Below are 54964 nucleotides of genomic sequence, written 5' to 3'. Positions count from 1 at the left end.
CGCACGATCCGACCGAGGGGTTGATGGTGCGCCTGCCCGATCCGGAAGCCCCGGACCCGTTCACCCGCGCGGAAATCAAACAGATCCTCGACACCCCGACCAGCCGTACACACGAACTACTGATGGTGCAGTTCATGTTATGGGCCGGCCCGCGAGTGTCGGAGACGATCGCTTTGGCCTGGAAGGATGTCGACCTGGCGCAGGGCACGGTGACCTTTCGCCGTTCCAAGGTACGCGGCGCCTATCGGGTGACGAAAACCCGCCGATCGATGCGCCGGGTGCGCCTGCTCGCTCCGGCGTGGGACGCCCTGCGCAAGATCGATGCGCTGACCCGCAGACGCAAGGCGGAAACCGTGGAGGTGGTCGAGCTGGACAACAAAACCGTGGGACCACACAAACTGCACTTTGTATTCCTGAACAGCAAAAGCGGCTTGCCGCACGCTAACGACTTCGTAGTGCGCGATCGCTTTTTCAAAGCGCACTTGCTCGCCGCCGGCGTTCGTTATCGGGGACCCGGTCAATGCCGGCACACCTACGCCAGCCAGCTGCTGACCACCGGTGTGGCGTCGATCGACTGGATCGCCGAGCAGATGGGGCATACCAACGGCAACATGATCCGCCAGCACTACGGAACGTGGATCAATGAGGACGGACCCGATGTGGTCGGCATGCTGCAAATGGCCTTGAAGCTATCACCGGTTACAGCTCTGCACTGAATAAGCTGTGGCTACCGCTTTCGGAGAAGCCAGAAGATCACGGAGTGGTAAGCCAGCCTTGGGGGGACTGGTTTCCACAGCCACAAAAAAAAACCCCCACGCCTGGGGCTGGTGTGGGGGCCGATTGAACTTAGGCTGGAATTTTAAGTATCAGTCGTCCAAGCAATAAAATGGAAGTTCCTGCCTTCATATTTTACGGGACCTTCATGTTGTCGCGGGCGGCGTTCCTATAATCGCGCTGCTAGCGATTGAGAAAAATGCAGATTCCGCGTCACTGAACTCCATTATTTCCCGAGTATCCGGTTTTTTAGATCTCTGCTTTAACGCAAAAAACTTAGATAGTTCAAGAAGCGCGTTGATTATTTCAAGACGGGGAGTCGTCGCATTAGGGGTGATAGTCAAGCCGTAGTGACGACACTCTCTACCAGATGCATCGTCATCTCTGAAAATAATAACTTCATGCTCATCATTTAGATCTTCATGCGCGAGCTCATAATCAATTCGCATTATCCCTGCATTGACGGCAAACCCCGAATCCTCATATTTCCCACCCTTCGTTCTCCGATAGCGCAACTCATTTAACACATCAAGAATACGGTTGGTATCATCTACTTTGAATGATCTAAAAAATGAAACTGCTTTCTCTTCACGTTCTTCGCGCAAATCAAATGTTGCAAACTCTACAAACTCTCCACCACAAGTCTCGCTCATGGTCACGCTGCTATCAACCTGTGACCAGCAAAGCTGACCGCGAATATCGCTTGGCTTAAGATACCGATACACCAGAGTTTCTGCAGAGTGATCAGTCATTTGATAATCCCTTGGAGATTCAGTAGCTTCCATATGTTTTTTGAGTTTCTAATATTAGTTGAAAGTTTTGCAATCCCAGAAACCCTTATCGAGCCTTTTGTTTGACGCTGAGCATAAGAGTACTCAACTTCAGAATTTCCACCAATCAACAGAGTGAGCGTACCCTCGCCTTGTAGAGTAACGCCAATCTTATAAGTCTCGAAATCTAAAAAATAATTCGGCTGCTTCTCTTTAAGCTCTGGAAGGTAACGAGTCAACTGCGAAAGTGCTTGGAGTATAGAGTCAATATTATTCCTCTCAGAAACTTGAGAATTCCTGCAGTACTCTCTCTCTATCCATTGACTAGCGACCGTTTCAATTTGTTCGCACCACTCCGCATGCTGGGAGTTAATGAGCCCATCTCCCAGAATCTTAACATTACCATGCTGATCTATGCTGGGCTTTAATTCACCATTCTCAATAGCGTCATACCAAGACATCCTTTCATCAACAAAAGGATGATCTTCTTGTTCGTATACTGTAGCAAAGCTCTTAGTGTAAAAAACTTGACCTACAAACTTTGGCCTAACGTCTTCTTGAGTTTGTTTTTTTTGCAAATACGCAGACTGGACATGCGTTACAAAATGATCTTTTATATAGTAATGACCAGTCTTTGGGGCTAGTACCTTTTCCTCAATTTTCTTCGCCATCATCGCCTTCCAAAAATTGACTTAGAGCTTTCAACAAGTTCTGAGCGACATCCTTAGTCATAGCTACTGAATCGAAAATTTGTTCAGGTTCATCGGGAAGCGCCGTAATAAAATCAATTACTATTACGCTCTTGGTCTGGGCCGCTTTGAAGCCTGAAACCAAGGATGGAGGAGTGTGACGTTGCAAATTTTCCTTTTTAACTTTCGACATGTCTATTCCAATTGATATAAAAACGGCGGTCGTGACGATTAGGTAAGACTACGCCGCAGCAAGCCGAGCATAGCACGTTGGGTTTAAAGCGTGAGTCTCCCTAGGAGTCAACAGAATCTAGTGGGATTGGTAGTGAACGGGGACAACAGAGCCAGAATACGCACAGCTCCATAATTGCTAATCCCTACCGCATAGTGGAGTTGGCTCGTACCGCTGGCTACAGTCTCAGATCGAAAGCGCTGCCGTTGTGTCCACAGTGGAGCCCTGAGAAATGCTACATCCGGCCGTCCGCCTTCAAATGAGAACGTCTGAAAAAATTTCTGATGGCCAGTCGTTTTGCGTATGCGGAATCAGGCGCGAATTCCTAGGACTGTCGTAATCGCAGGATCGCTTATGATAATGCCTGTGCATTCGTATCCAAGGTTTCCATAGCCCCTACAGCATTAAGGGCAACATCTTCTACTCCATTCTCTGAAAGCCATTTCGTGACCTCTTCGATTGCGGCAGCCAATGCATGCTGGTTGTGCTGGAGCAATGTCAGAGCATCTGCTGTGGCGACGTTGGAGTCGGAATTATTTGGCATGCGTTCGTCCTTGAGCGAGGGTTCTGGAGAGCTTAGTCCAGGGGAGTCGAATCATCACCAACGGCGCGCTCGCTGCGCCTCATTTTTCGCACCAGAACAATGCGCTAGTCCCATGCCAGTCCCATATGGTCATTCTTGGGACACCAAAAACCACAAACCCCCGACTTTCTCTAGGAAAATCAGGGGTTTGTGTTTACTAAATGTGGCGGTGAAGGAGAGATTCGAACTCTCGATACAGTTTCCTGTATACACACTTTCCAGGCGTGCTCCTTAAGCCACTCGGACACTTCACCGTATCTCTTCAAACATGTTCTGTCTGTCGAGGCGCGCTAATGTAGTCGAAAGCTTTTCCGATGGCAAACTTTTTTTGCAGAATTTTCATGCGCTTAAGAGAAAAAGCCGTTTGCGCTGCTGACGGCCCATGGCAAACCGGCCAATCTCCGGTGACTGTGCCCCTTCTATATAGAAGCAAAATGGCGAGCTACGCTGGATCAGCCGCGAATCGGTGACTGGCGGGTCAGTCACGGCGCTTTACCTGACCTGCGGCGGTGGGTAACGTCTGCCCATCTTTCTTACAAGGAATAGCGTCATGAGTGAGTTGATTTCCTACCACCTCGAAGACGGTATCGCGACCCTGACCTTGAGCAACGGCAAGGTCAATGCCATTTCCCCGGACGTGATTGCGGCCTTTAATGCGGCGCTGGACCAAGCGGTGACTGATCGTGCCATCGTGATCATTACCGGTCAGCCAGGCATTCTGTCCGGCGGCTATGATCTGAAGGTGATGACAGCCGGGCCTAAAGAAGCGGTGGCGCTGGTGACTGCGGGGTCGACGCTGGCACGTCGCCTGCTCTCTCACCCGTTCCCGGTGATTGTTGCTTGCCCGGGTCACGCCGTGGCCAAAGGTGCTTTCATTCTGTTGTCGGCGGATTACCGCATCGGCGTCGATGGCCCGTTCAGCATCGGCCTGAATGAAGTGCAGATCGGCATGACCATGCACCACGCCGGGATCGAGCTGGCGCGTGATCGCCTACGTCGTTCGGCGTTCCACCGCTCAGTGATCAATGGCGAGATGTTTGATCCGAAAAGTGCTGTGGATGCCGGGTTCCTCGACAAGGTGGTGTCCGCCGAGGAACTGCAAGGTGCCGCCCTTGCTGCCGCGCGCCAACTGAAGAAGATCAACATGCTCGCGCACAAAAATACCAAGCTGAAGGTGCGCAAGGCGCTGCTGGAAACCCTCGATAACGCCATCGTCCAGGATCAGGAGCATCTGGGTTAAGCCCAGGCTCAAGCATTGAAGAAAAGCCCGACCCTCGTGTCGGGCTTTTTCTTACACGCTCGGTTGAAAACGCTGTAGCGGCTCTAGGACGGGTCTGACAAGCAACTCTGAAACATGCGCTTAAACATCGCCTATCTCCGGACTCTATAGCGGCAATTGCCGAAAACAGTGCACATCCGTACACTGCGCCACCTTTTGTCCCGGTGGGGCCTGAAAATGCTGTTCGTGTTTCGTATGTTATTGATGGGCCTGCACTTTATTCTGGCGGGCATCCTTGGGGTGATCCTCGGTATATGCCGCCCTTTCAATCCGGACAACAGCCGACTGTGCGCCCGCCTCTACGCACTCCCGGCGATGTGCATTTTGCGCCTGCGGGTCAAGTCCGATGTCAGCGGCTTGATGAACAAGCCCGACAGTTGCGTGATCATCGCCAACCACCAATCCAACTACGATCTGTTCGTGTTCGGCAACGTCGTACCTCGTCGCACCGTGTGCATCGGTAAGAAGAGCCTGAAGTGGGTACCGCTGTTCGGGCAGTTGTTCTGGCTGGCCGGCAATGTGTTGATCGACCGTGGCAATGCGCACAAGGCGCGACAGTCGATGCTGACCACTACCAATACCCTGCAGAATGAAGACACCTCGATTTGGGTGTTCCCGGAAGGTACGCGTAACCTTGGCGAAGACTTGCTGCCATTCAAGAAAGGCGCGTTCCAGATGGCGATTGCCGCGGGTGTGCCGATCGTGCCGGTGTGCGTCAGCAGTTACATCAAACACATGCGCCTGAATCGCTGGCGCAGCGGGAAAATTCTCATACGCTCGCTGCCGGCGATTCCTACAGCCGGATTGACCATGGATGACATGCCCATGCTGATCGATCAGTGCCGTGAGCAGATGCGCGAGTGCATCGAATCGATGGATCGGCAGCTACAAGCCGCCTGAAAACGAAACCCGCCCTGTGCGGGTTTTCTTTTGCCCGGTGAACTGTGCAGATTTCACTGACTCTGAAGCAGCGACACGGCTAAGCTGAAGCCTTTCATTCCCTGCCATTTGCCAAAAAGAAGTGAATCACCACCATGGGTCGAGTTGTTGCTGCTGCGGTGTACAGCGCGGGTAAGAAAGTCACCAATATTACCCTCGATGAAGGTGCTGCCTGGGCCGCGAAAACCGGTCACTTTGTCTGGATCGGTCTGGAAGAGCCGGACGCTCAGGAGCTGTTCAATCTGCAACGTCAGTTCAACCTGCACGAATTGGCCATCGAAGACGCCCTGGAAAAACACAGCCGACCAAAGCTGGAAACCTTTGGCGACGCTTTGTTTATCGTCACCTACTCGCCCATCCGTGAGAACGGCGTTCTGCAGTTCATCGAGACGCACATCTTCGCGGGCAAGGGCTACATCATCACCGCGCGCAACGGCCACTCGGCGTCCTACGCCCATGTCCGTCAACGCTGTGAGGCGCGGCCGCTGTTGCTGGAGCACGGAGAAGACTTCGTCCTCTACGCGTTGCTCGATTTCGTCATCGAGAACTATCAGCCGGTGGGCGAAGCGATTCATGCCGAGATTGATGAGCTGGAGCGCAACGTGCTGTGCAGCGCTTTGAACGAGCGCGATATTCAGAAGCTGCATGGCTTGCGCCGCGATGTCGTGCGCTTGCGTCGTTACGCAGCACCGATGGTCGAGATTGGCGAGGAATTGCAGAAGCTCAGCTTTCCGTTTATCGACAAGAACATGCGCCCGTACTTCCGCGACGTGCAGATTCACGTGACGCGGCAAATGGAAGACCTGAGCACTCTGGCCGACATTGCCAGCCAGACCATCGAGATCGGTGTGTTACTGGAAGCGTCTCGGCAGAGCGTGGTGCAGCGCAAGTTTGCTGCCTGGGCGGCGATTCTGGCGTTTCCCACGGCGGTGGCGGGGATTTACGGGATGAACTTCCAGAACATGCCGGAGCTGAGCTGGCATTACGGCTATTTCGGTGTGCTGGGGTTTATTACGGTGGGATGTGTGAGTTTGTGGGCGAGTTTCAAGAAGTCTGGGTGGTTGTAAATCAAAAGATCGCAGCCTTCGGCAGCCCCTACGGGATTTCAGTGTAGGAGCTGCCGAAGGCTGCGATCTTTTGATCTGCTATTAAGCGACCTCAGGCTTGTGCGCCACAAACCGCATCATCCATTCCGCAACCGTCGCGCCATGGTGTTCCTGTTCAAGACTGGCCACACCCTTGCTGTAGATCTGCGAACCCAGTGCTTCCTGACGCAAATCGAGCAGCGCCCGCGAGTAATCGTGAATGAACTCCGGATGGCCCTGGAAGCACAGCACCTGATCATTGATGTGGTACGCGGCAAACGGGCAGAAATCGCTGGAAGCAATCACCGTGGCGTTTTCCGGCAGTGCAGTAACCTGATCCTGGTGGCTGATCAGCAACGTCAGTTCTTCACGCACCGGGCTCATCCACGGCGCCTTGGCCGCGAGTTTGTAGTTGTGGGTGCCAACGCCCCAGCCCTGCGTCGCGCGCTCGCTCTTGCCGCCCAGCAGCAGCGCCAACAGTTGATGGCCGAAACACACGCCAAGCAGTTTGTCGCCACGCTCGTAACGGTTCAGCAGGTATTCCCTCAGCGTTTGAATCCACGGGTCGGTACCGAACGAGTCGGCCTTGCTGCCGGTGACCAGGTACGCGTCAAAGGTCAGGTCGTCGCTCGGGTATTCGCCCTGCATCACGTTGTAGACGGTGAACTCGGCGGCAATCGGTTGCTGCGAGAACAGGCGCTGGAACATCTGCCCATAACCCTGATATTGATCGACCAGTTCCGGACGCAGGATGTCGGTTTCCAGAATGCAGATGCGTAGCGACATAAAAAATACCTGACACATGATGGGAATAATGAACACCCCAGAGCCTGCCTTGAAACACCCTGACAAGGCAAGCCCCGGAGTGCGCCTCCCGTTAGAACATTTCACCCTTTGCCGCTTTGTCCAGCAGCAGCGCTGGCGGGGCGAAACGCTCGCCATATTGCTCGGCCAGGTACTGCGCGCGGGCGACGAAGTCCTTCACGCCGTATTGATTGATGAACTGCAACGCACCGCCGGTCCATGCTGCGAAGCCGATGCCGAAGATCGAGCCAATATTGGCGTCCGCCGTCGAGGTCAGCACGCCCTCCTCCACGCAACGCACGGTTTCGATGGCTTGCACGAACAACAGCCGATCACGTACGTCCTTCGGCGAGATCTGCCCGTCGGCCTTCTCGAAACGCGTTTTCAGTTCCGGCCACAAATGCTTCTGGCCACCGGCCGGGTATTCATAGAAACCACCGCCAGCAGCCTTGCCCGGACGTTTGTATTCGTTGAGCAGCAAGTCAATCACGGCGAAGGCCGGATGCTCAATCAGCGGTTTCCCTTCTGCCTGTAGGTCTTTGGCCGTTTGCTTGCGGATATGACTCATCAGGCTGAGGGAAACTTCGTCGGAGATCGCCAGAGGCCCGACCGGCATCCCGGCCTTGCGCGCTTCGGTCTCGATCATCGGCGCGCTGACGCCTTCGCCGAGCATGGCGATGCCTTCGTTGGTGAAGGTGCCGAAAACCCGCGAGGTGAAGAAACCGCGACTGTCGTTGACCACGATCGGGGTTTTCTTGATTTGCAGGACGAAATCAAAACCGCGCGCGAGGGTTTCGTCGCTGGTTTGCGCGCCTTTGATGATTTCCACCAGCGGCATTTTTTCTACCGGACTGAAGAAATGCAGGCCGATGAATTTGCTTTGATCCGGCACGGCGCTCGCCAGTCCAGTGATCGGCAAGGTCGATGTATTGGAAGCAATAACCGCATCTGCGCCGACCACCTGCTGCGCGGCCAGAGACACCTTGGCCTTGAGCTCACGGTCCTCGAACACCGCTTCGATGATCAGATCGCACCCGGCCAGATCGGCATCGCTTTCGGACGGTGTGATCCTCGCCAGCACTTGATCACGCTGCGCAGCATTCATCTGGCCACGGGTGACCTTTTTGTCCAGCAACGCCGCCGAGTGCGCTTTGCCTTTCTCGGCAGCCGCGAGGTTGATGTCCTTGAGCACCACCTCGATCCCCGCCGAAGCACTGACAAACGCAATCCCGGCGCCCATCATCCCGGCACCGAGTACGCCAACCTTCTGTGTTTTATAAGGCGCAAAACCCTGAGGCCGCGAACCACCGGCATTGATTTCGTTGAGCTGAAACCAGAACGTACCGATCAGGTTTTTTGAAATCTGCCCAGTGGTCAACTCGGTGAAATAACGGGTTTCAATCAGGTGCGCAGTGTCGAAATCCACTTGAGCGCCTTCCACCGCTGCGCAGAGGATTTTCTCCGGTGCCGGCATTGTCCCTTGGGTTTTACTGCGCAGAATCGACGGTGCAATCGCCAGCATTTGCGCAACTTTCGGGTTCGACGGCGTACCGCCAGGAATCTGATAACCCTTCACATCCCAACGCTGCACCGCCGTCGGATTGGCGACGATCCACGCGCGCGACTTGGCCAGCAACTCTTCGCGATCCGCCGCCAGCTCATCAATCAAACCGGCCTGCAAGGCTTGTTGCGGCCGCACTTTCTTGCCTTCGATCAGATACGGCAGCGCTTTCTCGATTCCGAGCATGCGCACCATGCGCACCACCCCGCCGCCGCCCGGCAGCAGGCCGAGTGTCACTTCCGGCAGACCGAGCTGCACCGACGGTTCATCCAGCGCCACGCGGTGATGGCAGGCGAGACAGATTTCCCAACCTCCACCCAACGCCGCGCCGTTAATCGCCGCGACCACTGGTTTGCCGAGGGTTTCCAGGGTGCGCAGTTGCCCTTTGAGGGTCAGCACCATGTCGTAGAAAGCTTTGGCTTCGGGCTTGCCGACTTTGATCAGCTCATTGAGATCGCCGCCGGCAAAGAAGGTCTTCTTCGCCGAGGTAATGATCACGCCGGCAAGGTTGTCTTTTTCCGCCAGCAGTCGGGCGACGCACGCGGCCATGGCCTCGCGGTACACGGCGTTCATGGTGTTGGCGCTCTGGCCCGGCATGTCGATGGTCAGCACGACAATGCCGTCCTGAGCTTTTTCGTAACGAATGGCTTCGCTCATAACAAGGTTCCTTGAATTTCGGGGCTCAGAGGCGTTCGATGATGGTGGCAATGCCCATGCCGCCGCCGACGCACAGCGTCGCCAGGCCATAGCGCAGGCGCCGCGCTTCCAGTTCATCGAGCAGGGTGCCGAGGATCGCGCAACCGGTGGCGCCCAACGGGTGGCCCATGGCGATAGAGCCGCCGTTGACATTGACCTTGGCCGGGTCGACGGCCATGTCCTTGATGAACTTCAACACCACCGAGGCAAACGCCTCGTTGACCTCGAACAGGTCGATGTCTTCGACGCGCAGCCCGGCCTTGGCCAATGCCTTGCGGGTGGCCGGCGCCGGGCCGGTGAGCATGATGGTCGGGTCGGTACTGGTGACCGCCGTGGCGACGATTCGCGCCCGAGGTTGCAAGCCCAGCGCGCGGCCCTTGGCCTCAGAGCCGATCAGCATCAACGCGGCACCGTCGACGATCCCGGAACTGTTGCCCGGTGTGTGCACATGATTGATCCGTTCGACATGGCTATAGACCCGCAGCGCGGTCGCGTCGAAGCCCATCTGCCCGATCATTTCGAAACTCGGCTTGAGCTTGCCCAAGCCCTCAAGGGTCGATTCGGCGCGAATGAATTCATCATGATCGAGCAGGATGATGCCGTTCTGATCCTGCACCGGCACCAGCGATTTGTTGAACGAGCCGTCCGCCCGCGCCCGTGCGGCTTTCTGCTGCGAGTGCAGCGCGTAGGCATCGACGTCCTGACGGCTGAAGCCTTCGAGGGTGGCAATCAAGTCCGCACCAACGCCTTGCGGGGTGAAATGACTGTGCAGGTTGGTCTGCGGGTCCAGCGCCCAGGCGCCGCCATCGCTGCCCATCGGCACCCGTGACATCGACTCGACGCCGCCAACCACCACCAAGTCTTCGAAACCGGAGCGCACTTTCATCGCGCCGAGGTTCACCGCCTCCAGCCCCGAAGCGCAGAAGCGGTTGATCTGCACGCCCGCGACGCTGACGTCCCAATCAGCCACTTGCACGGCGGTCTTGGCGATGTCCGAACCCTGATCACCAATCGGCGTGACGCAACCGAGCACCACATCATCGACCTGGCTGGTGTCCAGCGAAGTGCGTTCGTGCAGCGCGGTCAGCAAACCGGCCAGCAGATTCACCGGTTTGACGCTGTGCAGGGCGCCGTCTGCCTTGCCTTTGCCACGGGGCGTGCGTAACGCATCGAAAATCAAAGCTTGGGTCATGACGTCCTCGAACCTGTGCGGTGAGTGATTGCTTGTGCCTTCACTCTTGACCCGCGCGGTCGCGGATTCAATGACCACAGCGCTCAATGCGGTTGACGCACACGCTCAGACGGACGGTCATCGGGCGTCGGGTGAACCGGTTCAGGTCGGCGAGTTGTCTAGCCAGCGGGCGGCAAAGAAGCTGGCAATACGCCTCATGCCTTTTTAATCGCAATTTCTTAAAGCTCCATATGAAATGGATCTAAGCCAAGCGTGACGCGGGCCCTAAGGTAGTACTTGTACGTCAGAGTCGTCGGGTTTTGCCGAGGCCGGCGTCCTTCAACAGGAAGTGCACCGCTTGCCGTCATGGATATGCAGGCAGGCATCAGGAAATAACAATAAAGGCGGTCAAGCCATGTTCAAACAACCGAAAGTTCGTCAAGCAGGGCTCATTCTTTTCGCCACGACGCTGTTGTTGATTTTGCCGAATCTGACCAAGGTCATCGGCTGAATCGAGCGGCAGGTAGATCTATCGCCACTGAATATGTGACTGGCCCGCTACCCGGGCCAGCGTGGCTGTGCCAACCTTTGCGCACATCCACGACATGGACGGCGATCATTTGAAAGCGCTCATCGTATTCGGGGCCCTGCTGCTGAGCATGCCCTTGTCTGCCGCGCAGTTGCACTTGCAACTGGGCGAAAACAGTCGCACCTGGCAGACCGAGGAGTTGCTCAAGCATCCTCAGGTGCAAAGCATCACCATCAAAAACGACGTGTCCTACAAGAAGGAAATGGTCTACCAGGCCGTGCCGGTGGCCGCGTTATTGACCGGGATTAAACCCGAGGATCATCTACAAGCAGTCGCACTGGACGGCTTTGCTGCGGAATTGGCGGCGGCGCCATTGCTCAATGGCGAAGGCGCCCGAGCCTGGCTGGCGATTGAAGATCCGGCGCATCCGTGGCCACCGTTGTCGAAAGACAAGCACAGCGCCGGACCGTTTTATCTGGTGTGGACGAATCCGCAGGCGGGCAACATCAGCCCCGAGCAGTGGCCGTTTGAAGTGGCGAGCATCAAGCGCATGGCGCCGGTGGCGGAGCGCTTCCCTGCCCTGCTGCCTGATCCGGCGTTGAAGAAAGATGATCCGGTGAATCTGGGTTTTGCGTTGTTTCAGAAGAATTGCCTGGCGTGTCACCGATTGAACGGTGCCGGGGATGCGCAGTTCGGGCCGGATCTGAATATTCCTTACAGTCCGACGGAGTATTTCGGGGTGGATTTCTTGAAGCGATATATTCGTGATCCGCAGAGTTTGCGCCAGTGGCCGCAGGCGAAGATGCCGGGGTTTTCGGCAGAGGTGTTGCCGGAGGGGGATCTTGATTTGCTTGTGGGTTATCTCAAGCACATGGCCGGACGCAAAATTAAGCCCTGAAACCTTGAGCCTTGGGTGGCTATCTCTGGCCTCATCGCTGGCAAGCCAGCTCCCACAGGTTATGCGCTGACTTTGAATCAGCGGTAATCCTGTGGGAGCTGGCTTGCCAGCGATTGCGGTACCTCGGATCTACTGTTGTTGCACGGAGATGATCGGGGTCGGTGAGACGAATACTTTCGCGTGCATCTGCTCACACCCACCACCCCGGCGCATGCCGCGCACCGGGCAGGCGTCGAGGTAATCCAGACCCACCGCCAGCTTCAAATGCCGCTCCGGCCGCGCCAGTTCGTTGGTCACGTCAAAGCTGTACCACGCGTCATCCAGCCACGCTTCGGCCCAGGCATGGCTGGCCAGATGCTCGCAATCCTCGCTGTACAAATACCCCGACACGTAACGCGATGGCACGCCCAGACTGCGCGCGCAGGCCAGAAACGCGTGGGTGTGATCCTGACAAACCCCGGCACGCCCGGCGAAGGCTTCAGCGGCGCTGGTGTCGACCTCGGTGGAACCCGGCGTGTAGGTCATGTGCTGATTCAAGCCGTGCATCAGATCGATCAACGCCGTGCGGTCGCGCCGCTGCTTGCAGGACTTCTCGGCGAATGCGCGCAAAGCCTCGTCCGCCTCGGTCAACCGGGTAAAGCGCAGAAACGGCAGCGCCGACTGGCTCTCGTGTTCAGCCTCGCGCAATTCATCGATATCAACCTGACCACGCGCGCCGATGATGATCGCTTCGTGCGGCTCGTCCATGGTCAGCACATGCAGGATGTTGCCGAACGGATCGAGTTGCGCGCGCACCGGACGCGGCAGGTCCAGTTGCCAGCTCAGCACATGTTGACGCTCGCTGTCGTGGGGGGTCAGCCGCAGGTACTGGATGCTCGCCCGCACCTTATCTTCGTAGTGATAGGTGGTCTCGTGGCTAATGGAAAGTCTCATGCAGCCTCCAGGTAGGAACTGTGAATGGCGTTACCCAACTGGCGCACCAGCGGGATGAATTCGGTCAGCCAGGCATGCAGGCCTTCCTCGAGGATTTCGTTGATGCCGGTGTAGCGCAGGCGCGCGTCCATTTCGGCGGCCAGACGTTGCGCGGGACGCCCGTTGGCACCGGGCAACTGCGCGAGAATCTGGTCGATCTCTTCGGTGCAGGCGCGCAGCGAACGCGGCACGTCGGCGCGCAACAGCAGCAACTCGGCGACGTGCCGCGCGCCCGGCGCATCACGGTAGATCTCGGTGTAGGCCTCGAACGATGACAGTGCGCGCAGCAAGGCACTCCATTGGTAGTACGCGTGGGCCGTGCCGTCGCTGACCGCTTCAGCTTGATCGCCAGCCATTTCGTAGCGGGCATCGAGCAATCGCAGCGTGTTGTCCGCGCGCTCGATAAACGTGCCGAGACGAATGAAACGGAACGCATCGTTGCGCATGATCGTGCCGTACGACGCACCACGAAACAGGTGCGAACGCTCCTTGATCCACTCACAGAAACGGCTCATGCCGTAGCGGCTCAGGCCCTGTTCGGCGATCCCGCGAATCTCCAGCCATGTCGCGTTGATGTTCTCCCACATGTCCGCCGTGATGCGTCCGCGCACTGCATGGGCACTGGCTCGCGCGGCGCCGAGGCAGCTGTAGATGCTCGCCGGGTTGGCCGCGTCGAGGGCGAAAAAGTGCAGCAAGCGTTCGGCATGCAGCGCGCCGTGACGCTCCAGATAATCCTCAAGGGTGCCGGTGATCAACAGCGGCATTGCCAGTTCGTGCAAGCCATCACCGCGACCGTCCTGCGGCATCAGCGACAGCGAATAACTGACGTCGAGCATCCGTGCGAGGTTTTCCGCCCGCTCCAGGTAACGCGACATCCAATACAGATCCGAGGCAGTTCTACTTAACATGGCAAGCTTCCTTCAATCCTCGACCACCCAGGTGTCCTTGGTTCCGCCGCCCTGTGATGAGTTCACCACCAGCGAGCCTTCGCGCAGCGCGACGCGGGTCAAACCGCCGGGCACCACGCGGGTTTCGCGCCCGGACAAGACAAACGGGCGCAGGTCGATATGGCGCGGCGCAATGCCGTTTTCGACAAAGGTCGGACAGGTCGACAGCGACAGCGTCGGTTGCGCGATGTAGGCGTGGGGCTTGGCCTTGATACGTTCGCGAAAGGCGTCGATTTCGGCCTTCGTCGACGCCGGCCCGACCAGCATTCCGTAACCGCCGGAGCCTTGGGTTTCCTTGACCACCAGATCTGGAAGATTGGCCAGCACGTGGGAAAGTTCAGACGGGTTGCGGCATTGCCAGGTCGGCACGTTTTTCAGGATCGGTTCTTCATCGAGGTAGAAACGGATCATGTCGGTGACAAACGGGTACACCGATTTGTCATCGGCCACGCCGGTACCGATGGCATTGGCCAACACGACGTTGCCGGAGCGATAGGACGACAGCAGACCCGGCACGCCGAGCATCGAGTCCGGGTTGAATGCCAATGGGTCGAGGAAGGCGTCGTCGAGGCGGCGGTAGATCACGTCCACCGCTTTCGGGCCGTCGGTGGTGCGCATGAAGACTTTGTCGTCACGCACGAACAGATCCGCACCCTCGACCAGTTCCACGCCCATTTCCCGCGCAAGAAATGCATGCTCGAAGAATGCACTGTTGAAGCGCCCCGGCGTCAGCACCACGACGCTCGGGTCATCGATCGGGCTGGAGCTTTTCAGGGTGTCGAGCAGCAGGTTCGGGTAGTGATCGATCGGCGCGATGCGCTGCGCGGCGAACAGCTCCGGGAACAGACGCATCATCATCTTGCGGTCTTCGAGCATGTAGCTGACGCCGCTCGGCGTTCGCAGGTTGTCTTCGAGCACGTAGTAGGTGCCGTCGCCATCGCGCACCAGATCGACGCCGGAGATATGCGAATAGATATCGCGGTGCAGATCCAGGCCTTGCATCGCCAACTGGTATTGCTCGTTGGCCAGCACCTGTTCGGCGGGGATGATCCCGGCCTTGATGATGCGTTGCTCGTGATAGAGGTCGGCGAGAAACATGTTCAACGCCTTGACCCGCTGGATGCAGCCGCGCTCGACGATCCGCCACTCGCTGGCGGGGATGCTGCGCGGAATGGTATCGAAAGGAATCAGCCGCTCGGTGCCCTGCTCGTCCCCATAGAGCGTGAAAGTAATCCCGGCGCGATGGAACAGCAGATCGGCCTCGCGTCGCCGTTGGGCCAGCAGCTCGTCAGGCGTGTCGGCCAGCCATCGGGCGAACTCCCGATAATGCGGGCGAACCTGGCCGCCGGCGTCGTACATCTCATCAAAATAGGTGCGGATCATGCCGTACTCCTTGTCACCCGGACCTACAGGCCTTCGCAAGGCCCGTGCCATCGGCATAAACGCTTTGATTTCAATCGGTTGGATATTCACGCCGCAGGCGCCGCACCATTCCTGTGCGGCAAATGCCCCAACCTGATTGCCCCCGCTTCATTGCGACGCACTGCATCGCCTATTAGCAGCATAGTCAGAGTTGATTTCACTGCCCGGCGCCGCTTGCGGATAATCCGCGCATTCGCTGCAAAACTTCGCCGCTCACAGCATTGCGAAGTGCTCAGCTCAACTGACCTTGACTGCCCCGGCAGCCCGCCCCGCTTTAACCTTGACCGGTTTGCTCTGCTTATCCGTCTTCCCTTTTAGCCACCCTCTCCGGTGGCTTTTTTTTGCCTTTTGGAAATGTTTTGAAAGCAAAAGCAAAAGATCGCAGCCCCCAACAGCCCCACACCGATTACATGTAGGAGCTGCCGAAGGCTGCGATCTTTTGATCTTCTATCTATCGACTCAATTCAACCGGTGGCGGCTACGCACCTCCTGTTTCACGCCCCATCCCTCGATTATCCCGCCCAAGGGTTCGACCACCGCCGAAAAGCCCTGCTCGAAATCGCCAATATCGTCATACGTCGCATACATCACTTTGCTCAATTCCAGCGCCCACGCGCCATCATCGCGCACACTGACCTGGGCATTGATGGACTCACCACGAAATTTGCCTGCCGCCCTGCGCGCCCGCTCCTCGTCCGGGAAAATGGCGTAGAACTCGATGGGATGGAATCGGGAAAAATCGAAACCGCCTTCTTTCATGCGGCGCAGAACATTGCTGCTGATGTCTTCTTGATAGGCTGTGCTCATGAATCGTCCCCCTCACATAGATGGATAGACTTTCCGTATTCCCGCCCCGGGCCTCTGGCCAAAGTACGACGGCAACGTGGTTGCACGCGGGAACAAGCATGTAGCTGACAAGACCAGACCTTAGCGATCCGTTCGCTGATCTCGCTTGCAGAGTAGCCCCAAGTCAGAGCTGCTGCCAAGGCCTGGTGTCAAGGTGACAGGAAGAATGTCAGACGGGAGTGATGCTGCGGATTTCAATGCTGTTCTGGGTTTTCAGGCTTTTCGCCCCGGCGTCGGGGGTGCGCCCTTCCAGATCGTTCAGATCCAGTGCGGCGGCCACGGGCAGAAGCTTCGCCTTGATCAGTTGAGCGGCCTCATCGTCACTGGGGCATTCCGCGCGCTCGAACACCTCATCGACAATTTCACCATGATCGTCCACGAAAGTGACTTTCCACTTTTGCATCGGTGCCTCCTCGATCAAACCCGCAAATGGGCTTACACCTAAATCGACTGGTGCGCCGAAAGTTGGTTCAAAAGGATTACAACGCACGAACATGAAAAAAACGACATCTATCACTGTAGGAGCTGCCGCAGGCTGCGATCTTTTGATCTTGTTTTTAATATCAGAATCAAAAGATCGCAGCCTGCGGCAGCTCCTACAGGTTCAGTGTCAGTCGTTGCTTGGCTTGTTGATCGCTTGCAGCACATATTGCGGCAAGGCGAACGCGCCGATGTGGATTTCCGGGTTGTAGTAGCGGGTGACGATGCCGCTGCCGATGAAGCGCTGTTGCAGGGTTTCACGGCTGAGCTTGCGGTAGGCCGGGTTGGTCGAACCCCACGCAAATGTCATCGAACCACCGATGTAGGTCGGCACCGCCGCCTGGTAGAAGTGCCAGTCCGGGAACAGGCTTTTCAGGCGACCGGCGGTGGTTTTCACTTCGTCGATCTGCATGAACGGCGTGCCGTTCTGGGTCACGAGGATGCCGCCTTCATTCAGGCAGCGGTGGCAAGCCTGATAGAAATTCTCCGAGAACAGCACTTCGCCCGGGCCGATAGGGTCGGTGGAGTCGGAGATGATCACGTCGAATTTTTCCGTGGTGGTGGCGACGAAACGCATGCCGTCGTCGATCACCAGGTTCAGCCGTGGATCGTCGTAAGCACCGCTGGAGTGGTTCGGCAGGAATTCTTTGCACATGTCGACCACGGTGCCGTCGATCTCGACCATGGTGATGTGCTCGACACCGGCATGCTTGGTCACTTCGCGCAGCATGCCGCCGTCACCGCCACCGATGATCAGCACGCGCTTGGCGCTGCCGTGGGCAAGGATCGGCACGTGGGTGAGCATTTCGTGGTAGATGAATTCGTCGGCTTCGGTGGTCTGGATCACGCCATCCAGCGCCATCACTCGGCCCATGCGCGGGTTCTGGAAGATCACCAGGTGCTGGTGTTCGGTGCGCACTTCGTGCAGCAGTTTTTCCATGCGAAAACGCTGGCCGTAGCCTTCGTAGAGGGTTTCCAGGTACTCGCTGGTTTTGGTGACGGTCATGGTGAAGTGCTCCGATGAATGCGCGGGCGTCAATCGTGGGGACGATTGCCCGGGAAAGGCGCGCATTCTACGTTGCCGAAGATGACAGGTCGAACCTCACAACCATAATCCCTGTAGGAGCTGCCGCAGGCTGCGATCTTTTGATCTTGTTTTTTTACAATCAACATCAAAAGATCGCAGCCTGCGGCAGCTCCTACATAGGTGCGGTCAGATCCGGACGTTGCCGCGCGGTCCGGCGATTGCCCAGATGATCAGGCCCAGCACTGGCAGGAGGATAATCAGCAGCACCCAGACGATTTTCATCCCGGTGGTCGCGCCGCTTTTCAGTACGTTGATGATGGCCCAAATGTCGAGGGCGAGGATGATCAGGCCGATCAGACCGTTGAACGTGGAACCCATGGTGTCGCTCCAGAATAGTGGCATGCACTTTTAGGATAGACGGTCGCGCGCAGGGTTCCCTTTTATTGCACTCAGACGTGAACGGCGATCTTCAGGGCTTCCAGCGCTGGCGCGGCGGCGATGCCGACTTCGGCGCACAGGTCCAGCACCCGTGGCACGTCGTTGCCGAAGACCAGCACCATTTGCAGCTCATCGTCGAGCAGCTGGCTGAAGTTCATCAGCGTGTAACCGCCGTTTTCCTTGTTCATGCTGCTCATCTGCACCTGGATGCGGTTGAGTGCGGTCAGGGCTTCGGTTTTCGCCAGTTGCTTGGGCTTGAGGTTGAAGTCGACGCCCGGGCCGAATGAAGCGACGATCTGCGCAAACAGATCGACGTAGGTGTCGGCCTGGAACAGCACGGTTTCCGGCAGGCTGCCGACCACCACCCACTCGCCCAACGGGATCGGGAAGGTGTCGTCGTAGTTGATGTCGGGATTGGTTGTCAGAAAAGCACCGGCATCGGCGTAGGCCTGTGCGGCTTCGTCGGCGACGTTCAGGATCTCGTCCTCGGCCATGCAGCCGGAGCTGATTTTGCTGATGAGTTCGGCGAGTGCGGCTTTCATGAGGGCGGATCCTGTGGAAGGTGAAATTTGAGGGCGCGGAGGATAGCGCACAACGCAAAAGATCGCAGCCTGCGGCAGCTCCTACAGAGGGATCAGTGTAGGAGCTGCCGCAGGCTGCGATCTTTTGACCTTATCAACCCAACAATTTTTCCAGCTGCGCCGTGGTATCAACCGCGCCCATGGTGCGCGCCGCATCGAGTGCCGTCACGCCATTGGCGTCCTTGGCCTGTGCATTGGCGCCTTTGCTGATCAGGTAATCAACGATTTCAACACGGTTGAACATCGCCGCCATCATCAGCGCGGTACGGCCATCAAACGACGAACCTTCGATCTCGGCACCCGCCTCGACCAACGCCTTGACCACCGCCAAATCACCTTTGAACGCCGCACCGGCAATCGGGCTTTGGCCGTTGCCATTGCGCATTTCCGGATCGGCTTGGTGTTTAAGCAGCACATTCACGGCGTCAACATGACCGTAATAACTGGCGAGCATCAGCAGCGTGTCGCCCTTGCTGTTCTTCAAGTTGACCGGCAAACCGGCGCTGACCAGGCGATCAAGCATCTCGGCATCACCGTCGCGCGCCTTGTTGAAAACCTGCTCGGTGAATTCGGCAGCTTCTTCAGGGGTCATCTGGCGGCTTTGGTCGGACATGGGGCAACTCCACTTTCGGTCAATCGGAAAGCCGACAGTTTCCCGAGCGCGACGAAAACTGTCACCCCCTTTTTCTCAAGATGATCTATAGCCACAATCAATAACGGTACTTGCCTTGATTGATTTCAGCCAACACTGCATCGGTCACCTGTACGTAAGTCTCGCTGCCCGGCAGCCAGGCGAAGATCGGATCGTCGCCTGTCTGACCGGGATCGAAACCTTCGTTCTTCAAGCGGGTTTTCTGGTACTTGAAGGTACCGGTGGTTTCCATTTTCACCTTCACCCGCAGGAAAAGCGGTACCGCATACGCCGGCATGCGTTCACGGATGAAGCTCAGTAACGCGGCGAAATCCAGCGTCGCGAGGGACTCGGACGGCGTGATGGCCGCCATGCCGGCGCGCCCGTTGGTGTTGCGTATTTCGACGCCATACGCCACGGCCTCGGAGATCTGCGGGTGTTGCAGCAAGAGGTTTTCAACTTCGGTGGTGGAGACGTTCTCTCCCTTCCAGCGATAGGTGTCGCCCAGTCGATCGACAAATTGCGCATGGCCGAAGCCGATGTTGCGCAACAGGTCGCCAGTGTTGAAAAAGCGGTCGCCCTTGCTGAATACATCCTGCAACACGACCTTGGCGGTTTTCTGCGGATCGGTGTAACCGTCCAGCGGCGCTTTCTCGTCGATCCGCGCCAGCAACAGGCCCTGATCGCCCTTGCCGACCTTGCGCATGAAACCGTCGTCGCTGCGGATCGGCTCGCCACTGTCATGGTCGTAGGCAACCAACTCCCAAGCCATCAGCGAGAAGCCGATGGTGTTGTCGAAATTGAGGACGTTGGTGAAACCGATGTTGCCGTCGCTCGCTGCGTACAGCTCACAGATGTGATCGACCGCGAAGCGCGTCTTGAACTCGGCCCAGGCGCCGGGGCGCAAACCGTTGCCGATCATCTTGCGCACCTCGTGGCGGTTGTCGTCGGCGCTGGCCGGTTGATCGACCAGATAACGGCACAATTCGCCGACGTAACCGATGGTGGTCGCGCGATAGCGGCGCACGTCGTTCCAGAACTGGCTGGCACTGAACTTGCGCCTGATCGCGAAGCCCGAGGCGCCGTTGACCGCCGAGCCCCAGCACACGCAAAGACCGGTGGCGTGGTACAGCGGCAAGGTGCAATAAACGACGTCGTCAGGGCCCATATTGAGGGCGATCAGGCCGAAACTGGCGGAGCTGCGCATCCAGCGGCCGTGCTTGAACACCCCGGCTTTGGGCAGGCCGGTGGTGCCTGAGGTGTAGATGTAGAAACACGGGTCGTCGAAAAACACCTGCTGGCTGCTCGGCGGATTATCGCTGCAGGCGTCGGCACTGGCGCTGATCAGATTGACGTAGCTGTCGGGCGCGATGCCCGGATGGCTGTAAGTGTCCTGATCGGCCACAAACCAGACCCGCTGGGGCACAATCGACACTTGCTCGCGCACGGCGGCAAATGCGGGCAGCAATTCTTCACCAACAACAATCGCCACCGGCGCCACCAGGTTCACGCTGTGGATCAGCGTGTCGCGCGTTTGCGAGGTGTTGAGCAATGCGCTGACCGCCCCGACCTTGGCCAGCGCCAGAATGGTCACCAGCAATTCCGGACGGTTTTCGATAAACACCGCGACCACGTCGCCCTTGCCGATGCCCTGCCCGCTCAGATAATGAGCGATGCGGTTGGCCCACTGGTTGACCTGTGCATACGTCAGCGACACATCGCCCTGCAATAACGCAGGCCCGTGCGGATTGCGCAGGGTCGCTTGCTCGAAGGTCCAGCCAAGGCCACAACTCTGTGTCGGATCCGTGACGTTGGCCACCTTCATGCCTTTGACCACCCGCGGGATGGCTTTGGCAATCATCGGCAGCTTGCGGAGCATCATGCCCCAGGTAATCGTGTCGCTTGGCGCGTGACTCATGGAAGCTCCCCGTTCGACCTTGACGTGCAGGTCGGTGTTTTTATTGTCGGGCAAAGGCTGATACGACCGACGCATCCGAGCGCGGGCCGAGATCGAAAATACGTCAGCGCTTCTCGGGCTGTACACGCGGTTTTTGCAATGTTTTGTATCCGCTGACGTGGCGGGCGCGGAGCTGATCCCCGGGTCAGCGTTTGGTTCCGTAGAAATGATCACGATCCCGCAAAATGCAGGATGCACGATGGCCACTCATGCAGATTGCACGACGCCTTGAAAAACCATTATTTTCAAGCCATTGATTTATAACGATATTTTTTTAATCAAATGCTGGCACAAACTCTGCAACCTCCTCTGCATGCTTGCCATTCAAGTGCATACGGAGCTGAAAGACATGAGCCTGATCCAAGAAAAATTTACCTCCCTGTTCTCCAACTTCGACGTCACCACTGCGCCACGTCCCGATGGCGGGATCCTGCTGACCTTGCGCAGCAGCGATGGCAAAGTGTTCAAACGTGCACTGACTTATCAACAACTGCATGCTGGCGACCAACTGTCGTGGGCGATCAGCGCAATCCGTCGTGACCTCGCGGAACAAGCCAGTGAGCTGCCGCAAATCGCCATGCTGCAAAGCCAGCAGCGTTTTGCTCTGCCGACGTATCACTCGCTGTAAGTTTTAAACCGCCTTAAACAAAACAGGCCGTGGAGCTCTCGCTTCACGGCCTGTTTTGTTTGTGCGCGATCGCTAACTCTTTGTAGGAGCTGCGGAACGCTGCGATCTTTTGATCTTGTTTTTGAAGATCAGGATCAAAAAATCGCAGCGTGCCGCAGCTCCTACAGGGTTTTGTGTGGTTAGAAGGCTTCGGGTTCGATGGCGCTGAAGGTGTCGACGGTGATGTGGCTGCCCAGCTCGCCGCCTTCGCGGGCCAGGCCGCAGGTTTGCAGGCCGGCCGCTTGTGCGGCGTCGAGTTCTTCGACGATGTCGGAGAGGAACAGAATCTCAGCCGGCTCAACGCCAATGGCTTGCTGAATGTTGGTGTAAGACTGCGCCTCACGCTTGGGCCCCGACGTGGTGTCGAAGTAGCCGCTGAACAACGACGTCAGATCCCCCGCCTCCGAGCAGCCGAAAATCAGTTTCTGCGCCTGAATCGAGCCCGACGAATACACAAACAGTTGATAACCCGCCGCATGCCAGCGTTGCAGCGCTTCGACCGCGTCCGGGTAGACGTGCCCTTTCAACTGCCCGGCGTGATAACCCTGCGCCCAGACCATGCCTTGCAAGGCCTTGAGCGGCGTGGCTTTGCGATCCTCCTCGATCCAGCTCAACAGAATTTCAACGACCCGCTCAACATCGGCTTGCGGTGCATTGCTGTCACGGCGCACGGCATCGAGTTGTTCGGCGACGTCGGCACGTTCGGCGTTCTGCCGAACGAAGTCCGGCAGGTGTTTGGCCGCGTAGGGAAACAGCACGTCAAACACGAAACTCACCGCGCTGGTGGTGCCTTCGATATCAGTGACAATGGCTTTGATCGACATCGAATCAGTCCTCCAGACGCGGGAAACGACCGGCGATGTCTTCGCCGGTGAAATTGGCAACCCAGCCTTCAGGGTTGTTGAACAGGCGGATCGCGACGAAGTGCGGATGCTCGCCCATGTCGAACCAGTGTTTGGTGCCGGCCGGTACCGAGATCAGATCATTCTTCTCGCACAGTACCGCGTAGACGTAATCGTCGATGTGCAGGGTAAACAGCCCACGACCGGCGACGAAAAAGCGTACTTCGTCTTCACCATGGCGATGTTCTTCAAGAAACTTGGCGCGCAGTTCGGCTTTTTGCGGGTGATCGCTGTTGAGGCTGATGACGTCGACGGTGATGTAACCGCGTTCGGTCATCAGTTTGTCGATCTGCTCTTTATAGGCGCTGATCACTTCTTCCTGGGTAGCGCCAGGCTGGATCTTTGCGGCGGCTTGCCAGCGGTCGAAGCGCACGCCCTGCTCGGCCAGGGTCGAGGCGATGTCTTCAAAGTGGGTCAGCACTTTGTTGGGAATGTCGGGGCTGGAGACGTGATAGACGGACAGGCTGCTCATTGGGGCAATTCCTCGGTATCGGCCTTGCCGTCCGGTTCTTGCAGACCGGTCGGGCACAGCATTTCATCAGGCAAATGGGCTGCTTCTGGTGAAGTCAGCCTTGGCGGTTCATGACGCTGCGGGTTTTCAACTCGCATTCAAACAGAAATTCAAAGGCCTCGATCTGCCGCAGCGCGTCGTTCATCTGCGCGCCCCAGGTGTAGAGGCCGTGGCCGCGAATCAGATAGCCGACGCAATCGGGATGGGCGTCGAGCCAAGGCTGCACCTTGGCGGCGAGGCGCGCAATGTCCTGATCGTTGTCGAAAATCGGCACACGCACCCGCGATTCATGGGTCGAAACACCGCTGAAGGCTTTTTGCAGTTCGTAATCTTCGAACTCGATAAAGTCTTCCGGCGTCAGGCGCGACAGCACCGTGGCGTTGACCGAATGGGTGTGCAGCACCGCGCCGATCTCCGGACGCCAGCTATACAGCTGAGTGTGCAACAGGGTTTCGGCGGACGGTTTTTTGCCCGGTTCCAGACTGTTGCCGGAAAGATCGGTGGCGAGCACATCGTCCAGACCCAACTGGCCCTTGTGCTTGCCCGACACCGTCAGCAGCGCTTCGCTCGGCGACAGGCGCGTCGAGTAATTGCTGCTGGTGGCCGGCGACCAGCCGCGACCATAAAGAAAACGCCCGGCGTCGACGATTTGCTGGGCGAGCTGTTCACGCGTAAGGCTCATGGCCTGTCCTCTTGCATACGTGTGGCAATGATAACGGCAGCAGCGAGCGCCGCGAGACTGGCAATACTAAAGGTCAATGTCGCGCCGAGGGCATTCCAGCTGTAACCGGAATACAACGCGCCGAGCGCACCGCCGGTGCCGGCCAGTGCCGCATATAGCGCCTGGCCCTGCCCTTGCTGGCGCGCGCCGAAGCTACGTTGCACGAACGCGATGGCAGCGGCGTGAAAACTGCCGAAGGTCGCCGCGTGCAGAATCTGCGCGAACAACAGCACCCAGAGAAACTCGGCGAACGAACCTAGCAGCAACCAGCGCAGCGCCGCCAGCAGAAAACTCGCCAGCAATACGCGGCGCAGGGAAAACCGCGCAAGAATCCGGCTCATCGCCATGAACATCAGCACTTCGGCGACCACGCCCACGGCCCAGAGCATGCCGATCGTGCCGCGCGTGTAACCAAGTCGTTCGAGGTGCAAGGTCAGAAAGGTGTAATACGGGCCGTGGCTCATCTGCATCAGCGCCACGCAGCCATAAAACGCCAGCACGCCGGGATTGCGCAGTTGCTTGAGGAAACCCTCGCCGTTCGGCCGGTTGCCTTGCGGCGGTTGCGCGTTCGGCACCCACAAACTGCTGAGGACGATGCCAGCCATGATCAGTACAAGCGCCGCCGGGTAGATGTCGAGGCTGAGCCACTCGAACAGACGACCGAGCACCACCACAGTGATGATGAAACCGATCGAGCCCCACAGGCGAATCTGGCTGTAACGCGAGGTCTGCCCCTGCAAATGCGCGAGGGTGATGACTTCGAATTGCGGCAGCACCGCGTGCCAGAAGAACGCGTGCAGCGCCATGACCATTGCCAGCCAGGCGTAGGTTTTGCTGACGAAAATCAACGAGAAGGTCAGCAGCGTACACACGGCGCCGAAGCGCACGATGGCCAGACGTTTGCCGGTGTAGTCGCCGAGCCAGCCCCAGATGTTCGGCGCCACGCAGCGCATCAGCATCGGGATGGCGACCAGTTCACCGATCCGCGCCGGACTGAAGCCGAGGTGATCGAAGTACAGCGCCAGAAACGGCGCTGTCGAACCGAGCAAGGCGAAATAGAACAGATAGAAACTGGACAGTCGCCAGTAAGGGAGCGCCGCCACGGTTATGCCGCGACGGCTTCAAGGCCTGCCATCAAAGCTGACCCAGCACCGGCGTGCTCACGCGCACATCGGCGTTCTGGCCACGGTGACGCAGCAGGTGATCCATCAGCACGATGGCCATCATCGCTTCGGCAATCGGCGTGGCGCGGATGCCGACGCACGGGTCGTGACGGCCCTTGGTGATGACGTCGACCGGGTTGCCGTGGATGTCGATCGAACGGCCCGGAGTGGTGATGCTCGACGTTGGTTTCAACGCGAGATGGGCAACAATCGGCTGACCGGAGGAGATACCGCCGAGGATGCCGCCGGCATTATTGCTGAGGAAACCTTGCGGGGTCATTTCATCACGGTGCTCGGTGCCGCGCTGGGCGACCGAAGCGAAACCGGCGCCGATTTCCACGCCTTTCACCGCGTTGATGCTCATCAGCGCGTGCGCCAGTTCGGCGTCGAGACGGTCGAAAATCGGCTCGCCCAGACCCGGCATCACGCCTTCGGCAACGACGGTGATTTTCGCCCCGACCGAGTCCTGGTCGCGACGCAATTGATCCATGTAGGCCTCAAGCTCAGGAACCTTGTCCGGATCCGGGCTGAAGAAGGCGTTCTCTTCCACTGAATCCCAGGTCTTGAACGGGATTTCGATCGGGCCGAGCTGGCTCATGTAGCCACGGATGACGATGCCTTGGCTGGCCAGGTATTTCTTGGCTATCGCACCGGCTGCCACGCGCATCGCGGTTTCGCGCGCCGAGCTGCGGCCGCCGCCACGGTAGTCGCGCTCGCCGTATTTGTGGTGGTAGGTGTAGTCGGCGTGGGCCGGGCGGAACAGATCCTTGATCGCCGAGTAGTCCTTGGACTTCTGGTCGGTGTTGCGGATCAGCAGGCCGATCGAGCAACCGGTGGTGCGCCCTTCGAACACACCGGAGAGGATTTCGACTTCGTCGGCTTCCTGACGCTGGGTGGTGTGGCGGCTGGTGCCGGGCTTGCGGCGATCGAGGTCGCGCTGCAGGTCTTCGAGGGAGATCTCCAGGCCCGGCGGGCAGCCGTCGACAATGGCGACCAACGCCGGACCATGGCTTTCGCCCGCGGTGGTGACAGTGAACAACTTGCCGTAGGTATTGCCGGACATGCAGGACGCTCCGTGAAATCAAACCCAAATTCGTAATGCGCGCCAGTATACGCAGGCTAACCGAGTAGTTCATCCTCGAACCTTAGTGGTGCGGGTGAGTCCAACCGGCATCTTGGCGAATGATGGCGTGATGATGCTGCGAGTTTTGATCTTGAGTCTTACCCTGTTTACGGGCTTTGCCCAAGCGACGGTCTTACAACGCCCGGTAACTTTGGATACTGGCACCGGTGAGCTTTTCGGCTCACTGTTACTGCCAAAGTCCGACAAGCCGGTGCCGGTTGTCCTGATTATTTCAGGCTCCGGCCCTACAGACCGTGACGGAAACAACCCCGACGGCGGGCGCAACGACAGCCTCAAACGACTGGCGTGGGTGCTGGCCAAACACAACATCGCCAGCGTGCGTTACGACAAACGTGGAGTGGCCGCGAGCCTGGCGGCGACGCCGGACGAGCGTAATTTGTCGGTCGAGGCCTACGTGGCCGACGCGCAGGCCTGGGCGCGCAAGCTCAAGGCTGATCCGCGTTTCGGCCCGCTGATTCTGCTTGGCCACAGTGAAGGCGCGATGATCGCCACGCTGGCCGCGCCGAATGCCGAGGCGGCGGCGCTGATTTCCCTGTCCGGCACTGCCCGGCCGATCGATCAGGTCTTGCGTGAACAACTGGCGCGCAGCCTGCCGCCAGCGCTGATGCTGCGCAGCAATGAATTGCTCGACAGCCTCAAGGCAGGCCGCACCGATGACGATGTTCCGCAACCGTTGCAGGTGATTTTCCGCCCGAGCGTGCAGCCGTATCTGATTTCGCTGTTCCGCCAGGATCCGGCCAAGGCGTTTGCGCAACTGAAGATGCCGGCACTGATTGTTCAAGGCAGCAACGACATCCAGGTCGGCGTTGATGACGCCAAGCTGCTCAAGGCCGCCAAACCGGACGCCGAACTGGTGGTCATCGAAGGCATGAACCACGTCATGCGCATCGTGCATAACGACATGAAGCGGCAATTGGCCTCGTACAAGGACCCGAATTTGCCGCTGGCCGCAGAACTGGGCAGCAAAATCATCGAGTTTATTGACGGACTTCGCACCCGTTAAACGCTGTTTGCCCTCCAGTCCTGCAAAAAACGGCCGATAAGCCTTTGTCGCCAGCGCTATGGCTGGCGGCAAGCAGGGCTTGGACAGGATCTCGCCGTTATGACTGATACCCAGACTTCACCCGACACCACCGCTGAAAAAGACGCATCGCCAGCGGCCGAGCTGCCGTGGGCGGATGTCCACGTCGAGCACCACAAGATGCTCCGCCTGGCCCCGCTGCAGACCGACCGCAATACCGGCGGCCGGCCTCTGCGCTTTGTCGAATTCGGCTACGCCGAGCGCAACAGCAAAGAAAAAAGCCTGATGCGCATGGCGATCAAACTGCCGAGCCAGCGCGTTCGCAAAGAGCAGAATCATCTCGATGTGTGGGTCGATCACACCACCAAGCGTGTGAGTTTCGGCCCGGACAGCGGCTTGCAGATCGAACCGCTGAATCGCGGGATCGGCCGTTTCATGGCCGCACAAGGCATCACCTGGGCGAAAAAGCGCTGGCCCGCCTACACCGTCGACGGCATGGACTTGAACAACAAGGACGCGCTGAACGAAGACACGCGCCTGCGTCGCGATCATTTTCTGCGCGTGCACGGTTTTGATGTGGTGTACGCCGACGCCCAGCATTTGAAGGGTAGCGTCAAGGATGTGCTGGTCGGCGATTTGCTCGGCGACTGGAACAGCGAAAAGCTGCAGATCGTCGAGATTCTTGAAGCGGCGCAGATGCTGCAGCAGGCCGAGCAGAATCTGGCCGAGCAGGAAGTGAAGCTGAAGAAGCAGGAAGACAAGGTCAGCAAGTTCAAGCGTGAAGACGCCGGGTTGCGGTTCACGATTACCTGTCTGGTGGCGTTTGCGGTGTTTCAGGCGGGGCTGTTGATCTGGATTGCCACACACCGGTAAAGATTCAAGACCGAGGCGCTCCCATCGCGGGCAAGCCACGCTCCCACAGGTTTTGCGCCGTACCCGAATGTTGCGGTACACACAAAAACCTGTGGGAGCGGGCTTGCCCGCGATGCTTTTAAGGGTCAGACGCGGGAAGCGAACAGGGCCTGGTGATCGCGGCACTGCTCCGCCGTGAGCATGAACACGCCATGCCCGCCACGCTCGAACTCCAGCCAGGCGAAATCGACTTCCGGGTACAACGCTTCAACGTGTACCTGGCTGTTGCCCACCTCGACAATCAACAAGCCCTTCTCGGTCAGATGATCCGCCGCTTCGGCGAGCATGCGGCGCACCAGGTTCAGACCATCGTCACCACAGGCCAGGCCCAGCTCCGGCTCATGCTGATATTCATCCGGCATGTCGGCGAAATCTTCTGCATCAACGTATGGCGGGTTCGACACGATCAGGTCGAAACGCTGACCCGGCAAACCATCAAAACCATCGCCCTGCACTGTGTATACGCGCTCATCGACACCATGACGCTCGATGTTCTGATTGGCCACTTCCAGTGCTTCGAACGACAGATCCGCCAGCACCACTTCAGCGTTCTCGAACTCGTAGGCGCAGGCAATGCCGATGCAGCCGGAGCCGGTGCACAGGTCGAGAATGCGCGCCGGCTCAGTGCCGATCCACGGGGCAAAGTGGTTTTCGATCAGTTCGCCAATCGGTGAGCGCGGGATCAACACGCGCTCGTCGACGATAAACGACATGCCGCAGAACCACGCTTCACCCAGCAGGTAAGCGGTGGGAATGCGTTCTTCGATGCGGCGCTTGAGCAGGCGTTGCAGGTTGACCAGTTCGTCGTCTTCCAGCGCACAATCAAGATAGCTGTCGGCGATTTCCCATGGCAGGTGCAAGGCACCGAGCACCAACTGCCGGGCTTCGTCCCAGGCATTGTCAGTGCCATGGCCGAAAAACAGATCCTCCCCATGGAAGCGGCTGACGGCCCAACGGATGTGGTCGCGCAGGGTACGAAGTCGGGAAGTGATCACGGGGCAGAACTCCAGAAAAAACGACTGGCGATTCTACCAGCCAAAACGCGTGACGACGACGCAGGAAAAATTCCGAGGCGACGGTAGGAGTTTTCTGTTTTTTGCATCAGCTATTGAACAGAACGTGTAACTTGACAAGGCTGCAGGCCAATAACGACGGTGTCTACGATGGTAGCGATTCACAGAAGCGCTCAGCCAGAGGACAATGTCGCAAAAGCCCCACCCCAAGGAGCCCCAGAATGTCCGTTCCAAAAACGATGTTTCAACTCAGCGGTCGCGGTTACGCAGCGGCCACACTGAGCCATGCCACCGTGGTCATCATCGATGCCCAGAAAGAATACCTCAGTGGCCCGCTGGCCCTGAGCGGCATGGACGCGGCCGTCGCGAACATCAAACAAGTGGTTGCCGCAGCCCGTGCAGCCGGTCGGCCGATCGTGCACGTGCGTCACCTCGGCACCGTCGGTGGCCTGTTCGACCCGCAGGGCGAACGCGGCGAATTCATCCCCGGCCTGGAGCCGCAAGGTGATGAAACCATCATCGGCAAACTGTTGCCGAGCGCATTCCATGGCACCGAGCTGTTGGATCGCCTGCAAAACCTCGGCTCGCTGGACTTGATCGTCTGCGGTTTCATGAGCCATTCCAGCGTCAGCACCACCGTGCGCGCGGCGAAGAACCTGGGTTTCCGCTGCACCCTGGTGGAAGACGCCTGCGCTACTCGCGACCTGCCGTTCAAGGGCCGCGTGCTCAGCGCCGAACGTGTGCAGGAAGCCGAAATGGCGATCATGGCTGACAACTTCGCCACCCTCGCCTTGACGCAAGACTTGATCTGATCCGCTCTGATGAGCGGCTCACCGCGCCGCTCATCCGCAAAACCCTCTCATTTGCCGCAAATGCCATAGCCTCAGGAACAACCCGGTCAACTCCCGGTCGAAGGGCCGATACCCATTGAGGAAGGTCGGAATGAAGTTATCCGATGGATTTGACGCACGCCGCTTGCGGCCCAAAGGCCAAAGCAACTGGCGTTTTCGCTTCGGCGCGGCGATCGCGGCCATTCTGGCCACGTTCGGCGTGCTCCTGGCATTGGCCGGCGCCGCCAGCCTGATCGGGCACCCACCGGCGCTCGGTGATTTGAACGCTACACCGATGGGTTCGGCGATCATTCTGGCGGTCGGTTTGCTGTTCGTGTATTTCGGTGTCGCGCTGTGGCGTCGCTGCCGCCGTCGCGCACGGCAATCGCGGGAGCTGAACATGTCCCCGCACCTGATGAAAAAACACGACTGAATCACCGGCCTGGCTTTTTGCCGGGCCGTTTTGTTTCGACTTGGGTAAACTGGCCGCCCTTCGCGGAGGCTGACATGCAAGACGACGATTTTTCCCTGTTCAAAAACGAGCTGCGCGGCGTCAAGCCGATCAAGCACGATCGCGCCGATACCGGCAAACCCAAGACTGACCGCGCACAGATTGCCAAGCTGCGCCAGTCGGCCACCGTGCGCACCGAAACCACCACCGTTGATGGTCTGTCCGATCAGTTCGTGATCGACGTCGGCCCGGAAGACGAGTTGATGTGGTCGCGCGACGGCGTGCAGGAAAGTCAGATGCGCAAGCTCAAGGTCGGCCAGATTCCGTTTGAAGGCAGCCTCGACCTGCACGGCATGAGTGTCGAAAAGGCCCGCGAAACCCTTTGGGCGTTTCTCGCTGAGGCGACAAAATTCGAAATCCGCTGCGTGCGCGTCACCCACGGCAAAGCCGTGCGCCTGGACGGCAAACGGCCGATGATCAAAAGCCACGTCAACACCTGGCTGCGCCAACATGCGCAAGTGCTGGGCTTCTGCTCTTGCCAAGCGAAACACGGCGGTGCCGGCGCGGTTTATGTGATGCTCAAGCGCACGATGATGGAAGGCCGCGACGAATAATCCCGTTAGCTATGAGATTCGCCTTCGCTGCCCCCACTGAAGCCCCGCATGGTTAATCAAATGCGGGGCTTTTTCTTTACTCAAGATGTTCGAATCACGGAGCTGAACGGCAGCTTTCGGGCAGTCGGCTTTGCACCCACTGCCAGCGCCCGCCGCGTTAAGCGCGATTCAATGAGTGACAGGCGACAGCGCATCGTTGGCTGACGATGAGGGCACATAAACTGAATTGCTCAGCTCGTGTTCCTCTTGATGAGCCTTCTCGATGCGATACGTAAGTTCTTCTTCAAGGTTCTCATAGTCGACGTTTTTGCCGTCTTCGTCGCGCAGACCACCATAGTTGAACACGACAAGATGCTTGCGAAAGCCTTTGCCCTTACGCGCACTTGGCATCTTGAAAAAGATCTTCCACCGGCTGTCATTAAAGTTCGGCAGGGTGTCAGCCTTTTCGGCAATGATATGAAGTACCGTATTGAGCTGCATCTGAGCTATCCCGCTGTACGACTCGACCTCTGTGGCTTCAATCGATGTGTAAGGGACTAACCCATCAGCATTGAAAAACCAGATGCCTTTGTCCTTGAGGATCATCAACGTTTGCGAACCTGCGTTGCGGTTCAGCCACGCCATGCCCAAGTACCATATCGAACACACCAACAGCAGCCCAGCGATGCCATTGGACTCCATACGGAACCCCTGGATGGCCATAACCAAGAATAAAATGCCACCTAACAGAGCTCTCACAGGCACGCGGCGACGCTCAGTAAATGCCATATCATTGATTGAAGTTTTCATGATTTTCCTTTGGCTAGTAGGCGCGAAAATCGCATCCTGGTCATGCAAAAGGCCCCTTCGGGCCGTTGTTTTAAATGAATCTTTTACCCAGCATTTTTTGCCTGTGAACGCCAAGGCTCAGCCTCGACACGCAGCAGCTCTCTGGCTTCTTTACAGGGTGTGGCCGTTGCGTCAGTGACACCTTTACGGGTCATTAGAGGCAGCGAGAATGGCGAGTGCTGCCATAGCAAAAATGACGGTTCAGGATTTTACTCGATAAAATCGCTGACGTGAGCGATCTACTCTGGTGCGCTGCATGGCGGTGAGCGTTTCGGGGCAGGTTATTTTCTGCCATTCAAACACCTGTCGCGAACTGAGCGCCCATTCGAACTGGCGGACCAACTCTTCCAGGCCGCACTGATCGAATTGGGGATTCGCGCCCGCCGGCCATACAACTGCCGACACACATACGCTACCATGTGCTTCATGGCGGGTATGAACCCTGCGTTTATTGCCACTCAGCTCGGTCATAGCGTTCAGATGTTGCTATCGACTTATGCCCGACGGATCAATTCCAGCACCGACTGGGGTGAACTCGGTAAGCTCGAAAACAGCTTGATTGGCACAAAATTGGTACAGACAGAAACAGTACCCCTCTGAAACCCTTATGGAATCAGCCCCTGTGACACTGGAACAGAACTACACCGCGATCCTCGGCCAACTGGGCGAGGACGTCTCCCGCGAGGGCCTGCTCGACACGCCGAAGCGTGCCGCCAAAGCCATGCAGTACCTCTGCCGCGGTTATGAACAGACGCTCGAAGAGGTCACCAACGGTGCCCTGTTCAGCTCCGACAACAGCGAAATGGTGCTGGTCAAGGACATCGAGCTGTACTCGCTGTGCGAACACCACCTGCTGCCGTTCATCGGCAAGGCGCACGTTGCGTACATTCCGAGCGGCAAAGTGCTGGGCCTGTCGAAGGTCGCGCGGATCGTCGACATGTACGCCCGCCGTCTGCAGATCCAGGAAAACCTCAGCCGCCAGATCGCCGATGCGGTCCAGCAGGTCACCGGCGCGCTGGGCGTGGCCGTGGTGATCGAGGCCAAGCACATGTGCATGATGATGCGCGGTGTCGAGAAGCAGAATTCGTCGATGATCACTTCGGTGATGCTCGGTGAGTTCCGCGAAAACGCGGCGACCCGCAGCGAGTTTCTCAGCTTGATCAAGTAATACGCAGCACGAAGAAAACCGGCATTCATCGCCGGTTTTTTTTCGCCCGTGAAAAATCGGGTAAGCTGCGCGCCTTTCTTTATTTGCACCGTGAGGCTTTCAACGTGTTCGTCAAAGCGCTTCGTGTCGGCCTCGGCCAACTGGTTATCTTCATCGACTTCGTCACCCGCCCGGGCAAGAAAAAACGCCCCGCTGCTGCGCAGGCTCAGGTGGATACGGCGGCCAAGGATCTGACGTTGTATCAGTTCCACGCCTGCCCGTTCTGTGTGAAAACCCGCCGTACTTTGCGTCGCCTGAATGTGCCGGTGGCGTTGAAGGATGCGAAGAACAATGAGCAGGATCGCCAGGCACTGCTGGAACAGGGTGGCCGGATCAAGGTGCCTTGCTTGCGCATTGACGAGAATGGACAGACGACCTGGATGTATGAGTCGAAGGTGATTATTGATTATCTGGATAAGCGCTTCGCGGCGGTCTGATGATTATGTGGTGATGCTGATGGCCTCATCGCTGGCAAGCCAGCTCCCACAGGTTTTGTGAACGCCACAGATCACTGTGGGAGCTGGCTTGCCAGCGAAGAGGCCCGCACAGACACAGCAAATCTCAGACAAAAATAAACCGGCCCATGAGCCGGTTTATTTTTTCACGCCGCTTTATCCAACTGCGCCTGGCGTACCACCGCCGCCAATCGCTTCAGCCCTTCATCCAGCCGCGCCGGATCGATATGGCTGAAATTCAAACGCAAATGCCCATGATGTTTCTCCGGCTCCGGGAAGAACGGCTCCCCCGGCATAAACGCCACGTCATTGGCCAGCGCCTCATTGAGCAACGTTCGCGTATCCAGCGGTTGCTTCAATGTCAGCCAGAAAAACAGCCCGCCCTGCGGCATGTTCCAGTCGGCCAGGTCCGCAAAGTGAGTTTCCAGCGCGGCCTGAAACGCATCGCGCCGCAGCCGATAGAAGCCGCGCAATTCACTCAAATGCTGCTGATATTTCTCAGTGCCAATCCATTGCAGCGCCTGCCACTGACCAATGCGATTGGTGTGCAAGTCCGCTGATTGTTTGAGCTTGAGCAGGTGCGGGAACAGATCGGGGCTGGCGATCAGGTAGCCCACGCGCAAACCCGGCAGCAAGGTTTTCGACACGGTGCCGGTGTAGATCCAACTCGCCTTCTGCAAACGTCCGGCAATCGGTTTGGCACTGCCGCCGTCGAAGGTCAGCTCACGGTAAGGCTCATCTTCGATCAGGGTCACGCCGAACTCGTCGAGCAGCGCTGCGACCGCTGCGCGCTTGGCTTCGCTGTAACGCACGGCGGACGGGTTCTGGAACGTCGGGATCAGGTAGATGAACGCCGGACGATGTTGTTCGAGACGACTGCGCAGTTGCGCCAGGTTGGGACCATCGGACTCTTGCGGCACGGTCAGGCAGTCGGCGCCGAACAGCTGGAAGATTTGCAACGCAGCAAGATAGGTCGGCGCTTCGAGCAGGATTTCCGTGCCCTTGTCGATGTACAGCTTGGCCGCCAGATCGAGGGTTTGCTGGGAGCCGCTGACCACCAATACCTGACTCGCCTGGCATTGCAAGCCAAGCGCCCTCGCCTCCGCCGCCAACGCTTCGCGCAACGCCGGCTCGCCTTCGCTCATGCCGTATTGACCGAGCGCCAGCGGCATGTCGGCCCATTCGACTTTCGGCAGCATGGCCTCGGCCGGCAAGCCGCCGGCAAACGACATCACCTCGGGGCGCTGGGCAGCAGCGAGGATTTCACGGATTAAAGAACTTTTAAGGCGCGAGACACGTTCGGAAAAAGCCATAGGGGTCACCGGTAGCGAGGCGGACGAAAAATAAGTCAAACTGGTTGACTGAAATTACGACAGCTTGAGCGAGTACGTCAACATGCTTGACCTTAAAAACCCTGCAAGCCAACAACAGGCGATGGAAGCGTTTTTCTTCGGCTATCAGGCCTTCACCGCCAAGGCTGACGAAATGCTCGAGCGACGCGGGTTGTCGCGGGTGCATCAGCGCATTGTGTTTTTCATCGCGCGGTACCCGAATTTGAATGTGAAGGAATTGCTGGGATTGCTCGGCGTGAGTAAACAGGCGCTGAACATGCCGTTGCGGCAGTTGCAGGAAATGCACCTGGTGGACAGCGTGGCCTCGGAGACGGACAAGCGAAAGCGGCTGCTGGCATTGACGGGCGAAGGCGCGAAGTTCGAGCAGGCGTTGCGGCGTGAACAGGTGAAGTTGCTGGAGCGAGTGTTTGCCGAGGCTGGGGAGGCGGCGGTGAATGGCTGGTTGGCGGTGAATCTGGCGTTGGGGAACAGTCAGGCAGTTCTCGATTGACTGTTCGGGCCTCATCGCTGGCAAGCCAGCTCCCACATGTTTTGTGTACGCCACTGATCAATGTGAGCTGGCTTGCCAGCGATGGGGCCCTCAAGGGCGATATATCACTAACGACGGAACTTTCGTAAACAAAACCAAAAACAATATTTGCTTTATTTGTACACAAAAGCATAATCCACAGCGTGCGAGTTCCTGACCGCATGGTCAACAAATTCGCAAGTGCCTCAAAGGGCCGCTGCCACCCCTCATGGGTCCGGCCCTGGAAATAACAATAAAACTCTTGAGGAGTACTCGCTGTGGAAAGCCGCAAATCCGAAGCATCGACGCTGGATCTCTCGCCGCCATTACGCACTGGCCTGCTGGAGCGCTTGTTTAAACTCAGCTTGCATGGCACCACGGTGAAGACCGAGCTGATTGCCGGTCTGACAACCTTTATCACCATGGCTTACATCATCTTCGTCAACCCGAACATCATGGCCGATGCCGGTATTGACCACGGTGCCGCGTTCGTCGCCACCTGTATCGCCGCTGCGCTGGGCTGCCTGTTGATGGGCCTGTACGCCAACTGGCCAGTCGGCCTGGCACCGGGCATGGGCCTCAACGCGTTCTTCACTTACACCGTGGTCGGCACCATGGGCTACAACTGGGAAACCGCGCTCGGTGCGGTGTTTGTCTCCGGTGTGTTGTTCATGATCCTGACCTTCTCGCGGATTCGTGAGTGGCTGCTCAACAGTATTCCGGTCAGCCTGCGCTTTGCGATGGGTGCCGGTGTCGGTCTGTTCCTCGGTCTGATCGGCCTGAAAACCGCCGGCATTGTTGTCGACAGCCCGGCGACGCTGATCAAGCTCGGCTCTCTGCGTGAGCCCGGCCCGCTGCTCGCCGCCATCTGCTTCCTGATGATTGCGATCCTCAGCTACCACCGCGTCTTCGGCGCAATCCTCATCAGCATCATCACCGTGACCCTCGCCGGTTGGGGCCTGGGCATCGTGCACTACGAAGGGATCATGTCGACGCCGCCAAGTCTGGCGCCGACTTTCATGGCGATGAACGTGGCCGGCGTATTCAACGTCAGCATGATCAGCGTGGTGTTGGCCTTCCTCTTCGTACACATGTTCGACACCGCCGGCACCCTGATGGGCGTCGCCCAACGCGCCAATCTGGTCAACGCTGACGGCCGTATCGAAAACCTCTCCCGCGCGATGAAAGCCGACAGTGCTTCCAGCGTGTTCGGTGCGGTGGTCGGTGTTCCTCCAGTAACAAGCTACGTAGAAAGTGCTGCCGGCGTGGCCGCTGGTGGTCGGACTGGTCTTACCGCAGTCACCGTAGGTGTGCTATTTATAGCGGCAATGTTTTTCGCACCGCTGGCCGGCATGATTCCCGCTTACGCCACCGCCGGTGCACTGATCTATGTAGCGATGCTGATGATGGGCGGCATGGCCCACATCGAGTGGGACGAAGCCACTGATGCGATCCCGGCGATCGTCACCGCCATCATGATGCCGCTGACCTTCTCGGTCGCCGACGGTATCGCGCTGGGCTTCATCACCTATGTGGCGCTGAAGGCCGGTACCGGCAAGTACAAGGAAATTTCCGTGAGCCTGTGGGTGCTCTGCGCGATCTTCATCGCCAAGTTCATCTTCCTGTAAGCGCTACGCGGTTCAGGCTTCAAAACGGCCTCACCCTCACGGGTGGGGCTTTTGTGCATTTTTCAATACAACAAAAAAGGAGGAAAGTGATGAGTCTGGAAACCTGGCTGCTGTTCAGCGGCGCTGCGTTGGTGGTGATCCTGATTCCGGGGCCGCTGTCATTGCTGATGATCAGCAACAGTCTGAATTACGGTCTGCGCCGTTCTTACCCGGCGTTTTTGGGCGGCGTGATTGCCTCGATCTGTTTGCTCAGTGCGTCGGCTTTGGGGCTCGGCGCCCTGCTGTTGGCGTCGGAGCAGTTGTTCAGTGCGCTGAAAATCGTCGGTGCGCTGTATTTGTTCTACCTCGCCTGGCAGAGCTGGCAGCAATCGCGTCAGCCGTCGGTGGGCGCTGAAGTGCCTCAGGCGGCACCGACTCCGCGCTTTCGCACCTTGTTCGGGCGTGCGTTTGTGCTGGGCGCGAGCAATCCGAAGGACATTCTGTTTTTCGCCGCATTTCTGCCGCAGTTTCTGAGCGCGCAGCAGCCGTTTTTGCCGCAGTTGCTGATCATGATTGCGACGTGGGTGGTGCTTGATCTGTGCTGCAAACTGGCTTATGGGCTGGGCGCACATGGCGCGGCGCGGTATTTGCGCAGCGGTAAAGGTCAGAGTTGGTTCAACCGCATCAGTGCCGGATTGTTCAGTGGTGCTGGCGCTGCATCCCTGTTGAGCCGTTAAAGAGCAAAAGATCGCAGCCTGCGGCAGCTCCTACATGGGATTGCACTTCAATCTGTAGGAGCTGCCGCAGGCTGCGATCTTTTGACTTTAAGACAGGCAAAAAAAAGCCCGCAGTGTGGGCGGGCGAAAGACCAAAGAAGCTATATGCGCAGTCGCTTCCCGGTGGGGGCAGCTGCTTGGGGTCAGCTGCCCCGGTACGTGGAATAGCTGTACGGCGAAATCAGCAACGGAACATGGTAGTGATCCTGTTCGGCAGAGATGCCGAAGCGCAGTACAACCACGTCCAGGAATGCCGGTTCCGGCAACTGAACACCACGGGCGCGGTAGTAATCGCCCGCGTGAAACTGAACCTGATAAACGCCGGTACGATAATCATCGCCTTGTAGCAGCGGTGCATCGACCCGGCCATCGCTGTTGGTTACGGCACTGGCGACCAATTCCAGTTGCGAACCTTCAACGCGGTACAGCTCGACCTTGATCGAACTGCCCGGGCAACCGTGTGCAGCGTCCAAAACGTGTGTTGTCAAACGTCCCATTGATTCTGCGCGCCTGCCTGCGTGGAAGCAGTCAGACTTCGCGCCTCCCGAAGTCAGTTGAAAAGGAGACCGCACCGATTCGGAGCACGAAAAGCTGCGGCGAGCGACTGATTAAGACACTTTTCAAAAAAATTGTACACAATAAAAACGACATTTTTCACACCACCCCCGCCATTCGGGGCTTTCCTGCCGATTGGCCAGCCATACGCCTATTCATTGAACCTCCTATCCATTAGCTGACTGGTCAGGCAGGTTTCTTGCAGGCTCAAGCCATTAACAGCAAAAGATGACAGTCGGTGAAAAATGCGAAAATTCAGGCTTACAAATTGCGATTAAAGTTGTATACAATCAGCCCATCGCTGTGACGCCAGCCTGCCAGGCCGCCACACACATCTGTCAACGAATAAGAAGGAAGACTGCAGTGAGCGCTGACTACCCACGCGACCTGATCGGTTACGGCAGTAACCCTCCTCACCCACACTGGCCGGGCAATGCCCGCATCGCCCTGTCCTTCGTACTCAATTACGAAGAAGGCGGCGAGCGCAACATTCTGCACGGCGACAAAGAATCCGAAGCGTTCCTGTCTGAAATGGTTGCTGCTCAGCCGCTGCAGGGCGCGCGCAACATGAGCATGGAATCGCTTTACGAGTATGGCAGCCGTGCCGGCGTCTGGCGGATCCTGAAACTGTTCAAGGAATTCGACATTCCGTTGACCATCTTCGCCGTGGCCATGGCCGCTCAGCGCCACCCGGATGTGATCCGCGCGATGGTCGATGCCGGCCACGAAATCTGCAGCCACGGCTATCGCTGGATCGACTATCAGTACATGGACGAAGCGCAGGAACGCGAGCACATGCTCGAAGCGATCCGCATCCTCACCGAAATCACCGGCGAGCGCCCACTGGGCTGGTACACCGGCCGCACTGGCCCGAACACCCGTCGCCTGGTCATGGAAGAAGGTGGTTTCCTCTACGACTGCGACACCTACGACGACGACCTGCCCTACTGGGAACCGAACAACCCGAACGGCAAGCCGCATCTGGTGATCCCGTACACCCTCGACACCAACGACATGCGCTTCACGCAAGTGCAGGGTTTCAACAAGGGTGACGACTTCTTCGAATACCTCAAAGACGCGTTCGACGTGCTCTACGCCGAAGGCGCTGAAGCACCGAAAATGCTCTCGATCGGTCTGCACTGCCGCCTGATCGGCCGTCCGGGTCGCATCGCCTCGCTCAAACGCTTTATCGAATACGCCAAAAGTCATGAACAGGTGTGGTTCAGCCGTCGCGTCGACATCGCGCGTCACTGGCACGAAACTCAGCCGTACCAAGGGGCCGCCAAATGAGCCGCTTTCAAACCCTGCAACCGTCGACCCTGAGCCGCGACGCTTTCGTCAAAGCCTTCGCCGACATCTACGAACATTCGCCATGGGTGGCCGAGAAGGCTTACGACCTGGGCGTGGACGCTTCGATCGACGAGATCGAAACCCTGCACCAGCGCATGAGCGACATCCTGTTGAGCGCCGATCACGCCAGTCAACTGGCACTGATCAACGCTCACCCGGACCTGGCCGGCAAAGCTGCCGTCCAGGGCCAACTGACCGAAGCCAGCACCAATGAACAAGCTGGCGCCGGTATTCACCAATGCACGGCCGAAGAGTTCCAGCGCTTCACCGAGCTGAACGACGCCTACAAAGCCAAGTTCAAGTTTCCCTTCATCATGGCGGTAAAAGGCAGCAACCGGCATCAGATCCTCGCGGCGTTCGAAACGCGCATTCACAACTCGCAAGACACCGAGTTCAAGTGCGCGCTGGCGGAGATCAACAAGATTGCCCTGTTCCGTTTACTGACTCTTTAGCAAGCCTGGCCCGAGCATGTCAGACGCGGAGAATGCCCAGGGCCTCGCAAGCATCCCCAGCCACTTATTTAAAGGCAGACAAGAAGAATGAAAGCTTACGCCGTACCTTTCGAAAAATTCGTCAACCTGGCCGATGCCCGTCTGGGCACCAAAATCATCTCGGTCACCGATGACTGGTTCGCAGACGCCAATCGTCTGTTCCAACCGACCCCGGCCGTATGGAAGGAGGGCGTGTTCGATGACAACGGCAAGTGGATGGACGGCTGGGAATCGCGCCGCAAGCGCTTCGAAGGCTTCGACAGCGCAGTGATCCGTCTGGGCGTACCGGGCTCGATCAAAGGCGTGGACATCGACACTTCATTCTTCACCGGCAACTTCCCGCCATCGGCCTCTCTGGAAGCGTGCTTCCTGGCCTCGGGCGAGCCTGACGAAAACACCCAGTGGACTGAAGTGCTGTCGGCCGTCGAGCTGCAGGGCAACAGCCACCACTACCACGAAATCAGCAACGACCAAGCGTTCAGCCACCTGCGCTTCAACATCTACCCGGACGGCGGTGTTGCCCGTCTGCGCGTGTACGGTGTGCCGCATCGCGACTGGTCGGCCGTTGGCGATAACGAGCAAGTCGATCTGGCAGCAGCCCTGAACGGTGGCCGCGCCCTCGCCTGCTCCGACGAACACTTCGGCCGCATGAGCAACATCCTCAACCCGGGCCGTGGCATCAACATGGGCGACGGCTGGGAAACTGCACGTCGTCGTACGCCGGGCAATGACTGGGTCATCGTCGCGCTGGGTCACCCGGGCGAGATCGAGAAAATCGTCGTCGACACCCTGCACTTCAAAGGCAACTACCCGGACACTTGCTCGATCCAGGGCGCGTTCGTGAAAGGTGGTACTGACAGCCAGATCGAAACCCAGTCGCTGTTCTGGCGCGATCTGCTGCCAAGCCAGAAGCTGGAAATGCACGCCGAGCACACCTTCGTCGAGCAGATCAAAGCACTGGGCCCGATCACCCACATCCGCCTGAACGTGTTCCCGGACGGTGGTGTAAGCCGCCTGCGCGTTCTCGGCAAGGTCGCTAAATAGGTTTGAACCCAATCGCTGGCAAGCCAGCTCCCACAGGTTTTGTGAACGCCACAGTCCACTGTGGGAGCGGGCTTGCCCGCGATGGCGATAGTTCTAACAACACAGAATTCGGAAAAGAAGAACAGCATGCGCACACTACAGATTGAACCGCTGAGCAAAGAAGCCTTCGCCCCTTTCGGTGATGTCATCGAAACCGACGGCAGCGATCACTTCATGATCAACAACGGTTCGACCATGCGCTTCCATAAACTGGCGACGGTCGAAACCGCTCAGCCTGAGGACAACGCGATCATCAGCATCTTCCGCGCCGACGCGCAGGACATGCCGCTGACCGTTTGCATGCTGGAACGCCATCCGCTGGGCAGCCAGGCTTTCATACCGCTGCTCGGCAACCCCTTTCTGATCGTGGTCGCGCCAATTGGCGATGAACCTGTATCAGGCTTGGTCCGCGCCTTCGTCACCAACGGCAGGCAGGGCATTAATTACCATCGCGGCGTTTGGCACCATCCGGTGCTGACGATCGAAAAGCGGGATGACTTCCTGGTGGTTGATCGCAGTGGCACAGGCAATAACTGCGATGAGCATTTTTTCAAAGAGGATGAGCGTTTGATCCTCGCCCCCCACCAATAAGAGAAGGTCTGATCACTCGACAACAAGAGTGACAGGCGAGAGGTAAAGACTGTGGAAGCACATCTGTTGGAATGGCTGAACCTGAGCGTGCGCTGGGTTCACATGATTACTGGCGTGGCCTGGATTGGCGCGTCGTTCTACTTCGTCTGGCTGGAGAACAACCTCAACCGCGTCAACCCGAAAACCGGTCTGGCCGGTGACCTGTGGGCGATCCACGGTGGCGGTATCTATCACCTGGAAAAATACAAACTGGCCCCGCCGGCGATGCCGGAGAACCTGCACTGGTTCAAATGGGAAGCCTACTTCACCTGGATGTCGGGTATCGCGCTGCTGTGCGTGGTGTTCTACTCCAACCCAACGCTCTACCTGCTGGCTCCGGGCAGCACACTGAGCGGCCCTGAAGGCGTGGCCATCGGTATCGGCTCGCTGTTCCTCGGCTGGTTCATCTACTCCTTCCTGTGCGACTCGGCCTTGGGCAAACGCCCTGCTCTGCTCGGCTTCATCCTGTTCGTGCTGATCATCGGCGCGGCGTATGGCTTCAGCAAAGTGTTCAGCGGTCGTGGTGCGTACCTGCACGTCGGCGCGATCATCGGCACCATCATGGTCGGTAACGTGTTCCGCATCATCATGCCGGCGCAACGCGCACTGGTGGCGGCGATTGCCGAGAACCGCACGCCGGATCCGGCACTGCCGGCCAAAGGCCTGCTGCGTTCACGTCACAACAACTACTTCACCCTGCCGGTGCTGTTCATCATGATCAGCAACCACTTCCCGAGCACCTATGGCAGCCAGTACAACTGGTTGATCCTGGCCGGGATCGCGGTGTTGGCCGTGTTGGTGCGTCACTACTTCAACACCCGTCACGACAGCCACAAGTTTGCCTGGACTCTTCCGGTTGCAGCGGTGGGCATGATCACCCTGGCGTACGTCACCGGTCCTGCACCGATGTCGACCGCTCCGGAAGTGGCCAAGGCACCAGCAAAAATCGAGTACCAACCGCTGCCGGAAACGGCACTGGGTGGCGGCTTGAAACCGGCTGAAGCGGCACCGGCAGCCCCTGCCGAACCTGCAGCAGCACCGGCACAGGCGTCGAATGCTGGCCCGGGTTTCGACAAAGTGCACACAGTGATCCAGGAACGTTGCGCGGTTTGCCATTCGGCCAAACCAACCAGCCCGTTGTTCAGCGCAGCGCCAGCGGGTGTGATGTTTGACACTCCTGAGCAGATCCGTCAGAACGCGGCGCGCATCCAGGCGCAAGCCATCACCACGCAGATCATGCCACTGGGCAACATCACTCAGATGACCCAGCAGGAACGTGACCTGATCGGTGCATGGATCGCCCAGGGAGCACAGACCAACTAAGCAGTAAAAGCATCGCTGGCAAGCCAGCTCCCACAGGGTTTTGCAATGCCTGTGTGGGAGCTGGCTTGCCAGCGATTGGCCGCAACGCGGTTTTTACCTGATGCAAAGAAACAGCTGTGAGCAACCCGGCAGCTGTTAATCACAAGAATAAAAAGATCCGAGGTGTTGCATGTCCGAGCTGTCCAAAGCGCGCATCCCCGACGCACCCGCCATTCAGCGATTGCCCCTTTTGCAACTGATCCTGGTCGGTTTGCAACATGTTCTGCTGATGTACGGTGGTGCCATCGCGGTGCCGCTGATCATTGGACAGGCCGCTGGCCTGAGTCGTGAAGAAATTGCCTTTCTGATCAACGCCGACCTGCTGGTCGCCGGTGTCGCCACCATCGTCCAGTCCATGGGCATCGGCCCGATGGGCATTCGCATGCCGGTGATGATGGGCGCCAGTTTTGCTGCGGTCGGCAGCATGGTCGCCATGGCCGGCATGCCCGGTGTCGGCCTGCAAGGCATCTTCGGCGCAACGATCGCCGCCGGTTTCTTCGGCATGCTCATAGCGCCGTTCATGTCCAAGGTCGTACGCTTCTTCCCGCCTCTGGTGACCGGCACGGTCATCACCTCGATCGGTTTGTCGCTGTTCCCCGTGGCCGTGAATTGGGCCGGCGGCGGCGCTGGCGCCGCGCAATTCGGCTCACCGATTTATCTGGCCATCGCCGCACTGGTGTTGGGCACTATCCTGCTGGTCCATCGCTTCATGCGCGGTTTCTGGGTGAACATTTCCGTACTGATCGGCATGTGCTTCGGCTACATCCTGTGCGGCGCGATCGGCATGGTCGACCTCAGCGGCATGGCCAACGCGCCATGGATTCAGTTCGTCACCCCGCTGCATTTCGGCATGCCGAAATTCGAACTCGCGCCGATTCTGTCGATGTGTCTGGTAGTGGTGATCATCTTCGTCGAGTCCACCGGGATGTTCCTCGCGCTGGGCAAGATCACCGGCCAGGAAGTCTGCCCGCGCATGCTGCGTCGCGGCTTGTTGTGTGATGCCGGCGCCTCGTTTGTCGCCGGGTTCTTCAACACCTTCACCCACTCCTCGTTCGCACAGAACATCGGCCTGGTGCAGATGACCGGCGTGCGCTGCCGTTCGGTGACCATCGTTGCCGGTGGCTTGCTGATCGTCCTGAGCCTGCTGCCGAAAGCCGCGTTCCTGGTGGCATCGATTCCACCGGCAGTACTCGGCGGCGCCGCGATTGCGATGTTCGGCATGGTCGCCGCGACCGGCATCAAGATTCTGCAGGAAGCCGACATCGGTGACCGGCGCAACCAGTTGCTGGTCGCGGTGAGCATCGGCATGGGCCTGATCCCGGTGGTGCGCCCTGAGTTCTTCGCGCACCTGCCGCTGTGGATGAGCCCTATTACCCACAGCGGCATCGCCATGGCAACGCTCAGCGCGCTGACGCTGAACCTGCTGTTCAACATTCTCGGCGGCAAAGAGCGCGCGGCGATCAACGACTGCCACGCACACCAGCACTAAAGCAACACCGATGTACCCCCCTGTAGGAGTGAGCCTGCTCGCGATAGCGTTTTTTCAGTCAACTGATGTGTTGAATGTCATACCGCTATCGCGAGCAGGCTCACTCCTACAAGGGCAAATAGCTCTGCGCCTCAAACAATAAAAACAAGAGGGAGCAACAGATGATTCGCACGCAAACCAACGTGTTGTTGAGTGGCGGCCTGCTGGCCGCGAGTCAAGCCATGGCCGGCGATTTACTGCTGTGGCAGACCAACAGCCTCAGCTACCTGTATGGCAAGAATTTCGCGATCAACCCGTCGATCCAGCAGACGGTCACGTTCGAGCACGCCGACAAATGGAAATACGGCGACAACTTCCTGTTCGTCGACAAAATCTTCTACAACGGCAAAGAAGATGCGAACAAAGGCCCCCACGCCTTCTACGGTGAATTCACCCCACGCTTTTCCTTCGGCAAGATCTTCGACCAGAAGCTTGAGTTCGGCCCGATCAAAGACGTGCTGCTCGCCATGACTTACGAGTATGGCGAAGGCGACAGCGAGGCCTATCTGATCGGCCCCGGCTTCGACATCAAGGTGCCCGGCTTCAACTACGTGACCCTCAATATCTTCCGCCGCCAGACCGAAGGCCCGCGCCCCGGCGACGGTGTCTGGCAGATCACGCCGGGCTGGTCCTACAGCTTTCCCCTGGGCAATTCCGATGTGCTGATCGACGGATATCTGGACTGGGTGGTCGACAACGACGAGAACTCGCGCGGCACCTATCACGCCAACCTGCACATCAATCCGCAGATCAAATATGACCTCGGCAAAGCCCTCGGCTGGAGTCAGAAGCAGCTGTACGTCGGCACCGAATACAGCTACTGGAAGAACAAATACGGCGTCGAAAACACACACAATTTCGACACCAATCAGAACACCGCCAGCCTGCTGGTGAAGGTGCACTTTTAAGATGGCCCGCAACCGTGCTCCATACCTGTCGTCGGTGCTCTGTTGCGGGGCACTTGAGAGCTGGCCGAGGAGTCAGTATTCTCCGCGGCCTCTTGAATTCGGTCTAAAAAAAAGCCCGGATTTAATTCCTGACCGACGGGCCAACTTATCCCGGCCCCGGCCAGTACCGAGGCATCCCGAAAACACGCTCAATCGACTGTTTTTCAGCAGCCGACGGGCGTTTTTTTGCTTTTCGAAAAGCCTTGGCCCAGCTCTTGCTAACAGCATGAAAGCTGACCAATCGGATGACTTTTGCAGCAACGAAAAAAGGCGCCACACCAGAGCGCCGATCTTAAAAAAATAAACGTGGAACACCTACTTTGGGAGCAACCGAATGAAACGTATGTGCACCAGCCTGATGCTCGCGGGATCGATGTTGGCCGGCGGCCAGGCCATGGCCGATGGCCTGCTGCAGTGGCAGAACAACAGCCTGACCTATCTGTATGGCAAGGACTTCCAGGTCAACCCGCGCATCCAGCAGACCGTCACCTTCGAACACGCCGATGCGTGGACGTACGGCGACAACTTCTTCTTCTTCGACAAGATCTTCTACAACGGTGGCAAGGACTTCAGCAACGGTCCGAACACCTACTACGGCGAGTTCAGCCCGCGCATCTCGCTGGGCAAGGTGCTCGACCAGAAGATCGAGTTCGGCCCGATCAAAGACGTCCTGTTGGCGATGACCTACGAGTTCGGTGAGGGTGACACCGAGTCTTACCTGATCGGTCCGGGTTTCGACCTGGCCATTCCGGGCTTCGACTACTTCCAGTTGAACTTCTATCAGCGTCACACCGAAGGCTCGCGTGCCGGTGACAACGTCTGGCAGATCACCCCGGTCTGGTCCTACACCATCCCGGTCGGCAAGTCGGACATCCTGATCGACGGCTACATGGACTGGGTGACTGACAACGACTCCAACTCCAAGGGCGATTACCACGCCAACCTGCACTTCAACCCACAAGTCAAATATGACTTGGGCAAAGCGCTGAGCTTTGGCGAGAAGCAGTTGTATGTCGGTGTTGAATACGACTACTGGAAAGACAAGTACGGGATCGACGACACCGGTGCGTTCAAGACCAATCAGAGCGTGACCAGCTTCCTGGTGAAGTTCCACTTCTGATAAAAATCAAAAGATCGCAGGCTTCGCCAGCTCCTACAGGGATAGCGCATTCCAATGTAGGAGCTGCCGCAGGCTGCGATCTTTTGCTTTAAAATGGCAATCCCAAAAACCGGCACAACTCCTCGCGCTTGGCCAACGCATCGCGCCGTCCCAGATCAATCAACTCGCTGCAATACCCCGCCTCGAACAGCAAATAACTCAGCACCCCCGCCCCACTCGTCTTGGTCGCCCCCGGCCCACGCAAAAACAAGCGCAACGCCGCCGGCAATTCCTGACGATGCCGCGCCGCGATCTCATCGATCGGCTGGCTTGGCGAAATCACCAACACCTCCACCGGCGCCACCCCTAACTCGCGCGTCGGCGTGCCGGCGGGCATCAGATGGCTGAACTGGTTGAGACGCTGCAGCAACTCGATGTCACTCTCCAGACTGTCAATGAACGTGCTGTTGAGCATGTGCCCGCCGATCTGCGCGAGTGTCGGCTGCTGCCCCGTGTAAGTGCGCTCCAGCGGCTGCTGCGGATCAACGCCGCGCGGGTTGCCGCTGACGCCGACCACCAGCACGCGACTGGCGCCCAGGTGCAACGCCGGACTGATCGGCGCCGATTGCCGCACCGCGCCGTCACCGAAATATTCATCACCGATCTTCACTGGCGCGAACAACAGCGGAATCGCCGAGCTGGCCAATAGATGGTCGACCGACAATTGCGTCGGCACCCCAATGCGCCGATGCCGCAGCCACGAATCAATCTTGCCGCCGCCCTGGTAGAACGTCACCGCCTGCCCCGATTCGTAGCCGAACGCGGTCACCGCCACCGCGTGCAATTGCTTGCGCGCGATAGATTCGGCAATGCCGGGCATGTGCAGTTTTTCATTGAGCAGCTCGCGCAGCGGCGAACTGTTGAGCAGCGCCACCGGCAGATGCCGACCGAGGCCGAGCAAGCTGTGACTGACGAAGCGGCTGGCCTGACGGATGACGCCGGGCCAGTCACTGCGCAGCACGCGATGGCTGCGACAGCCTTGCCAGAATAAGGTGAGGCGTTCGATGGCGGCACGAAAATCGGTGGCGCCGCTGGCGAGGCTGACCGCGTTGATCGCCCCGGCCGAGGTGCCGACGATCACCGGAAACGGATTGTCCGCGCCCAATGGCAACAGTTCGGCAATCGCCGCCAGCACCCCCACCTGATACGCCGCCCGAGCCCCGCCGCCGGAAAGAATCAAACCTGTGACCGGTTCAGCTGGGCTCATCGCAACGCTCCATGGTGCTTGTCAGTTATTTTTTCAGCGGCGTTTGGCGTACAACTTCGGCTCGCCCGGTGGCCGGCTCTTGAAGCGACGATGCGCCCACAAGTATTGCTCCGGGCAATCGCGCAACACGCCTTCAACCCATTGGTTGATACGGATGCAGTCGGCTTCTTCGGTTTCGCCCGGGAAGTCTTCCAGCGGCGCATGCACGACCAGACGATAACCACTGCCATCGGCCAGACGCTCCTGCGTGAATGGCACCACCAGCGCTTTACCCAGGCGGGCAAACTTGGTGGTCGCGGTCACGGTTGCGGCCTGAATGCCGAACAGCGGCACGAAGATGCTCTGCTTGGCGCCGTAGTCCTGATCCGGCGCGTACCAGATCGCCCGACCGGAACGCAGCAGCTTGAGCATGCCGCGCACGTCGTCGCGCTCCACCGCCAGCGAATCGAGGTTGTGCCGCTCGCGGCCCTGACGCTGGATGAAGTCGAACAACGGATTTTTGTGCTCGCGGTACATGCCGTCGATGGTGTGCTGCTGACCGAGCAACGCCGCGCCGATTTCCAGGGTGGTGAAATGCACCGCCATCAGAATCACGCCTTTGCCTTCGCGCTGGGCTTTTTGCAAATGCTCCAGACCTTCAACGTGGGCCAGTTTGGCCAGACGCTCACGCGACCACCACCAGCTCATCGCCATTTCAAAAAAAGCGATGCCGGTGGAGGCGAAATTTTCCTTGAGCAGGCGTTTACGCTCGGCGGCGGATTTTTCCGGGAAGCACAATTCCAGATTGCGCTTGGCAATACGCCGTCGGTCGCCAGCGAAGCGATACATCAACGCACCCAAAACTCGACCGATGGTCAGCAAGGCCGGATAAGGCAGCTGCACGATCAGCCACAAAAGCCCCAGGCCGCACCAGAGCGGCCAGAAGCGCGGAGCAAGAAATGCTTTTCGAAAACGCGGGCGATCCATTAAAGCTTCCGTAAATACAGTGGCCGCGCATTCTACATCGTTCGACCCGGCTTGCGGCCTGCGGGCGTTCTCGTTATAAGTCTCGGCACTTTTAGTGACAAGCCGTTGTATGCCGACATGAGCCAAACCGAACCGTTAGACCAAGATCCCGTATTCCAGCTCAAGGGCAGCATGCTGGCCATTACTGTGCTGGAACTGGCCCGTAACGACCTCGACAGCCTCGATCGGCAATTGGCCGCCAAAGTCGCGCAGGCGCCGAATTTCTTCAGCAACGCGCCGCTGGTTCTGGCGCTGGACAAGCTGCCGCCGAGCGAAGGCGCCGTCGATCTGCCAGGCCTGATGCGCGTGTGCCGTCAACATGGCCTGCGCACCCTGGCGATTCGCGCCAGCCGCATCGAAGACATCGCCGCCGCCATCGCCATCGACATCCCGGTGCTGCCGCCGTCCGGTGCCCGTGAGCGGCCGCTGGAAATGGCCGAGGCCGAAGTCAAAAAGAAGCCGGAAAAACCGCCTGAGCCGACCGTCAAACAGACCCGCGTCATCACCACGCCAGTACGTGGTGGCCAACAGATATATGCGCAGGGTGGCGATTTGGTCGTGGTGTCCTCGGTCAGTCCGGGGGCGGAACTTCTTGCCGATGGCAACATCCATGTATACGGCCCGATGCGCGGTCGGGCGCTGGCCGGCGTGAAGGGTGACACCAAGGCACGGATTTTCTGTCAGCAATTGAGCGCTGAACTGATCTCCATCGCCGGTCATTACAAGGTCTCCGAAGATTTGCGCCGCGACCCAATGTGGGGCTCGGGCGTACAGGTCAGCCTGTCGGGCGACGTGTTGAACATCATTCGGCTTTAACGGATACTGCCGCATTTTCCAAGCATCTCTAAAACGTAGCGAAAACGGCTCAAACGAAGTAGGAAAAAGGCCAAAAGCCGAATTCCAGCCAAGGCTGTCCGACTGCAGTAGTTTTCAAGAGATGTTTTTCAGGGGCTAAAAAGTCCTTCTTCCTTAGGGGTGAAACACCTTGGCCAAGATTCTCGTGGTTACATCCGGCAAGGGTGGTGTGGGTAAGACCACCACCAGCGCCGCTATCGGTACCGGCCTCGCTCTGCGCGGCCACAAAACAGTGATCGTCGACTTCGACGTGGGCTTGCGTAACCTTGACCTGATCATGGGTTGCGAGCGCCGCGTGGTGTATGACTTCGTCAACGTGGTCAACGGCGAAGCCAACCTGCAACAAGCGCTGATCAAAGACAAGCGCCTGGAAAACCTCTACGTACTGGCCGCCAGTCAGACCCGCGACAAAGACGCGCTGACTGTCGAAGGCGTGGAAAAAGTCCTGATGGAGCTCAAGGAACAATTCGAGTTCGTCGTCTGCGACTCCCCGGCGGGCATCGAAAAAGGCGCGCACCTGGCCATGTACTTCGCTGATGAAGCGATCGTCGTGACCAACCCGGAAGTGTCCTCGGTACGAGATTCGGACCGCATGCTCGGCCTGCTGGCGAGCAAATCGCGTCGCGCCGAACGTGGCGAAGACCCGATCAAGGAACACCTGCTGATCACCCGCTACCACCCAGAGCGTGTGGAAAAGGGCGAGATGCTTGGCGTTGAAGACGTCAAGGAAATCCTCTCGGTAACCCTGCTCGGCGTGATCCCGGAATCCCAGGCGGTGCTCAAGGCATCCAACCAGGGCGTGCCGGTGATTCTCGACGACCAGAGCGATGCCGGTCAGGCTTACAGCGATACCGTCGACCGTTTGCTGGGCAAAGAAAAAGCCCACCGTTTCCTCGATGTCGAGAAGAAGGGATTCTTCGAGCGCCTGTTTGGAGGTAGGTAATGAACCTTTTTGACTTCTTTCGTGCCAACAAAAAGCCAAGTACCGCCTCGGTAGCGAAAGAGCGTCTACAGATCATCGTGGCGCATGAGCGCGGCCAGCGCAGCACGCCGGATTACTTGCCAGCCTTGCAGAAGGAACTGGTCGACGTGATCCGCAAGTACGTCAACATCGGCAACGACGACGTACATGTTGCACTGGAAAGCCAGGGCAGTTGCTCGATTCTGGAACTCAACATCACCCTGCCCGATCGCTGAGTCGATCCGGCAGTCGCTACGGCGGCTCGGGCTGTTGATGCTCGTGTAGGAGCTGCCGAAGGCTGCGATCTTTTGATCTTTCAACGTCAAAAGATCGCAGCCTTCGGCAGCTCCTACAGGGTTATCAGCAGTCCCGAGCCGCCGTTGGCATTTGTTACGAGGCTGTTTTAATGCCGTTGTCCAACATCCGCATCATCCATCAGGACGCCGCCGTACTGGTGGTCGACAAACCGACGTTGCTACTCTCGGTGCCCGGTCGCGCCGACGACAACAAGGACTGCCTGATTACCCGCCTGCAGGAAAACGGCTACCCGGAAGCGCGCATCGTCCATCGCCTGGACTGGGAAACCTCCGGCATCATTCTGCTCGCGCGTGACGCCGACACTCACCGCGAACTGTCACGCCAGTTTCACGACCGTGAAACAGAGAAGGCCTACACTGCCCTGGCCTGGGGACAACCGGAACTGGACAGCGGCAGCATTGACCTGCCCCTGCGCTACGACCCACCGACCAAGCCGCGCCACGTGGTTGATCACGAATTCGGCAAACACGCGCTGACCTTCTGGCGGGTGTTGGAACGTTGTGGCGATTGGTGCCGCGTCGAACTGACGCCGATCACCGGCCGTTCACACCAGTTGCGCGTGCACATGTTGTCGATCGGCCACCCGCTGCTCGGCGACGGGCTCTACGCCCACGAGCAAGCCCTCGCCGCCTGGCCGCGCCTGTGCCTGCACGCGAGCATGTTGAGCTTCACCCACCCGCAGTCCGGCGAGCGTTTGCGTTTCGAATGCCCGGCCCCGTTCTAAGGATGGCCTGACCGGCCGTCCTGTTGTTGGAAAGGATTTTGTTTCGGATGAGTTGTATCGATTCCCTGGCGACACCCCTCAAGAAAGTGCGTCACCAGTTGCTGTATCTGATCTACGGCAACCAGGACGTCTACCGCCGCGAAGCCAAGTTCAGCATCCTCACGGTGCTGTCCCAGGCCAAGGACGGCAAGCTCCCGGCGATCAGGATCTTGACCGACCGCCCGCAAGACTATGCCGGCTGGCCGGTCGATACCGTGCTGCTCGACGAAGCGACCCTGACGCGCTGGCAAGGCGTGCACGGCTATCACCATCGGCGCAAGGCCTGCGCCATCGCGGCCGGCATGCAGCTGGCGGAGAAAACACTGTTCGTCGACACCGACACACTGTTTACCAGCCACCCGCAGCGCCTGTTCGAATTGATCGAGGCGAACCGCTCGGTGATGGATCGCTTCGAGTACGACTGGCAAGACGTCCACGAACGCCGCGATTACCTGAAACTCGGTCGCGACCTGCGCGCTCACGGCGTGACGCCGGACAACGGCTTCAAGCTCTACAACAGCGGCCTGTGCGGTATCACCGAAAGCGATTCAGCACTGTTTGAAGAGTCGATCCGGCTGATCGATGAATGGACGGCGGGCGGTTTCGAGATTCACACCATCGAGCAGATCGCCCTGTCGTACGCCATGCGCGGGCGTGAGGTGGTGGAAGCGCGCAAGCACGTTTATCACTACTTCGCCGAGAAGCGCTTCTTCCACGCGATGCAGACGTACTTCTTCTCTCAGCATGGCGAAACGTTCAGCCAGCGCCTGGTTGATTTGTGCCGCGATGTGCCACGGGTCAAGCCGTTCCCTTCGGCCTGGCAGCGCCTGAAAATCAAATGGAAGCTGCGCAACCAGAGCGGCGCCATGCGCAAGGTCGCGCGCGATGTGCTGTACGGCAGTGCCGCACCGGAAGATCCGTACTACAGCGCTTGTCGGCATGAATGGTGGGAATGCGCCTCGCGGGAGATTCTGCGCTGGGACGAAAGCCGGCAGAAGAAATTGCTGAACCAGAGTCGCTGGCCAAAACAGCTGCCGCGTCCGGACAAACCTGAAGACGAAAAAGTCATCATGAACTACCTGAAGAAACGCGTGCTCACCCCCCGCTGAACACCGCTCCCTTTGTAGGAGCAAAGCTTGCTCGCGAAAGCGCTCAGTCATTCAGCAAAGATGTTGCTGACCCGACGCCTTCGCGAGCAAGCTCGGCTCCTACAGGATTGGCGGGTATTAAACGAAGCAGGCATCAGGCAGCCCCCACAGGGTTCGTGTTGGCCAACAACGACCGCATGTCATGTCCAAACCCTCGGGCCGATGCGTTAAACTCCCGGCCATTGCTGTCTGGAGCTTCTTATGCGCGAAGAGTTGAACCAAGGCCTGATCGACTTCCTCAAGGCCTCCCCTACCCCGTTCCACGCCACTGCCAGTCTTGTTCAGCGTCTGGAGGCCGCCGGTTTCGTGCGCCTCGACGAGCGCGAGCCGTGGAACACCGAGGCCAACGGCCGCTATTACGTCACCCGCAATGACTCCTCGATCGTCGCGATCAAAATGGGTCGCCACTCGCCACTGCACGGCGGCATTCGCCTCGTTGGCGCGCACACCGACAGCCCGTGCCTGCGGGTCAAGCCGCAACCGGAACTGCAACGTCAGGGTTTCTGGCAATTGGGCGTTGAAGTCTATGGCGGTGCGCTGCTGGCGCCGTGGTTCGACCGCGATCTGTCGCTGGCCGGGCGCGTGACCTTCCGCCGCGACGGCAAGGTCGAAAGCCAACTCATCGACTTCAAGGCACCGATCGCGATCATTCCCAACCTGGCCATTCACCTCAACCGTGAAGCCAATCAGGGCTGGGCGATCAATGCGCAGACCGAACTGCCGCCGATCCTCGCGCAATTCGCCGGTGACGAGCGCGTCGACTTCCGCGCCGTGCTCACCGATCAACTGGCCCGTGAACACGGCTTGAATGCCGACGTGGTGCTGGATTACGAGCTGAGTTTCTACGACACACAAAGTGCTGCGGTCATTGGCCTGAACGGCGATTTCATTGCCGGCGCGCGCCTCGACAACCTGCTGTCGTGCTACGCCGGCCTGCAAGCGCTGCTCACCGCCGAAACCGACGAAACCTGCGTGCTGGTCTGCAACGATCACGAAGAAGTCGGCTCCTGCTCGGCCTGCGGTGCCGATGGCCCAATGCTTGAGCAGACCCTGCGTCGCCTGCTGCCGGAAGGTGACGAATTCGTCCGCACCATTCAGAAATCCCTGTTGGTCTCGGCCGACAACGCCCACGGCGTGCACCCCAACTACGCCGAGAAACACGACGCCAACCACGGCCCGAAACTCAACGCCGGCCCGGTGATCAAAGTCAACAGCAACCAGCGCTACGCCACCAACAGCGAAACCGCTGGCTTCTTCCGCCACCTGTGCATGGCCGAAGAAGTGCCGGTGCAGAGCTTCGTGGTGCGCAGCGACATGGGCTGTGGCTCGACCATCGGCCCGATCACCGCCAGCCACCTGGGCGTGCGCACCGTCGATATCGGCTTGCCGACGTTCGCCATGCACTCGATCCGTGAACTGTGCGGCAGCCACGACCTGGCACACCTGGTCAAAGTGCTGAGCGCGTTCTACGCCTGCCAGGAACTCCCGTAACCCCCTGTAGGAGCTGCCGCAGGCTGCGATCTTTTGATGTTGTTTTTAAGATCAAAAGATCGCAGCCTTCGGCAGCTCCTACAGGGGAATGCATTCCACCTGTAGGAGTGAGCCTGCT

General features: G+C 58.4%; 57 protein-coding genes, 1 tRNA gene and 3 pseudogenes (1 of these 61 cut by a window edge). 31 read left to right on the top strand and 30 right to left on the bottom strand.

The window, feature by feature from the left end; genetic code table 11:
• Positions 1-716: pseudogene (locus tag PMI37_RS11715) on the top strand (tyrosine-type recombinase/integrase); its annotated part reaches 163 nt to the left of the window's first position; the annotation flags it as partial.
• Positions 717-920: 204 nt separating this feature from the next.
• Here PMI37_RS11715 and PMI37_RS11710 read toward each other — a convergent pair.
• The 5 genes from PMI37_RS11710 to PMI37_RS11690 form a co-directional block, all read right to left on the bottom strand.
• Complete coding sequence (locus tag PMI37_RS11710; protein ID WP_008080974.1) at positions 921-1526, bottom strand: hypothetical protein; 606 nt, start codon at positions 1524-1526, stop codon at positions 921-923.
• Positions 1523-2215, bottom strand: a complete 693-nt coding sequence (locus PMI37_RS11705; RefSeq protein WP_008080971.1) for a hypothetical protein — start codon at positions 2213-2215, stop codon at positions 1523-1525. The genes PMI37_RS11710 and PMI37_RS11705 overlap by 4 nt, the downstream gene beginning before the upstream one ends.
• Positions 2199-2426: a hypothetical protein gene (locus PMI37_RS11700; protein WP_008080969.1), complete on the bottom strand. Its 228-nt coding sequence runs from the start codon at positions 2424-2426 to the stop codon at positions 2199-2201. The genes PMI37_RS11705 and PMI37_RS11700 overlap by 17 nt, the downstream gene beginning before the upstream one ends.
• Before the next feature lie 391 nt (positions 2427-2817).
• On the bottom strand, positions 2818-3009 hold the full coding sequence (locus PMI37_RS11695) for a hypothetical protein (protein WP_008080967.1): 192 nt from the start codon (positions 3007-3009) through the stop codon (positions 2818-2820).
• Between the two features lie 203 nt (positions 3010-3212).
• Positions 3213-3302: transfer RNA gene (locus tag PMI37_RS11690), tRNA-Ser, on the bottom strand.
• 296 nt (positions 3303-3598) lie between these two features.
• Here PMI37_RS11690 and PMI37_RS11685 point away from each other — a divergent pair.
• The 3 genes from PMI37_RS11685 to PMI37_RS11675 all read left to right on the top strand — a co-directional run bounded on the left by PMI37_RS11685 (position 3599) and on the right by PMI37_RS11675 (position 6333).
• Entirely contained in the window at positions 3599-4288 is a 690-nt protein-coding gene (locus PMI37_RS11685) for a crotonase/enoyl-CoA hydratase family protein (RefSeq protein ID WP_008080965.1), read from the top strand.
• Between the two features lie 216 nt (positions 4289-4504).
• On the top strand, positions 4505-5227 hold the full coding sequence (locus PMI37_RS11680) for a lysophospholipid acyltransferase family protein (RefSeq protein WP_008080964.1): 723 nt from the start codon (positions 4505-4507) through the stop codon (positions 5225-5227).
• A gap of 134 nt (positions 5228-5361) precedes the next feature.
• The gene (locus PMI37_RS11675) at positions 5362-6333 is read left to right on the top strand and encodes a magnesium and cobalt transport protein CorA (RefSeq protein WP_008080962.1); all 972 of its coding nucleotides are present in this window, start codon (positions 5362-5364) and stop codon (positions 6331-6333) included.
• A gap of 81 nt (positions 6334-6414) precedes the next feature.
• Here the strand turns inward: PMI37_RS11675 and PMI37_RS11670 are convergent, their stop codons facing one another.
• From PMI37_RS11670 to PMI37_RS11660, 3 genes are all read right to left on the bottom strand, one after another.
• Complete coding sequence (locus PMI37_RS11670) at positions 6415-7137, bottom strand: amidotransferase (protein ID WP_008080960.1); 723 nt, start codon at positions 7135-7137, stop codon at positions 6415-6417.
• Positions 7138-7228: 91 nt separating this feature from the next.
• Positions 7229-9373, bottom strand: a complete 2145-nt coding sequence (locus PMI37_RS11665; RefSeq protein ID WP_008080958.1) for a 3-hydroxyacyl-CoA dehydrogenase NAD-binding domain-containing protein — start codon at positions 9371-9373, stop codon at positions 7229-7231.
• Positions 9374-9398: 25 nt separating this feature from the next.
• Positions 9399-10604, bottom strand: coding sequence for an acetyl-CoA C-acetyltransferase (locus PMI37_RS11660; RefSeq protein ID WP_008080956.1), 1206 nt, complete (start codon positions 10602-10604; stop codon positions 9399-9401).
• A gap of 584 nt (positions 10605-11188) precedes the next feature.
• Here PMI37_RS11660 and PMI37_RS11655 point away from each other — a divergent pair.
• Positions 11189-12010 carry a c-type cytochrome gene (locus PMI37_RS11655; RefSeq protein WP_008080954.1) on the top strand — a complete coding sequence of 274 codons (822 nt, stop codon included), beginning with the start codon at positions 11189-11191 and terminating at the stop codon, positions 12008-12010.
• Positions 12011-12139: 129 nt separating this feature from the next.
• Here the strand turns inward: PMI37_RS11655 and PMI37_RS11650 are convergent, their stop codons facing one another.
• The 10 genes from PMI37_RS11650 to PMI37_RS11605 form a co-directional block, all read right to left on the bottom strand.
• The gene (locus tag PMI37_RS11650; protein ID WP_008080952.1) at positions 12140-12943 is read right to left on the bottom strand and encodes a transglutaminase family protein; all 804 of its coding nucleotides are present in this window, start codon (positions 12941-12943) and stop codon (positions 12140-12142) included.
• On the bottom strand, positions 12940-13890 hold the full coding sequence (locus PMI37_RS11645; RefSeq protein ID WP_008080950.1) for an alpha-E domain-containing protein: 951 nt from the start codon (positions 13888-13890) through the stop codon (positions 12940-12942). Before PMI37_RS11645 ends, PMI37_RS11650 begins: the two co-directional genes overlap by 4 nt.
• Positions 13891-13902: 12 nt before the next feature.
• Complete coding sequence (locus PMI37_RS11640; RefSeq protein ID WP_007914061.1) at positions 13903-15312, bottom strand: circularly permuted type 2 ATP-grasp protein; 1410 nt, start codon at positions 15310-15312, stop codon at positions 13903-13905.
• 498 nt (positions 15313-15810) lie between these two features.
• On the bottom strand, positions 15811-16158 hold the full coding sequence (locus tag PMI37_RS11635; protein ID WP_008080948.1) for a ribonuclease E inhibitor RraB: 348 nt from the start codon (positions 16156-16158) through the stop codon (positions 15811-15813).
• Positions 16159-16366: 208 nt separating this feature from the next.
• Positions 16367-16600: a hypothetical protein gene (locus tag PMI37_RS11630; protein WP_008080946.1), complete on the bottom strand. Its 234-nt coding sequence runs from the start codon at positions 16598-16600 to the stop codon at positions 16367-16369.
• A 207-nt stretch (positions 16601-16807) separates the two neighbouring features.
• The gene (speE, locus tag PMI37_RS11625; protein WP_008080944.1) at positions 16808-17683 is read right to left on the bottom strand and encodes a polyamine aminopropyltransferase; all 876 of its coding nucleotides are present in this window, start codon (positions 17681-17683) and stop codon (positions 16808-16810) included.
• 207 nt (positions 17684-17890) lie between these two features.
• Entirely contained in the window at positions 17891-18082 is a 192-nt protein-coding gene (locus tag PMI37_RS11620; protein ID WP_007914053.1) for a PLDc N-terminal domain-containing protein, read from the bottom strand.
• 71 nt (positions 18083-18153) lie between these two features.
• Positions 18154-18684 (bottom strand): hypothetical protein, encoded by a 531-nt coding sequence (locus PMI37_RS11615; protein ID WP_008080941.1) that lies wholly within the window; start codon positions 18682-18684, stop codon positions 18154-18156.
• A gap of 133 nt (positions 18685-18817) precedes the next feature.
• A complete protein-coding gene (locus PMI37_RS11610) occupies positions 18818-19336 on the bottom strand; it encodes an ankyrin repeat domain-containing protein (RefSeq protein WP_008080940.1) in 519 nt (172 codons plus the stop codon).
• A 97-nt stretch (positions 19337-19433) separates the two neighbouring features.
• Positions 19434-21272, bottom strand: a complete 1839-nt coding sequence (locus PMI37_RS11605; RefSeq protein ID WP_008080938.1) for a long-chain-acyl-CoA synthetase — start codon at positions 21270-21272, stop codon at positions 19434-19436.
• Between the two features lie 388 nt (positions 21273-21660).
• Between PMI37_RS11605 and PMI37_RS11600 the strand changes: the two genes are divergently transcribed.
• The gene (locus PMI37_RS11600; RefSeq protein ID WP_008080936.1) at positions 21661-21939 is read left to right on the top strand and encodes a DUF3509 domain-containing protein; all 279 of its coding nucleotides are present in this window, start codon (positions 21661-21663) and stop codon (positions 21937-21939) included.
• Positions 21940-22118: 179 nt separating this feature from the next.
• Here the strand turns inward: PMI37_RS11600 and mtnC are convergent, their stop codons facing one another.
• From mtnC to aroC, 5 genes are all read right to left on the bottom strand, one after another.
• Positions 22119-22802 (bottom strand): acireductone synthase, encoded by a 684-nt coding sequence (gene mtnC, locus PMI37_RS11595; protein ID WP_008080935.1) that lies wholly within the window; start codon positions 22800-22802, stop codon positions 22119-22121.
• 4 nt (positions 22803-22806) lie between these two features.
• The gene (locus PMI37_RS11590) at positions 22807-23352 is read right to left on the bottom strand and encodes a 1,2-dihydroxy-3-keto-5-methylthiopentene dioxygenase (protein ID WP_007914042.1); all 546 of its coding nucleotides are present in this window, start codon (positions 23350-23352) and stop codon (positions 22807-22809) included.
• 94 nt (positions 23353-23446) lie between these two features.
• Positions 23447-24073 carry a methylthioribulose 1-phosphate dehydratase gene (locus tag PMI37_RS11585; RefSeq protein WP_008080933.1) on the bottom strand — a complete coding sequence of 209 codons (627 nt, stop codon included), beginning with the start codon at positions 24071-24073 and terminating at the stop codon, positions 23447-23449.
• Positions 24070-25215, bottom strand: coding sequence for an MFS transporter (locus PMI37_RS11580; RefSeq protein ID WP_008080931.1), 1146 nt, complete (start codon positions 25213-25215; stop codon positions 24070-24072). Before PMI37_RS11580 ends, PMI37_RS11585 begins: the two co-directional genes overlap by 4 nt.
• A gap of 31 nt (positions 25216-25246) precedes the next feature.
• Positions 25247-26338, bottom strand: coding sequence for a chorismate synthase (gene aroC / locus PMI37_RS11575; RefSeq protein ID WP_008080929.1), 1092 nt, complete (start codon positions 26336-26338; stop codon positions 25247-25249).
• Between the two features lie 130 nt (positions 26339-26468).
• Here aroC and PMI37_RS11570 point away from each other — a divergent pair, with 130 nt between their 5' ends.
• Both PMI37_RS11570 and PMI37_RS11565 read left to right on the top strand, forming a co-directional pair.
• Positions 26469-27422, top strand: a complete 954-nt coding sequence (locus PMI37_RS11570; protein WP_008080927.1) for an alpha/beta hydrolase — start codon at positions 26469-26471, stop codon at positions 27420-27422.
• Between the two features lie 99 nt (positions 27423-27521).
• The gene (locus PMI37_RS11565; protein ID WP_008080925.1) at positions 27522-28313 is read left to right on the top strand and encodes a hypothetical protein; all 792 of its coding nucleotides are present in this window, start codon (positions 27522-27524) and stop codon (positions 28311-28313) included.
• Between the two features lie 125 nt (positions 28314-28438).
• Here PMI37_RS11565 and prmB read toward each other — a convergent pair whose 3' ends face one another.
• Positions 28439-29347 carry a 50S ribosomal protein L3 N(5)-glutamine methyltransferase gene (gene prmB / locus PMI37_RS11560; RefSeq protein ID WP_008080920.1) on the bottom strand — a complete coding sequence of 303 codons (909 nt, stop codon included), beginning with the start codon at positions 29345-29347 and terminating at the stop codon, positions 28439-28441.
• Between the two features lie 239 nt (positions 29348-29586).
• On the opposite strand from prmB, the gene PMI37_RS11555 reads away from it, so the two are divergent.
• The 3 genes from PMI37_RS11555 (at position 29587) to PMI37_RS11545 (ending at position 31260) form a co-directional block, all read left to right on the top strand.
• The gene (locus PMI37_RS11555) at positions 29587-30177 is read left to right on the top strand and encodes a cysteine hydrolase family protein (RefSeq protein WP_008080919.1); all 591 of its coding nucleotides are present in this window, start codon (positions 29587-29589) and stop codon (positions 30175-30177) included.
• Positions 30178-30307: 130 nt separating this feature from the next.
• A complete protein-coding gene (locus PMI37_RS11550) occupies positions 30308-30628 on the top strand; it encodes a hypothetical protein (protein WP_008080917.1) in 321 nt (106 codons plus the stop codon).
• A gap of 74 nt (positions 30629-30702) precedes the next feature.
• Complete coding sequence (locus PMI37_RS11545) at positions 30703-31260, top strand: Smr/MutS family protein (protein WP_008080915.1); 558 nt, start codon at positions 30703-30705, stop codon at positions 31258-31260.
• Positions 31261-31428: 168 nt separating this feature from the next.
• On the opposite strand, the gene PMI37_RS11540 is transcribed toward PMI37_RS11545, so the two are convergent.
• The gene (locus tag PMI37_RS11540; RefSeq protein WP_008080913.1) at positions 31429-32049 is read right to left on the bottom strand and encodes a hypothetical protein; all 621 of its coding nucleotides are present in this window, start codon (positions 32047-32049) and stop codon (positions 31429-31431) included.
• Between the two features lie 288 nt (positions 32050-32337).
• Positions 32338-32439 (bottom strand): annotated as a pseudogene (locus tag PMI37_RS31245) (DNA adenine methylase); the annotation flags it as partial.
• Here PMI37_RS31245 and PMI37_RS32235 point away from each other — a divergent pair.
• The 3 genes and pseudogenes from PMI37_RS32235 to PMI37_RS11530 all read left to right on the top strand — a co-directional run.
• Positions 32419-32688 (top strand): annotated as a pseudogene (locus PMI37_RS32235) (site-specific integrase); the annotation flags it as partial. The pseudogenes PMI37_RS31245 and PMI37_RS32235 overlap by 21 nt on opposite strands.
• Positions 32689-32710: 22 nt before the next feature.
• The gene (gene folE, locus PMI37_RS11535) at positions 32711-33256 is read left to right on the top strand and encodes a GTP cyclohydrolase I FolE (protein ID WP_010456659.1); all 546 of its coding nucleotides are present in this window, start codon (positions 32711-32713) and stop codon (positions 33254-33256) included.
• 104 nt (positions 33257-33360) lie between these two features.
• Positions 33361-33732 carry a glutathione S-transferase N-terminal domain-containing protein gene (locus PMI37_RS11530; RefSeq protein ID WP_008080911.1) on the top strand — a complete coding sequence of 124 codons (372 nt, stop codon included), beginning with the start codon at positions 33361-33363 and terminating at the stop codon, positions 33730-33732.
• Positions 33733-33896: 164 nt separating this feature from the next.
• Here PMI37_RS11530 and PMI37_RS11525 read toward each other — a convergent pair whose 3' ends face one another.
• Positions 33897-35063 (bottom strand): aminotransferase-like domain-containing protein, encoded by a 1167-nt coding sequence (locus PMI37_RS11525; protein WP_008080909.1) that lies wholly within the window; start codon positions 35061-35063, stop codon positions 33897-33899.
• Positions 35064-35145: 82 nt separating this feature from the next.
• On the opposite strand from PMI37_RS11525, the gene PMI37_RS11520 reads away from it, so the two are divergent.
• From PMI37_RS11520 to PMI37_RS11510, 3 genes are all read left to right on the top strand, one after another.
• Positions 35146-35592 carry a MarR family winged helix-turn-helix transcriptional regulator gene (locus PMI37_RS11520; protein ID WP_008080907.1) on the top strand — a complete coding sequence of 149 codons (447 nt, stop codon included), beginning with the start codon at positions 35146-35148 and terminating at the stop codon, positions 35590-35592.
• 296 nt (positions 35593-35888) lie between these two features.
• A complete protein-coding gene (locus tag PMI37_RS11515) occupies positions 35889-37238 on the top strand; it encodes an NCS2 family permease (protein ID WP_008080905.1) in 1350 nt (449 codons plus the stop codon).
• A gap of 89 nt (positions 37239-37327) precedes the next feature.
• Complete coding sequence (locus PMI37_RS11510) at positions 37328-37954, top strand: LysE family translocator (RefSeq protein ID WP_008080903.1); 627 nt, start codon at positions 37328-37330, stop codon at positions 37952-37954.
• 182 nt (positions 37955-38136) lie between these two features.
• On the opposite strand, the gene uraH is transcribed toward PMI37_RS11510, so the two are convergent.
• Positions 38137-38490 (bottom strand): hydroxyisourate hydrolase, encoded by a 354-nt coding sequence (uraH, locus tag PMI37_RS11505; protein ID WP_008080901.1) that lies wholly within the window; start codon positions 38488-38490, stop codon positions 38137-38139.
• Between the two features lie 421 nt (positions 38491-38911).
• Here uraH and puuE point away from each other — a divergent pair, with 421 nt between their 5' ends.
• From puuE to PMI37_RS11465, 8 genes are all read left to right on the top strand, one after another.
• A complete protein-coding gene (gene puuE / locus PMI37_RS11500; protein ID WP_008080899.1) occupies positions 38912-39838 on the top strand; it encodes an allantoinase PuuE in 927 nt (308 codons plus the stop codon).
• Complete coding sequence (uraD, locus tag PMI37_RS11495; protein WP_008080897.1) at positions 39835-40350, top strand: 2-oxo-4-hydroxy-4-carboxy-5-ureidoimidazoline decarboxylase; 516 nt, start codon at positions 39835-39837, stop codon at positions 40348-40350. Before puuE ends, uraD begins: the two co-directional genes overlap by 4 nt.
• A gap of 87 nt (positions 40351-40437) precedes the next feature.
• Positions 40438-41433 (top strand): allantoicase, encoded by a 996-nt coding sequence (alc, locus tag PMI37_RS11490; RefSeq protein WP_008080896.1) that lies wholly within the window; start codon positions 40438-40440, stop codon positions 41431-41433.
• Between the two features lie 126 nt (positions 41434-41559).
• Positions 41560-42063 carry an ureidoglycolate lyase gene (locus tag PMI37_RS11485; RefSeq protein WP_045123112.1) on the top strand — a complete coding sequence of 168 codons (504 nt, stop codon included), beginning with the start codon at positions 41560-41562 and terminating at the stop codon, positions 42061-42063.
• Positions 42064-42114: 51 nt separating this feature from the next.
• Positions 42115-43425, top strand: a complete 1311-nt coding sequence (locus PMI37_RS11480; RefSeq protein WP_008080894.1) for a urate hydroxylase PuuD — start codon at positions 42115-42117, stop codon at positions 43423-43425.
• 169 nt (positions 43426-43594) lie between these two features.
• Positions 43595-44953, top strand: coding sequence for a nucleobase:cation symporter-2 family protein (locus PMI37_RS11475; RefSeq protein ID WP_008080893.1), 1359 nt, complete (start codon positions 43595-43597; stop codon positions 44951-44953).
• Positions 44954-45114: 161 nt separating this feature from the next.
• Positions 45115-45900: an outer membrane protein OmpK gene (locus tag PMI37_RS11470; protein ID WP_008080892.1), complete on the top strand. Its 786-nt coding sequence runs from the start codon at positions 45115-45117 to the stop codon at positions 45898-45900.
• A gap of 373 nt (positions 45901-46273) precedes the next feature.
• Positions 46274-47059, top strand: a complete 786-nt coding sequence (locus PMI37_RS11465; protein ID WP_008080890.1) for an outer membrane protein OmpK — start codon at positions 46274-46276, stop codon at positions 47057-47059.
• Between the two features lie 88 nt (positions 47060-47147).
• On the opposite strand, the gene PMI37_RS11460 is transcribed toward PMI37_RS11465, so the two are convergent.
• Together PMI37_RS11460 and PMI37_RS11455 are read right to left on the bottom strand one after the other, a co-directional pair.
• Positions 47148-48305, bottom strand: coding sequence for a patatin-like phospholipase family protein (locus PMI37_RS11460; protein ID WP_008080888.1), 1158 nt, complete (start codon positions 48303-48305; stop codon positions 47148-47150).
• 33 nt (positions 48306-48338) lie between these two features.
• Positions 48339-49271, bottom strand: coding sequence for a lipid A biosynthesis lauroyl acyltransferase (locus tag PMI37_RS11455; RefSeq protein WP_008080887.1), 933 nt, complete (start codon positions 49269-49271; stop codon positions 48339-48341).
• 117 nt (positions 49272-49388) lie between these two features.
• On the opposite strand from PMI37_RS11455, the gene minC reads away from it, so the two are divergent.
• From minC to PMI37_RS11425, 6 genes are all read left to right on the top strand, one after another.
• Positions 49389-50126, top strand: a complete 738-nt coding sequence (gene minC, locus PMI37_RS11450) for a septum site-determining protein MinC (protein WP_045123115.1) — start codon at positions 49389-49391, stop codon at positions 50124-50126.
• A 169-nt stretch (positions 50127-50295) separates the two neighbouring features.
• Positions 50296-51108, top strand: coding sequence for a septum site-determining protein MinD (gene minD, locus PMI37_RS11445; RefSeq protein ID WP_007913953.1), 813 nt, complete (start codon positions 50296-50298; stop codon positions 51106-51108).
• Entirely contained in the window at positions 51108-51362 is a 255-nt protein-coding gene (gene minE, locus PMI37_RS11440; RefSeq protein WP_003223146.1) for a cell division topological specificity factor MinE, read from the top strand. Before minD ends, minE begins: the two co-directional genes overlap by 1 nt.
• A gap of 170 nt (positions 51363-51532) precedes the next feature.
• Positions 51533-52168, top strand: a complete 636-nt coding sequence (locus tag PMI37_RS11435; RefSeq protein WP_008080882.1) for an RluA family pseudouridine synthase — start codon at positions 51533-51535, stop codon at positions 52166-52168.
• 47 nt (positions 52169-52215) lie between these two features.
• Positions 52216-53316, top strand: coding sequence for a hypothetical protein (locus PMI37_RS11430; RefSeq protein WP_008080880.1), 1101 nt, complete (start codon positions 52216-52218; stop codon positions 53314-53316).
• A gap of 240 nt (positions 53317-53556) precedes the next feature.
• The gene (locus tag PMI37_RS11425; protein ID WP_008080878.1) at positions 53557-54846 is read left to right on the top strand and encodes a M18 family aminopeptidase; all 1290 of its coding nucleotides are present in this window, start codon (positions 53557-53559) and stop codon (positions 54844-54846) included.
• Positions 54847-54964 lie beyond the last annotated feature (118 nt).

Source organism: Pseudomonas sp. GM80 (assembly GCF_000282515.1).
In the GTDB taxonomy this organism is placed as follows: domain Bacteria; phylum Pseudomonadota; class Gammaproteobacteria; order Pseudomonadales; family Pseudomonadaceae; genus Aquipseudomonas.
Note: the sequence above shows the minus strand (reverse complement) of the source record. Positions and strands in the feature narration are given on the sequence as shown.

Excerpts from the sequence above, each read along its gene's own strand:
- PMI37_RS11585 (WP_008080933.1), bottom strand. The coding sequence starts at position 24,073 with ATGAGCCTTACGCGTGAACAGCTCGCCCAGCAAATCGTCGACGCCGGG.
- PMI37_RS11540 (WP_008080913.1), bottom strand. The coding sequence starts at position 32,049 with ATGAAAACTTCAATCAATGATATGGCATTTACTGAGCGTCGCCGCGTG.
- PMI37_RS11590 (WP_007914042.1), bottom strand. The coding sequence starts at position 23,352 with ATGAGCAGCCTGTCCGTCTATCACGTCTCCAGCCCCGACATTCCCAAC.
- alc (WP_008080896.1), top strand. The coding sequence starts at position 40,438 with ATGAAAGCTTACGCCGTACCTTTCGAAAAATTCGTCAACCTGGCCGAT.
- aroC (WP_008080929.1), bottom strand. The coding sequence starts at position 26,338 with ATGTCCGGCAATACCTACGGCAAGTTGTTCACTGTCACCACCGCGGGC.
- PMI37_RS11695 (WP_008080967.1), bottom strand. The coding sequence starts at position 3,009 with ATGCCAAATAATTCCGACTCCAACGTCGCCACAGCAGATGCTCTGACA.
- PMI37_RS11685 (WP_008080965.1), top strand. The coding sequence starts at position 3,599 with ATGAGTGAGTTGATTTCCTACCACCTCGAAGACGGTATCGCGACCCTG.
- PMI37_RS11675 (WP_008080962.1), top strand. The coding sequence starts at position 5,362 with ATGGGTCGAGTTGTTGCTGCTGCGGTGTACAGCGCGGGTAAGAAAGTC.
- PMI37_RS11520 (WP_008080907.1), top strand. The coding sequence starts at position 35,146 with ATGCTTGACCTTAAAAACCCTGCAAGCCAACAACAGGCGATGGAAGCG.
- PMI37_RS11630 (WP_008080946.1), bottom strand. The coding sequence starts at position 16,600 with ATGCAAAAGTGGAAAGTCACTTTCGTGGACGATCATGGTGAAATTGTC.
- PMI37_RS11640 (WP_007914061.1), bottom strand. The coding sequence starts at position 15,312 with ATGATCCGCACCTATTTTGATGAGATGTACGACGCCGGCGGCCAGGTT.
- PMI37_RS11460 (WP_008080888.1), bottom strand. The coding sequence starts at position 48,305 with ATGAGCCCAGCTGAACCGGTCACAGGTTTGATTCTTTCCGGCGGCGGG.
- PMI37_RS11660 (WP_008080956.1), bottom strand. The coding sequence starts at position 10,604 with ATGACCCAAGCTTTGATTTTCGATGCGTTACGCACGCCCCGTGGCAAA.
- PMI37_RS11525 (WP_008080909.1), bottom strand. The coding sequence starts at position 35,063 with ATGGCTTTTTCCGAACGTGTCTCGCGCCTTAAAAGTTCTTTAATCCGT.
- uraH (WP_008080901.1), bottom strand. The coding sequence starts at position 38,490 with ATGGGACGTTTGACAACACACGTTTTGGACGCTGCACACGGTTGCCCG.
- PMI37_RS11430 (WP_008080880.1), top strand. The coding sequence starts at position 52,216 with ATGAGTTGTATCGATTCCCTGGCGACACCCCTCAAGAAAGTGCGTCAC.
- PMI37_RS11425 (WP_008080878.1), top strand. The coding sequence starts at position 53,557 with ATGCGCGAAGAGTTGAACCAAGGCCTGATCGACTTCCTCAAGGCCTCC.
- PMI37_RS11570 (WP_008080927.1), top strand. The coding sequence starts at position 26,469 with ATGATGCTGCGAGTTTTGATCTTGAGTCTTACCCTGTTTACGGGCTTT.
- PMI37_RS11510 (WP_008080903.1), top strand. The coding sequence starts at position 37,328 with ATGAGTCTGGAAACCTGGCTGCTGTTCAGCGGCGCTGCGTTGGTGGTG.
- PMI37_RS11550 (WP_008080917.1), top strand. The coding sequence starts at position 30,308 with ATGAAGTTATCCGATGGATTTGACGCACGCCGCTTGCGGCCCAAAGGC.
- speE (WP_008080944.1), bottom strand. The coding sequence starts at position 17,683 with ATGACCGTCACCAAAACCAGCGAGTACCTGGAAACCCTCTACGAAGGC.
- PMI37_RS11670 (WP_008080960.1), bottom strand. The coding sequence starts at position 7,137 with ATGTCGCTACGCATCTGCATTCTGGAAACCGACATCCTGCGTCCGGAA.
- PMI37_RS11610 (WP_008080940.1), bottom strand. The coding sequence starts at position 19,336 with ATGTCCGACCAAAGCCGCCAGATGACCCCTGAAGAAGCTGCCGAATTC.
- PMI37_RS11465 (WP_008080890.1), top strand. The coding sequence starts at position 46,274 with ATGAAACGTATGTGCACCAGCCTGATGCTCGCGGGATCGATGTTGGCC.
- PMI37_RS11680 (WP_008080964.1), top strand. The coding sequence starts at position 4,505 with ATGCTGTTCGTGTTTCGTATGTTATTGATGGGCCTGCACTTTATTCTG.
- PMI37_RS11615 (WP_008080941.1), bottom strand. The coding sequence starts at position 18,684 with ATGAAAGCCGCACTCGCCGAACTCATCAGCAAAATCAGCTCCGGCTGC.
- PMI37_RS11620 (WP_007914053.1), bottom strand. The coding sequence starts at position 18,082 with ATGGGTTCCACGTTCAACGGTCTGATCGGCCTGATCATCCTCGCCCTC.
- PMI37_RS11545 (WP_008080915.1), top strand. The coding sequence starts at position 30,703 with ATGCAAGACGACGATTTTTCCCTGTTCAAAAACGAGCTGCGCGGCGTC.
- PMI37_RS11705 (WP_008080971.1), bottom strand. The coding sequence starts at position 2,215 with ATGGCGAAGAAAATTGAGGAAAAGGTACTAGCCCCAAAGACTGGTCAT.
- PMI37_RS11650 (WP_008080952.1), bottom strand. The coding sequence starts at position 12,943 with ATGAGACTTTCCATTAGCCACGAGACCACCTATCACTACGAAGATAAG.
- minE (WP_003223146.1), top strand. The coding sequence starts at position 51,108 with ATGAACCTTTTTGACTTCTTTCGTGCCAACAAAAAGCCAAGTACCGCC.
- uraD (WP_008080897.1), top strand. The coding sequence starts at position 39,835 with ATGAGCCGCTTTCAAACCCTGCAACCGTCGACCCTGAGCCGCGACGCT.
- PMI37_RS11655 (WP_008080954.1), top strand. The coding sequence starts at position 11,189 with ATGGACGGCGATCATTTGAAAGCGCTCATCGTATTCGGGGCCCTGCTG.
- PMI37_RS11435 (WP_008080882.1), top strand. The coding sequence starts at position 51,533 with ATGCCGTTGTCCAACATCCGCATCATCCATCAGGACGCCGCCGTACTG.
- mtnC (WP_008080935.1), bottom strand. The coding sequence starts at position 22,802 with ATGTCGATCAAAGCCATTGTCACTGATATCGAAGGCACCACCAGCGCG.
- PMI37_RS11455 (WP_008080887.1), bottom strand. The coding sequence starts at position 49,271 with ATGGATCGCCCGCGTTTTCGAAAAGCATTTCTTGCTCCGCGCTTCTGG.
- PMI37_RS11665 (WP_008080958.1), bottom strand. The coding sequence starts at position 9,373 with ATGAGCGAAGCCATTCGTTACGAAAAAGCTCAGGACGGCATTGTCGTG.
- minC (WP_045123115.1), top strand. The coding sequence starts at position 49,389 with ATGAGCCAAACCGAACCGTTAGACCAAGATCCCGTATTCCAGCTCAAG.
- PMI37_RS11700 (WP_008080969.1), bottom strand. The coding sequence starts at position 2,426 with ATGTCGAAAGTTAAAAAGGAAAATTTGCAACGTCACACTCCTCCATCC.
- PMI37_RS11710 (WP_008080974.1), bottom strand. The coding sequence starts at position 1,526 with ATGACTGATCACTCTGCAGAAACTCTGGTGTATCGGTATCTTAAGCCA.
- PMI37_RS11645 (WP_008080950.1), bottom strand. The coding sequence starts at position 13,890 with ATGTTAAGTAGAACTGCCTCGGATCTGTATTGGATGTCGCGTTACCTG.
- PMI37_RS11485 (WP_045123112.1), top strand. The coding sequence starts at position 41,560 with ATGCGCACACTACAGATTGAACCGCTGAGCAAAGAAGCCTTCGCCCCT.
- PMI37_RS11605 (WP_008080938.1), bottom strand. The coding sequence starts at position 21,272 with ATGAGTCACGCGCCAAGCGACACGATTACCTGGGGCATGATGCTCCGC.
- PMI37_RS11470 (WP_008080892.1), top strand. The coding sequence starts at position 45,115 with ATGATTCGCACGCAAACCAACGTGTTGTTGAGTGGCGGCCTGCTGGCC.
- PMI37_RS11565 (WP_008080925.1), top strand. The coding sequence starts at position 27,522 with ATGACTGATACCCAGACTTCACCCGACACCACCGCTGAAAAAGACGCA.
- PMI37_RS11635 (WP_008080948.1), bottom strand. The coding sequence starts at position 16,158 with ATGAGCACAGCCTATCAAGAAGACATCAGCAGCAATGTTCTGCGCCGC.
- PMI37_RS11555 (WP_008080919.1), top strand. The coding sequence starts at position 29,587 with ATGTCCGTTCCAAAAACGATGTTTCAACTCAGCGGTCGCGGTTACGCA.
- PMI37_RS11600 (WP_008080936.1), top strand. The coding sequence starts at position 21,661 with ATGAGCCTGATCCAAGAAAAATTTACCTCCCTGTTCTCCAACTTCGAC.
- PMI37_RS11475 (WP_008080893.1), top strand. The coding sequence starts at position 43,595 with ATGTCCGAGCTGTCCAAAGCGCGCATCCCCGACGCACCCGCCATTCAG.